At 70.9% G+C, this 53993-nt stretch carries 66 protein-coding genes (2 of these 66 only partly in view); 19 read left to right on the top strand and 47 right to left on the bottom strand.

Annotation, left to right across the window (positions count from 1 at the left end; translation table 11 throughout):
• The 19 genes from EAE32_RS06510 to EAE32_RS06435 form a co-directional block, all read right to left on the bottom strand.
• Positions 1–121 carry the start of a phage terminase small subunit P27 family gene (locus EAE32_RS06510; protein ID WP_019309114.1) on the bottom strand. It extends 332 nt beyond the left edge of the window, so only the first 121 of its 453 coding nucleotides appear in the window; its start codon is at positions 119–121; its stop codon lies off the left edge, out of view.
• A 198-nt stretch (positions 122–319) separates the two neighbouring features.
• Positions 320–715 (bottom strand): HNH endonuclease, encoded by a 396-nt coding sequence (locus EAE32_RS06505; protein WP_165860453.1) that lies wholly within the window; start codon positions 713–715, stop codon positions 320–322.
• A 143-nt stretch (positions 716–858) separates the two neighbouring features.
• Positions 859–1635 carry a hypothetical protein gene (locus EAE32_RS06500; protein ID WP_121864521.1) on the bottom strand — a complete coding sequence of 259 codons (777 nt, stop codon included), beginning with the start codon at positions 1633–1635 and terminating at the stop codon, positions 859–861.
• Complete coding sequence (locus EAE32_RS06495) at positions 1632–2000, bottom strand: VRR-NUC domain-containing protein (protein ID WP_243635607.1); 369 nt, start codon at positions 1998–2000, stop codon at positions 1632–1634. Before EAE32_RS06495 ends, EAE32_RS06500 begins: the two co-directional genes overlap by 4 nt.
• Positions 1997–3082, bottom strand: a complete 1086-nt coding sequence (locus tag EAE32_RS11700) for an HNH endonuclease (protein WP_124035165.1) — start codon at positions 3080–3082, stop codon at positions 1997–1999. Before EAE32_RS11700 ends, EAE32_RS06495 begins: the two co-directional genes overlap by 4 nt.
• Before the next feature lie 277 nt (positions 3083–3359).
• Positions 3360–3554 (bottom strand): hypothetical protein, encoded by a 195-nt coding sequence (locus EAE32_RS06490; protein WP_121864519.1) that lies wholly within the window; start codon positions 3552–3554, stop codon positions 3360–3362.
• Positions 3551–3826 (bottom strand): hypothetical protein, encoded by a 276-nt coding sequence (locus EAE32_RS06485; RefSeq protein WP_121864518.1) that lies wholly within the window; start codon positions 3824–3826, stop codon positions 3551–3553. Before EAE32_RS06485 ends, EAE32_RS06490 begins: the two co-directional genes overlap by 4 nt.
• Complete coding sequence (locus tag EAE32_RS06480; RefSeq protein ID WP_121864517.1) at positions 3823–4236, bottom strand: hypothetical protein; 414 nt, start codon at positions 4234–4236, stop codon at positions 3823–3825. The genes EAE32_RS06485 and EAE32_RS06480 overlap by 4 nt, the downstream gene beginning before the upstream one ends.
• Positions 4233–4397 (bottom strand): hypothetical protein, encoded by a 165-nt coding sequence (locus EAE32_RS11785; RefSeq protein ID WP_165860452.1) that lies wholly within the window; start codon positions 4395–4397, stop codon positions 4233–4235. Before EAE32_RS11785 ends, EAE32_RS06480 begins: the two co-directional genes overlap by 4 nt.
• Before the next feature lie 201 nt (positions 4398–4598).
• The gene (locus EAE32_RS06475) at positions 4599–5003 is read right to left on the bottom strand and encodes a hypothetical protein (RefSeq protein ID WP_121864516.1); all 405 of its coding nucleotides are present in this window, start codon (positions 5001–5003) and stop codon (positions 4599–4601) included.
• Complete coding sequence (locus tag EAE32_RS06470; protein WP_121864515.1) at positions 5000–5185, bottom strand: hypothetical protein; 186 nt, start codon at positions 5183–5185, stop codon at positions 5000–5002. Before EAE32_RS06470 ends, EAE32_RS06475 begins: the two co-directional genes overlap by 4 nt.
• On the bottom strand, positions 5182–5505 hold the full coding sequence (locus EAE32_RS06465) for a hypothetical protein (protein ID WP_121864514.1): 324 nt from the start codon (positions 5503–5505) through the stop codon (positions 5182–5184). The genes EAE32_RS06470 and EAE32_RS06465 overlap by 4 nt, the downstream gene beginning before the upstream one ends.
• Positions 5505–6089: a single-stranded DNA-binding protein gene (locus tag EAE32_RS06460; RefSeq protein ID WP_121864513.1), complete on the bottom strand. Its 585-nt coding sequence runs from the start codon at positions 6087–6089 to the stop codon at positions 5505–5507. Before EAE32_RS06460 ends, EAE32_RS06465 begins: the two co-directional genes overlap by 1 nt.
• Positions 6089–6436, bottom strand: coding sequence for a hypothetical protein (locus tag EAE32_RS06455; protein WP_121864512.1), 348 nt, complete (start codon positions 6434–6436; stop codon positions 6089–6091). Before EAE32_RS06455 ends, EAE32_RS06460 begins: the two co-directional genes overlap by 1 nt.
• The gene (locus EAE32_RS06450) at positions 6436–7128 is read right to left on the bottom strand and encodes a coiled-coil domain-containing protein (protein WP_121864511.1); all 693 of its coding nucleotides are present in this window, start codon (positions 7126–7128) and stop codon (positions 6436–6438) included. Before EAE32_RS06450 ends, EAE32_RS06455 begins: the two co-directional genes overlap by 1 nt.
• On the bottom strand, positions 7125–7280 hold the full coding sequence (locus EAE32_RS11780) for a hypothetical protein (protein ID WP_165860451.1): 156 nt from the start codon (positions 7278–7280) through the stop codon (positions 7125–7127). The genes EAE32_RS06450 and EAE32_RS11780 overlap by 4 nt, the downstream gene beginning before the upstream one ends.
• Positions 7274–7750 (bottom strand): hypothetical protein, encoded by a 477-nt coding sequence (locus EAE32_RS06445; protein WP_121864510.1) that lies wholly within the window; start codon positions 7748–7750, stop codon positions 7274–7276. Before EAE32_RS06445 ends, EAE32_RS11780 begins: the two co-directional genes overlap by 7 nt.
• Positions 7743–7898, bottom strand: a complete 156-nt coding sequence (locus EAE32_RS11775; RefSeq protein ID WP_165860450.1) for a hypothetical protein — start codon at positions 7896–7898, stop codon at positions 7743–7745. The genes EAE32_RS06445 and EAE32_RS11775 overlap by 8 nt, the downstream gene beginning before the upstream one ends.
• 337 nt (positions 7899–8235) lie before the next feature.
• On the bottom strand, positions 8236–8544 hold the full coding sequence (locus EAE32_RS06435) for a hypothetical protein (RefSeq protein ID WP_121864508.1): 309 nt from the start codon (positions 8542–8544) through the stop codon (positions 8236–8238).
• Between the two features lie 41 nt (positions 8545–8585).
• Here EAE32_RS06435 and EAE32_RS06430 point away from each other — a divergent pair, with 41 nt between their 5' ends.
• Entirely contained in the window at positions 8586–9254 is a 669-nt protein-coding gene (locus tag EAE32_RS06430; RefSeq protein WP_121864507.1) for a hypothetical protein, read from the top strand.
• A gap of 165 nt (positions 9255–9419) precedes the next feature.
• Here the strand turns inward: EAE32_RS06430 and EAE32_RS06425 are convergent, their stop codons facing one another.
• Both EAE32_RS06425 and EAE32_RS06420 read right to left on the bottom strand, forming a co-directional pair.
• A complete protein-coding gene (locus EAE32_RS06425) occupies positions 9420–10172 on the bottom strand; it encodes a phage antirepressor (RefSeq protein ID WP_165860449.1) in 753 nt (250 codons plus the stop codon).
• On the bottom strand, positions 10169–10423 hold the full coding sequence (locus EAE32_RS06420; RefSeq protein ID WP_121864505.1) for a helix-turn-helix domain-containing protein: 255 nt from the start codon (positions 10421–10423) through the stop codon (positions 10169–10171). The genes EAE32_RS06425 and EAE32_RS06420 overlap by 4 nt, the downstream gene beginning before the upstream one ends.
• Before the next feature lie 283 nt (positions 10424–10706).
• Here EAE32_RS06420 and EAE32_RS06415 point away from each other — a divergent pair, with 283 nt between their 5' ends.
• From EAE32_RS06415 to EAE32_RS06385, 7 genes are all read left to right on the top strand, one after another.
• The gene (locus EAE32_RS06415; RefSeq protein WP_121864504.1) at positions 10707–11315 is read left to right on the top strand and encodes a hypothetical protein; all 609 of its coding nucleotides are present in this window, start codon (positions 10707–10709) and stop codon (positions 11313–11315) included.
• 27 nt (positions 11316–11342) lie between these two features.
• Positions 11343–12053, top strand: coding sequence for a hypothetical protein (locus EAE32_RS06410; RefSeq protein ID WP_121864503.1), 711 nt, complete (start codon positions 11343–11345; stop codon positions 12051–12053).
• A gap of 67 nt (positions 12054–12120) precedes the next feature.
• On the top strand, positions 12121–12477 hold the full coding sequence (locus tag EAE32_RS06405; protein ID WP_121864502.1) for a type II toxin-antitoxin system RelE/ParE family toxin: 357 nt from the start codon (positions 12121–12123) through the stop codon (positions 12475–12477).
• A 72-nt stretch (positions 12478–12549) separates the two neighbouring features.
• Positions 12550–12999, top strand: coding sequence for a helix-turn-helix domain-containing protein (locus tag EAE32_RS06400; RefSeq protein WP_121864501.1), 450 nt, complete (start codon positions 12550–12552; stop codon positions 12997–12999).
• Positions 12999–13421 carry a protein-export chaperone SecB gene (locus EAE32_RS06395; RefSeq protein WP_121864500.1) on the top strand — a complete coding sequence of 141 codons (423 nt, stop codon included), beginning with the start codon at positions 12999–13001 and terminating at the stop codon, positions 13419–13421. The genes EAE32_RS06400 and EAE32_RS06395 overlap by 1 nt, the downstream gene beginning before the upstream one ends.
• A gap of 85 nt (positions 13422–13506) precedes the next feature.
• The gene (locus EAE32_RS06390; RefSeq protein ID WP_124035164.1) at positions 13507–13893 is read left to right on the top strand and encodes an ImmA/IrrE family metallo-endopeptidase; all 387 of its coding nucleotides are present in this window, start codon (positions 13507–13509) and stop codon (positions 13891–13893) included.
• A gap of 337 nt (positions 13894–14230) precedes the next feature.
• Positions 14231–14818: a DUF2231 domain-containing protein gene (locus EAE32_RS06385; RefSeq protein ID WP_240624973.1), complete on the top strand. Its 588-nt coding sequence runs from the start codon at positions 14231–14233 to the stop codon at positions 14816–14818.
• Between the two features lie 90 nt (positions 14819–14908).
• Here EAE32_RS06385 and EAE32_RS06380 read toward each other — a convergent pair whose 3' ends face one another.
• Both EAE32_RS06380 and EAE32_RS06375 read right to left on the bottom strand, forming a co-directional pair.
• Complete coding sequence (locus EAE32_RS06380; RefSeq protein WP_121864498.1) at positions 14909–17980, bottom strand: bifunctional [glutamine synthetase] adenylyltransferase/[glutamine synthetase]-adenylyl-L-tyrosine phosphorylase; 3072 nt, start codon at positions 17978–17980, stop codon at positions 14909–14911.
• Between the two features lie 9 nt (positions 17981–17989).
• Positions 17990–19333 carry a glutamine synthetase family protein gene (locus EAE32_RS06375; RefSeq protein ID WP_121844976.1) on the bottom strand — a complete coding sequence of 448 codons (1344 nt, stop codon included), beginning with the start codon at positions 19331–19333 and terminating at the stop codon, positions 17990–17992.
• A 189-nt stretch (positions 19334–19522) separates the two neighbouring features.
• On the opposite strand from EAE32_RS06375, the gene panB reads away from it, so the two are divergent.
• Positions 19523–20374: a 3-methyl-2-oxobutanoate hydroxymethyltransferase gene (gene panB, locus EAE32_RS06370; RefSeq protein WP_121864497.1), complete on the top strand. Its 852-nt coding sequence runs from the start codon at positions 19523–19525 to the stop codon at positions 20372–20374.
• A gap of 78 nt (positions 20375–20452) precedes the next feature.
• Here panB and EAE32_RS06365 read toward each other — a convergent pair whose 3' ends face one another.
• A complete protein-coding gene (locus tag EAE32_RS06365) occupies positions 20453–20629 on the bottom strand; it encodes an SPOR domain-containing protein (RefSeq protein ID WP_121844978.1) in 177 nt (58 codons plus the stop codon).
• Positions 20630–20805: 176 nt separating this feature from the next.
• Here EAE32_RS06365 and map point away from each other — a divergent pair, with 176 nt between their 5' ends.
• Positions 20806–21702, top strand: coding sequence for a type I methionyl aminopeptidase (map, locus tag EAE32_RS06360; protein WP_121864496.1), 897 nt, complete (start codon positions 20806–20808; stop codon positions 21700–21702).
• A 115-nt stretch (positions 21703–21817) separates the two neighbouring features.
• Complete coding sequence (ppgK, locus tag EAE32_RS06355) at positions 21818–22651, top strand: polyphosphate--glucose phosphotransferase (protein WP_121864495.1); 834 nt, start codon at positions 21818–21820, stop codon at positions 22649–22651.
• A 387-nt stretch (positions 22652–23038) separates the two neighbouring features.
• Here ppgK and EAE32_RS06350 read toward each other — a convergent pair whose 3' ends face one another.
• From EAE32_RS06350 to EAE32_RS06340, 3 genes are read right to left on the bottom strand one after another with little or no spacing between them, the layout of a single operon-like run.
• The gene (locus EAE32_RS06350; RefSeq protein ID WP_121864494.1) at positions 23039–23944 is read right to left on the bottom strand and encodes a Sir2 family NAD-dependent protein deacetylase; all 906 of its coding nucleotides are present in this window, start codon (positions 23942–23944) and stop codon (positions 23039–23041) included.
• Between the two features lies 1 nt (position 23945).
• Positions 23946–24407 carry a redoxin domain-containing protein gene (locus EAE32_RS06345; RefSeq protein ID WP_121864493.1) on the bottom strand — a complete coding sequence of 154 codons (462 nt, stop codon included), beginning with the start codon at positions 24405–24407 and terminating at the stop codon, positions 23946–23948.
• 40 nt (positions 24408–24447) lie between these two features.
• Positions 24448–24864 carry a DUF3052 domain-containing protein gene (locus tag EAE32_RS06340; RefSeq protein WP_121844983.1) on the bottom strand — a complete coding sequence of 139 codons (417 nt, stop codon included), beginning with the start codon at positions 24862–24864 and terminating at the stop codon, positions 24448–24450.
• A 350-nt stretch (positions 24865–25214) separates the two neighbouring features.
• Here EAE32_RS06340 and aceE point away from each other — a divergent pair, with 350 nt between their 5' ends.
• The 6 genes from aceE to EAE32_RS06310 all read left to right on the top strand — a co-directional run bounded on the left by aceE (position 25215) and on the right by EAE32_RS06310 (position 33238).
• On the top strand, positions 25215–27953 hold the full coding sequence (gene aceE, locus EAE32_RS06335; RefSeq protein ID WP_121864492.1) for a pyruvate dehydrogenase (acetyl-transferring), homodimeric type: 2739 nt from the start codon (positions 25215–25217) through the stop codon (positions 27951–27953).
• A gap of 147 nt (positions 27954–28100) precedes the next feature.
• The gene (locus EAE32_RS06330; protein ID WP_121864822.1) at positions 28101–29336 is read left to right on the top strand and encodes a PucR family transcriptional regulator; all 1236 of its coding nucleotides are present in this window, start codon (positions 28101–28103) and stop codon (positions 29334–29336) included.
• Between the two features lie 91 nt (positions 29337–29427).
• On the top strand, positions 29428–30339 hold the full coding sequence (locus EAE32_RS06325) for an ACP S-malonyltransferase (RefSeq protein WP_121864491.1): 912 nt from the start codon (positions 29428–29430) through the stop codon (positions 30337–30339).
• A 57-nt stretch (positions 30340–30396) separates the two neighbouring features.
• Positions 30397–31464, top strand: a complete 1068-nt coding sequence (locus tag EAE32_RS06320; protein ID WP_121844986.1) for a beta-ketoacyl-ACP synthase III — start codon at positions 30397–30399, stop codon at positions 31462–31464.
• Between the two features lie 148 nt (positions 31465–31612).
• Positions 31613–31858: an acyl carrier protein gene (locus tag EAE32_RS06315; protein WP_121844987.1), complete on the top strand. Its 246-nt coding sequence runs from the start codon at positions 31613–31615 to the stop codon at positions 31856–31858.
• A 117-nt stretch (positions 31859–31975) separates the two neighbouring features.
• A complete protein-coding gene (locus EAE32_RS06310) occupies positions 31976–33238 on the top strand; it encodes a beta-ketoacyl-[acyl-carrier-protein] synthase family protein (protein ID WP_121864490.1) in 1263 nt (420 codons plus the stop codon).
• A 305-nt stretch (positions 33239–33543) separates the two neighbouring features.
• Here the strand turns inward: EAE32_RS06310 and EAE32_RS06305 are convergent, their stop codons facing one another.
• The 20 genes from EAE32_RS06305 to ftsY all read right to left on the bottom strand — a co-directional run bounded on the left by EAE32_RS06305 (position 33544) and on the right by ftsY (position 52437).
• The gene (locus EAE32_RS06305; RefSeq protein ID WP_121844989.1) at positions 33544–34047 is read right to left on the bottom strand and encodes a DUF3145 domain-containing protein; all 504 of its coding nucleotides are present in this window, start codon (positions 34045–34047) and stop codon (positions 33544–33546) included.
• A 203-nt stretch (positions 34048–34250) separates the two neighbouring features.
• Entirely contained in the window at positions 34251–35264 is a 1014-nt protein-coding gene (locus tag EAE32_RS06300; RefSeq protein WP_121864821.1) for a tyrosine-type recombinase/integrase, read from the bottom strand.
• Positions 35224–36600 (bottom strand): DNA-processing protein DprA, encoded by a 1377-nt coding sequence (gene dprA / locus EAE32_RS06295; RefSeq protein ID WP_121864489.1) that lies wholly within the window; start codon positions 36598–36600, stop codon positions 35224–35226. Before dprA ends, EAE32_RS06300 begins: the two co-directional genes overlap by 41 nt.
• Positions 36597–38210, bottom strand: coding sequence for a YifB family Mg chelatase-like AAA ATPase (locus EAE32_RS06290; protein WP_165860447.1), 1614 nt, complete (start codon positions 38208–38210; stop codon positions 36597–36599). The genes dprA and EAE32_RS06290 overlap by 4 nt, the downstream gene beginning before the upstream one ends.
• A gap of 203 nt (positions 38211–38413) precedes the next feature.
• Positions 38414–39661, bottom strand: coding sequence for a hypothetical protein (locus tag EAE32_RS06285; protein WP_124035163.1), 1248 nt, complete (start codon positions 39659–39661; stop codon positions 38414–38416).
• A gap of 303 nt (positions 39662–39964) precedes the next feature.
• Positions 39965–40411, bottom strand: a complete 447-nt coding sequence (locus EAE32_RS06280) for a YraN family protein (RefSeq protein ID WP_121864487.1) — start codon at positions 40409–40411, stop codon at positions 39965–39967.
• 147 nt (positions 40412–40558) lie between these two features.
• Positions 40559–41365 (bottom strand): ribonuclease HII, encoded by an 807-nt coding sequence (locus tag EAE32_RS06275; RefSeq protein ID WP_121864486.1) that lies wholly within the window; start codon positions 41363–41365, stop codon positions 40559–40561.
• Positions 41362–42177 (bottom strand): signal peptidase I, encoded by an 816-nt coding sequence (gene lepB / locus EAE32_RS06270; RefSeq protein WP_121864485.1) that lies wholly within the window; start codon positions 42175–42177, stop codon positions 41362–41364. The genes EAE32_RS06275 and lepB (EAE32_RS06270) overlap by 4 nt, the downstream gene beginning before the upstream one ends.
• 102 nt (positions 42178–42279) lie before the next feature.
• Positions 42280–42915: a signal peptidase I gene (gene lepB / locus EAE32_RS06265; RefSeq protein ID WP_243635605.1), complete on the bottom strand. Its 636-nt coding sequence runs from the start codon at positions 42913–42915 to the stop codon at positions 42280–42282.
• A 64-nt stretch (positions 42916–42979) separates the two neighbouring features.
• Positions 42980–43342: a 50S ribosomal protein L19 gene (gene rplS / locus EAE32_RS06260; RefSeq protein ID WP_012398134.1), complete on the bottom strand. Its 363-nt coding sequence runs from the start codon at positions 43340–43342 to the stop codon at positions 42980–42982.
• Between the two features lie 175 nt (positions 43343–43517).
• Positions 43518–44537: a tRNA (guanosine(37)-N1)-methyltransferase TrmD gene (gene trmD / locus EAE32_RS06255; RefSeq protein ID WP_121864819.1), complete on the bottom strand. Its 1020-nt coding sequence runs from the start codon at positions 44535–44537 to the stop codon at positions 43518–43520.
• 2 nt (positions 44538–44539) lie between these two features.
• Positions 44540–45112: a ribosome maturation factor RimM gene (gene rimM / locus EAE32_RS06250; RefSeq protein ID WP_121844997.1), complete on the bottom strand. Its 573-nt coding sequence runs from the start codon at positions 45110–45112 to the stop codon at positions 44540–44542.
• 123 nt (positions 45113–45235) lie between these two features.
• A complete protein-coding gene (locus EAE32_RS06245) occupies positions 45236–45478 on the bottom strand; it encodes an RNA-binding protein (RefSeq protein ID WP_029603087.1) in 243 nt (80 codons plus the stop codon).
• A gap of 2 nt (positions 45479–45480) precedes the next feature.
• Positions 45481–45909, bottom strand: a complete 429-nt coding sequence (rpsP, locus tag EAE32_RS06240; protein ID WP_121864483.1) for a 30S ribosomal protein S16 — start codon at positions 45907–45909, stop codon at positions 45481–45483.
• 267 nt (positions 45910–46176) lie between these two features.
• Positions 46177–47094: a hypothetical protein gene (locus EAE32_RS06235; protein WP_121864482.1), complete on the bottom strand. Its 918-nt coding sequence runs from the start codon at positions 47092–47094 to the stop codon at positions 46177–46179.
• Positions 47091–47585, bottom strand: coding sequence for an NUDIX domain-containing protein (locus EAE32_RS06230; RefSeq protein WP_121864481.1), 495 nt, complete (start codon positions 47583–47585; stop codon positions 47091–47093). The genes EAE32_RS06235 and EAE32_RS06230 overlap by 4 nt, the downstream gene beginning before the upstream one ends.
• A gap of 6 nt (positions 47586–47591) precedes the next feature.
• Complete coding sequence (gene ffh, locus EAE32_RS06225) at positions 47592–49163, bottom strand: signal recognition particle protein (RefSeq protein WP_121864480.1); 1572 nt, start codon at positions 49161–49163, stop codon at positions 47592–47594.
• 249 nt (positions 49164–49412) lie between these two features.
• Entirely contained in the window at positions 49413–49751 is a 339-nt protein-coding gene (locus tag EAE32_RS06220) for a P-II family nitrogen regulator (RefSeq protein WP_121864479.1), read from the bottom strand.
• Complete coding sequence (locus EAE32_RS06215) at positions 49748–51064, bottom strand: ammonium transporter (RefSeq protein WP_243635604.1); 1317 nt, start codon at positions 51062–51064, stop codon at positions 49748–49750. Before EAE32_RS06215 ends, EAE32_RS06220 begins: the two co-directional genes overlap by 4 nt.
• A 269-nt stretch (positions 51065–51333) precedes the next feature.
• Positions 51334–52437 carry a signal recognition particle-docking protein FtsY gene (ftsY, locus tag EAE32_RS06210; protein ID WP_121864477.1) on the bottom strand — a complete coding sequence of 368 codons (1104 nt, stop codon included), beginning with the start codon at positions 52435–52437 and terminating at the stop codon, positions 51334–51336.
• A gap of 46 nt (positions 52438–52483) precedes the next feature.
• Between ftsY and EAE32_RS06205 the strand changes: the two genes are divergently transcribed.
• Together EAE32_RS06205 and EAE32_RS06200 are read left to right on the top strand one after the other, a co-directional pair.
• Complete coding sequence (locus tag EAE32_RS06205; RefSeq protein WP_121864476.1) at positions 52484–53869, top strand: MFS transporter; 1386 nt, start codon at positions 52484–52486, stop codon at positions 53867–53869.
• Positions 53866–53993, top strand: the 5' end (the start) of a protein-coding gene (locus EAE32_RS06200; RefSeq protein WP_121845993.1) for a hypothetical protein. The gene runs 478 nt beyond the window's last position; 128 of the gene's 606 nt are visible here — the first part of the coding sequence; it begins with the start codon at positions 53866–53868; the stop codon falls past the right edge of the window. Before EAE32_RS06205 ends, EAE32_RS06200 begins: the two co-directional genes overlap by 4 nt.

Raw genomic sequence — 53993 nt, 5'->3', positions numbered from 1 at the left:
GCTTGACCGGGGACCCGCGAGTGAACGGAACCTCCGGCTCGATGGGGCGGTGGCCGGGGTTGTCCTCCACGACCTTGAGCGCCCGAGGCTTCGGCTTCCGCCCAAGATTCGCTGCGCCCATCCGCGTCTCCTCATGTCGTCGATCGAGCCCGCGAAACGGGGTCGAAAGGGCCTGATTTTCGGTTATCGCCCCAAGTCAGCAAAGGGGGGTTCACATTTCGCGGGGACGTGCGTTTTTTGACCGGCGCCGGAACGGCGCGCTGCAATTCCCGAGATTCTGACTCCCCCTCCCCCTGGGGAGGGGCCCTCCGGGGGGGGGTCAGGCCGGGCTCCGGCGGGCGCGGTCGGCGCGACGCCGCAGGAGCGCGAGCTCGCGCTGGGTCTTCTCTGCGTGGCAAGGGTCGGCGTGGATCGGGGCGAGGTTGGCGCGGTCCGTGCGGGCCCCACCGAGGGCGACGGCTTGCTTGTGGTCGACCTCGTTCGCGCCGGGCTTCCCGCAGACGTAGCAGATGCCCTCGTGCTCGACGAGGACGCTCTTGCGGAGGCGTTGCCATGCCGCCTCGCTGATGCCGATGCGGTCTCGCGAGGTGCGGTCGTCCTGCGGTCGGCGCCGCTCGGTCCAGCCCGAGGACTGGTGCTCATCGCACCGGCCCTTGCGTGTGGCGAAGGCCGAGCATCCCCGGGCCGTGCATCGTGTCGGTGCTGCGTGAGGCATGGTGTCCTGCTCCGGGTACGACGAAGGCCCCGACGAGATCGTCGGGGCCTTCGGGGTCAGCATGTCTCTTCCGAGACTGCTTCCATTTGAGTACACAGTAGCGTGACAGCGCCGTGTTCGTCCACACCACGGGCTTGAATCGTTCAGGCCGGTTCTTTCGCCCGGCCTTGTCGTTCATCCGTCTGCAGACCGTGGAGCCGCTCCCAGGTCTGCACTGCATCCGTGGCACGGAACATCATCGGGTCCACGCGCACGGGCCTCAGCTGTCGACGCTGCACCCACTTCCGCACGGTGTCGGTGGTGATGCGCCTGCCCAGCACGGTGCGGAACAGCGTCACGAGATCCGCGGTGCACACGGTGAGCCCCAGCAACATCTCGTTGCGAGCCTCCTCCCGTTCCTCCACGTCCCAGAGCACACCGCAGGCCGGGCACCGCACTTCCCCCTCGGTCTGAGCCGTGGCCAACACTCCCCCGCAGTCACACGTACCGACCACACGTCGCTCGGGTGCACGGTCCACAGAGCGCCACCCTTCCCGCACAGCGTCGAGCAGCGCGGCATGCGCGTCCTCGATCTCCTGGCGCCGCACCGCGTGCTTGAGCCTGCGGGCTGTCCATGGCGACAGGGCTACGACGTCCACGGGGACCCGCTCGTTAGCCCCCGCCCCGAGGTGCGCGACCGTGCGCAGCGCCACCGTGATCGAGTCCGCGACTTCTGAGGCCGAGAGGTTGAGCACCAGAGGACGCTCACCGGAAGCCCCAGCCACGAAGTTCCCTTGCCTGGACTGCTTGGTGATGGTCACGTCCAGCTCCCGGAGCAAACGCGGCACCTCGAGCACCGCGGTGTGCAAGGCGGTGACGCACTGGGTGCAGAGATTCCCGATCGTGGCTGGCGCTCCGTCCACCACGCACAGCGCGCTCATGGCCGCTCCCCCATCGACCCGGTCCCGTAGCCGGTGCCCGCCGACAGCTCACGGTGCACCCGCTGGGACACGACGTCGCTCGGACGCCACACCCCCGCGTCCACGCCGGCATCGTGCAGGTTCTCCAGCCACTGCTCCTGCTTCGGACGGAACCGGCCCCGCTCGGTCTTGAGCTCACGCACGAGACAGATCCGCTTGCGCGGGTGCACAAGCACCAGGTCCGGGAACCCGCCCGGAGACCGCCGGCTGTCGTGGGTGTGGTAGAAGTCCCATCCCAGTGCCGTGGCCATCTGGATGATGTGGTTCTGCAGCTGGGCTTCCTTCCAGGACAGGATCATCTGCTCCTGGTGGTCTGTGGCTCTCATCGCTTTCCCCTTCTCCCCCGGCGTCGTGATCTTGATCCGCGCTTCTTGGGTGGGTGGTCATGGTGGTCTGGCGTGTTCTGTCTCTGAGATGGTCGTGCTGGGTTCCCGATCCCTCCCGTACCGGCCCGACCCGTCCCGCCCCGTCCCGGGCTGTCAGGATCCGGAGGAAGGCTCCCTGCGGATTCCTGCCGAGACCTGCCTGTCTCTGCAGAGCGCCCGGATGGTCGTCCCTCGGCAGTGGCCTGTCGCGCCTCGTCCACGGGTGTGGGGGCTGCGGTGTCAGGCTCGCGAGCGGGTGAGTCGCTGCTGCCCGTGGGCGCGCTGTCCTCTCCCGCGGCGGGAGTGCCGGGTGTGGGTGTGGCATGGCCCGCCGGCACGTGACCGGGCTGGACCTTGGTCTTTGGGGCGGGTGGTGGCTCGATGCCGTTGCTCCTGGCCCAGTCCGAGTTCTTCACGAACTCCACCGTGTCCAGGGAGTAGTACGGCCGCTCGGGGACCGGAAGCAGCGGGTACTCCCTCTCCGCGTGCGGGTTGTTCTTCCTGCCCGAGTTGCACCGAGTGCAGGCCACCACGAGATCCTCCGGGGTCTCGGCACCGCGGCCGGGGTTCCTGTGGTCGTAGGTGCCGGCCAGACGCCCAGTGCGCGCACGAAAGCGGACGACCTGCCCGCAGTACCGGCAGGCGTCCCCGTCGCGCAGACGCACGGGGATCGTGAGGGCAGGGTTGGAGTTGTCGCGCTTGCGACGGCGCTCCCACTCAACCTCCTCCTGGGTGCGCATGTGGATGAACTCCGGGTCCTCTACGATCCGCCAGCGCTGGCGCTCCTGGCCGCGCACCATCTCGGTGACGGGCTCGAGGTACCCGGCGAACACGGCCTGCTCGAGTAGCAGGTCTGCGCGCTCCATCGAACCGGCGACGTCGGCCGCGGTGGCCCGCGAGACGACGTAGTCGGTGAGGTGCTGCGCTCCGACCGTTGCGCACAGCGTGACGAATCCGAACACTTCGAGCTTCGTTCGGTCGTCCGCGGCTGGGTGCTCGCGCACCTCTGCAACGATCGGGTTGGTGGCGGCTGAGTCGCCCACGCGTAGCCACGGCATCAGTCGCGCCCCTGCCTGGTCGCGGTCCCGGCCCGGCGTGCGGCGGTGCCCACGGTGGTGGGTCGCGCGGCTCGGGCGGTGTCCTGCGTGTGGCCGTCGCGCTTCCAGCCCGACGTGCGGCGGCGCCCCCGCTGGGCGGGGGTCGCGCGGTCGTGGCGGCGTGCTGCGGTGCGGCCGGCAGTGTGCTGCGTGCGTGGTGGCACTGGGGTCTCCCATCTGGTGGATCATGCGGGCGGGGCGCGCCGTCCTGCGGCGCGGCCCGTCAGCGTGGTGGCTCCTGGTCGAGGCGTGGCTTGACCTCGAGGAGCTGGCCGCGGAATCCCACGCGGGCCTGGACCGGGGTTCGGGGGTCCACGTCCAGGAAGCGGAGGTGGTTGGTCCACACCACGAGGTCCGCGACCGTGAGCCCGCCCCTCTTGTCGATGGCCTGGATCGTGGTGATCGGTGTGGGGCTCATGTCCTGTCCTTCCGGTTGTCCTGCTGTCGTGTGCGGTGCACGAGCACCGCGGTGTCCTGCTGCACCCAGACCGGGAGCACCCGGCCGTCCCTCACCTGCAGGTCGAGGCGGACGAAGTCTCCGTCCGTGGCCACGGCCTGCAGGAAGCCGCGGCTCGTGCGATCCGTGGTGGCCACGCTGACCAGGTGTCCCGTGTGGTCTGCGGTGACCTCGCGTGCGGTGTGGAGCGTGCGGTGGTGCTCGCGGCGCTCCCCCGGGGTGTACCCGCTCACCCCGCCGCCTCCACCCGGCGGTTGAGCTCCGCCGTGAGCTGCGGATGCGCGGCGATCATGGCCGGGTCCTGGCGGAGCCGGTTCACCGTCATCCAGAACCGCATGTCCAGCCCAGCACCCCCAGGCCGGTGGCCGTGCCGGCGCATGAAGTCGTAGATGTCCTGGTCCCTCACGCCCCGGTACTTGTACCGGGCCACAGCGAGCTTCAAGGCCTCCTCCTCGAAGGTCTCGGAGGCGTTGATCTCCTGCTCAGGGGTCTCGGGGTCGTAGTGGACGACGTGATGGGTGCGGGTGTCGTAGTCGTAGAACTCGCTGGTCCAGGCGCGGCCGAGCTCATCCCCGGCGCGGCGGGCTTCTTCGGCGGCGCGGTTGCAGAAGCGGCAGTCGGAGCCGTGCGGGCGGTCGATCATGGCTCCCTCCTTTCGAGGACGTCGGTGAGGGTCACTCGCTCGGCTGGCTCCACGGACGGGAGCACGGCGAGCGCGATGGAGAGGAGCAGCGCGGCCATGGTTGTGGCGGTGAGGACTGGGCCGAGGGCTGCGGCGAGGAGGATCCAGATGAGGAGGTTCACGGGTGGCCTGCCGGGGTGTTGCGTGGGGTTCCCGTGGTGTCAGGGGCATGGGGGGTCTGCGTGTCCATGTCGGTCTCGCTTTCGCTCGGGGCCCACCCGTGGGCAGGCGGCTGGTGGTGTGCCCAGCGCGCGGCGATCTGGGCCAGGAGGACGGGGAGGATCACGGCGCCTCGTTCGTGGCGCGGTGAGCGCGGTGGGTGGTCAGAACAGGCACAGTTCCTCCGCTTCTGCGGGCTGGTGGGCGGGTGTGGTCTCGGCGGGCCGGTTCAGTGGTCCCAGCTGCAGGACATGGCGCGGAGCGCGCGGCATCGCGGTCACCTCGTGGGTGGCCAGGTCGGCTAGGGGGTACCCGAGCCGGGCTCGGTTCCTGGCGACGTCGAGCAGGTTCCATGCCCACTCCTGGGTGGCGTGGTCCGTGGGCCGGGACCGGCACCAGTCCTCCTCGTAGGTGACGTGCGGGTACCAGGAGACGTGGGGGCCGTCCGGGTCGAACGCACCGATGTGCTGCCACTTCCCGATCGGGTTCATGACCAGCAACCAGAGTTGGTTCGAGCTGGAGGTGTGGAGCACGGCGCGCTCTCCCGGGCGGGGCGTGTAGGGGCTCATTGGCCCTCCTCGGTCTCTCGAATCGCTGCGAGCGCGGCGGTGGTCTCGGCGGTGGTGGCTCCGTAGCGGGTGCGGCAGAGCTCGACCATGCCCTCGGTGTGGGGCTGTGCGGTGACCCGGCAGAGCGCCGCAAGGTAGTCGTCCCATTGGCTGGCGGGCATCGGCCTGGGCTTGGTGGTCATGTCGTCTCCTGGGTGGGGGTGAGCGGGGTGGTGGCGGTCTGTGCCCAGGTGCCACCGCCGTAGAAGCCGTCGTTGAGGCGCATGAACCCTGCGGGCGGGTCGACCTGCTCCTGGACGAGCTGCAGGTCCTGGCCGACCATCCCGGGGGCCTGTGCGACCAGCCAGCGGCCGATCTCCTGGTGCAGGGCGGGCATGACGTCGTCCGGGTCCTGGCGGGCCGGGTCGATGACGAGGTCGACGGTGCCCGCGAGGTTCCGCACGCGGCCGGCGCGGGGGAACTCGATACGGAAGGTGGCCCTGTAGGGCTGTCGGGCGCCCATCAGAACGGGGGCTCCTGGTCGTCGCCGTCGGCGGGCATGCCGTCGAAGGCGTTCTGCGCGCCCGGGGTTGCGGCGTCCCACGCGGACCCGCCCTGCGCGGCCGGGGCCTGCTGCTGGCCCTGGGAGCCGTGGAAGCCCTGCCCGCCGCCGAAGCCGCCGGCGGGCACGTACCCGCCGCCCTGGTTCGAGCCGAAGTTCTGGGAGGAGTTCCCTGTGCCCTTCGCGTTGCGGGCCACCCTGGCGGTGGCGTACTTCATGGAGGGCCCGATCTCGTCCACCTCCAGCTCCTGGCTGGTGCGGCGCTCCCCCTCACGCGTCTCGTAGGAGCGGGCTTTGAGCCTGCCCTGCACGATCACGCGGGTGCCCTTGGACAGGGACTCGGCCACGTTCTCCGCGGCCTCCCGCCACAGGGAACAGCGCATGAACAGGGTCTCCTGGTCCTTCCACTCGTTCGCCTGCCGGTCGAACGCCCGCGGTGTGGAGGCCACGGTGAAGTTCGCGACCGCCGCCCCAGACGGGGTGAAGCGCAGCTCCGGGTCCGCGGTCAGGTTCCCGACCACGGTGATGATGGTTTCGCCAGACATCAGGCGACCTCCTCTTTCTGGTCCTGGTGATCGGCGGGCGCGATGCCGAGTTCCGAACAGCTGTAGAGCTCATGACCGTTGAGCCACCGCTCGTTCAGCTCTGCCTCGGCCGCGAGCTTCTCGACGGAGGCCGGGTCCCGGCCGTTCTTCGCAGCGCAGGCCGGGCACAGATCGGCCTGGGGCTCCTCACCCTCTTCGGGGATCCACCAACCGCGAGCGCGGTAGTAGTGGATGGCGTCGACTTCGTCGTAGAAGTCCTCCATCGAGCCGAAGTCCTCGACTCCCTTGCACTGATCGCAGGTCACGGTGCCGATGAGGTACTCGGGGGCGCGGTAGTCGAAGCTCATCAGGCCACCTCCTTCTTGATCTCGTTGTGGTGCCGACGGATCGCCCACACGGCGGGCAGAGCCTCCGTGATGGTCGAGTGCGCCGCGTCCAGAACCCCCTGCACCGTGAGGGCCTCCGCCAGGGCCCGGTCACGATCCGCGAGTGCTTCGGTGCGCATCTGCTGGCAGTCGGTGAGCGCGCCCTGCAGCTCGGCGACGCGCTGGGTGAGGCGGGTGTTCTCGCGGGCGGTGGTGGACTCGGTGAGGACGTTCTTCGCGCGGGCCTGGTGGTCTTCGGTGACCTCGGCGCGCAGCTGGGCGAGGGTGTCCTCCACGCGGGAGAGCTCCGCTTCGGCGTGGGTGCGCCGGGCGTGCTCGGCCGCGTGGTCCTGGGTGGCGCGTGCGGCTTCGTCGCGTTCGGTGCGCACGGCGACGAGGAGCGCGCGGACGCGGGCCCGGTGGACCGCCACGTCCTGGGAGGGGGCGGACGACGCCGCGGCGGCCGCTTCGGTGCGGGCCTGGTCCAGCTGCCGGGTGGCGGCACGGGCCTCCGTGCGGGCCCTGTCCCTGGCGTCGGAGAGCTGGCTGACCGTGGAGCTGAGCTGGGCGATGCGCTTGCGCGCGGTCTCCAGCTCCGCAGCCAAGGCCTGGTTCTGCTGGGTGAGTGCCGTCTGGGGCTCGGGGCGGGCGCCGCGGTACACGTAGCCGCTCATGAGCGATCACCCCGGCCCTGCAGCCGGGCGAGGAGGTCCCGCTGCTGGCGGGCGCGCTGGGCCGAGGACCAGTGCACGCCGAGGAGACCGGCGGCGATGACCGCGATGCACCCGGGGAGCGCGGCGAGCAGGATGGCGGGGGCGGTCAGCATGGGACCTCACCCACCCCGCAGAACACGTCCTCCTGGTCCTCGTTGAGCAGTCCCGTGATCAGGTCGGAGACGTTGGTGCACCACTGGGCCGGGATACGGCCGTGCTCGGCGACGTGGTGGGCCACGAGCATGGCCTCCGCCCACGTGTCGAAAGACCCGACGAACGAACCCGTGAGGCCCTCCGTCGCGGCTTCGGGCTGCAGAGTCCACACGTGCCAGCTGTCCTGGGACAGTCGCCCGCCCGTGGGCAAGAGGTTGCGGGGGTCCCCGAGCGGGAGACGGCTGAACAGCTCTGCCCCGCCCTTGTGCACATGCATCCGAGGACGGTCCAGGGCACGACGCCGCGCGCGGGAGGCCCGTGCCTGCTGCTCCTCCTCGCGGGCCTGCATGACCGCGGTAGCGCCCGTCATCGCCGTGGTCAACGCGTCAGTGAACGCAGCCAGGCGGCGGGACAGGGTCGTCTCAGCCACGACGCTCACCCACAGCTGGGCGCACCCAGGTGTACAGGCCCAGGCCGACCAGGCCGAGGACCAGGACGGTCATGTTCCCGCCGCCGGCCAGCCACGCCTCGAGCGGGTCCGGGATGATCGCGCACAGCGCGTTGAGGATGGTGCTCATTGGTCTCCCCTTGCATGTCCGACAACGACCGGGCGGTCGGCGTCGTGGTCTGCGGCCGCGTGGGCCTGATCGAAAGTGGCGGGGGCGAACTCGAGGTCGCCGGCACATATGCCCCCCAAGAGCACTTGTGCTGGGGCTGACCCCGAGTTCCCCCACGCGATCTCGAACGGCGCGCTGTTGCGCACCGGTTGAGACAGGCAGCGCTGGACGAACGTCCCCACTGCCACCCGCCGGGAGGGGGCATCCGTGTGCCGGACCATGCCCACCACCTCCCGGAAGGGGTCTGCTCGCAGGTCCGTGAACGTGACCCGCTCGTACGTGACCCGCCGCGCCGCGCTCACGACGCCGCCGCCTCGTTGTGGGCCGCCCGCGAGCGCGAGGTGGTGCGGAACGGCGAGACCACTGGCGCGGTGAGCTCCGCGGGCGCCGGGGTGGTTGTCTCGGCCTGGGCTGGGCGGACTGCGGTGTGGCGCAGCAGGGCCCGGACGTCGTCGCGGAAGAAGATGACCTTGCCGCGGGACCCGCGGTGGTGGGCGATCTCGCCCCGCCCGGCCAGGCGCTTGAGCTGCGACTCGGAGTACAGGCCCCGGGTCATCTCGGCGACCTCGGCAGGCAGCCAGCCGGTGAAGTCCGTGGTGGTGCTCATGCCGCCACCCCCAGAGCCGAAGCGCCAGTTACAATCCGGTCATGCATAACCCCGCGGCTGATCTCCTGGACCTTTTCGACAAGTGGGAGGAGGCCGTTAACTACGCTGAAAACCAAGTGGATCTGCACAGCGACGACGGGTGGCAAGAACTGAGCCTCGCCGTCTCGTTGCTGGCGGAAATCACGGATGTTGTCGAGAGACTCTCGGCGCGGGGCATCCGGGTAGGGAGCTATCGCGACGCTCTGCCGGAATGGCGCAAGAGTGTGTTCCACTACCCCAGGTCCTGGCCCCAACAGCGAATGACTCTGTCCCGTCGGGACATGCTTGAGGGACTGGCCATGTGGTTCGAATCCGCTAATATGCCGGCCCTGCAGGACGTACTGCCTGATGACGTCCTTCAGCGTCTCGACAAGATTGGCAAGACGGTCAGCGAGGATCCCGACCTCGACCCGTCGTTGAAGAACTACATCGGTAAGTTGATCAGTCATCTTCGCTCCGTTCTTGATGGTGATCGAGCGGGGTTTGGCTTTGACGCCCAGGAGTCGTTCCGACATCTGAAGTTCTGCATGGACGCGGCTGCTGAGCAGACTCAGAGCGAGGAGAAGAAAAAGTGGTATCAGTCGACTGCTGCTGAGTGGGCTGCCCAGTTCGTGACCTCGACCGCGGCCGGCGTGGGGAGTCAGTGGCTTGCTCTGGCGATTGGAATGTGACGAGCCCCTCGAGCACCTTCCACACCGCCCGGTCCGCCGCCGCCCACGGGATGCTGACTTGGGAACGCATCGTGGTGGTGCCGCCGGCCTCCTTGTCAGCCAGGGCGGAGAGTTCGGCCACCACGCGGGTGAGGGCCACGAGGACGTCTGCACGGGATTCGGGGTTCATGCCGCCACCTCCACGTTCGTGACCGGGGTGAGGGAGAGCTTGCGGCGGAGGAAGTCCACACCGGAGGGCTGCACGCGGGTCGTGTACGAGGTGCCGACCGTGCCGTCCGTGCGGGTGAAGTCGTAGGCCTTCACAGCGAAGTGGTGCATGTACCGCTGGTACGGGGTGTTGCGCATGGCGCCCTTGGCGATCATGACCCCGGCCGAGCGCATCAGCGCGAACAGCTTGTTCTGGGACAGACCGTGCATCTTCGCGACGTTCCCGATGGAGTACGTCCCGTCACCGGAGAGGAACGCGTCGTAGGCCTCGCCCTTGGGCTCGAGCTCCTGCGCGTACGCCTCCATGGCCTCCCGGGCCTCCACCTCACGGGCGTAGGCGCGCAGCGCCTCCGGCAGCGACTGCGGGACCTGCAACTGCGGCTGGGCGGTGTACGCCCCCGTCTTGCGGATCTGCGGGAGCACCTCGTGGGTCACCCACCGGCGGAACGGGCGAGCCCGTTCGGTGCGGGCCCGGACGAAGATCGTGTACAGGCCGCCCTCGCTGACGACCAGTGCCCCACGGGGCCCGGCGTTCGTACGCACGATGTGCGTACGAAGGTCCTCGTCTTCGATGCCGCGGGTGAGGTCGGAGGCGTTGCGGTACTCCAGGATCCGTGCCAGGTCCGTGGCGACGAACCAGGGCATGCCCTCGTGCTCGACGACGCGCACCTGGTGGTCGCCGTAGATGAAATGCGTGAGTTCCTGACTCATGCCGCCGTCCTCTCGTGAATGTCGTTTGTACTGCTGCTGGTGGACTTGTGGACGTCGAAAAGGACTTGGACGGGTACGTTCAGTGCCTCCGCGATGCGGGCCCCAAGCTCGGGGGTGCATGAGCTGCGGCGCTCAGCCAGCAGGTGGGAGATGAACCCCTTGCTGCATCCGGCGTAGCGCGCGAGTCGACCGTGGGAGAACCCGTCCTGATCCATCAATGCCCGCAAGGTGTCTGCGCTCTTGAGTCGCATCCAAGTTCCTTTCGGCCAACGGTGCTTCAGTCTCGTCACTTTGTGCATCTGAGTGTCTCCTAGTAGGCGTATATCTGTCAACCACTGATGGACACAGTAGTGCCTACTGGTAGACGGTGCAAGAGGGCGGGACACCCCCAATCCGCGCCGTTATAGCGCGGCGCGCCCCTCCGATGACGTTTTTCTAGTAGCCGCCTAGATAGGGTGGGAACGTCAATCAGTGGTAGACGGTATGTGTTGCGGCCCGCTAGACCGCTCCCCCGGCAGTGGAGATATTGGATCCGTGCAGACGATCAGCGAACTCGTGAAGGCCCAGAAGGCGGCCAGCGACCTCTCCTACGAAGCCCTCGCTCAGCGAGCGCAGGGTGCAGGTCTTGGCCTCACGAAGCAGCAGCTGTCGGATCTCGCGAACAACCGACCCAAGGGGTGGCCGAAGAGCGCGGACATGGTGAAAGCCCTGTCGGTCGCCCTGGACGTCCCCGAGCGGACCGTGGTGCTGGCCTATGCCGCATCCTTCGGCATCGACGTTCGCGAGACCCGCAGCCCGTTCGAGGTTCGCCTGCCGGCCACCGTCTCGACGCTGGATCCGATGATGCAGGACGCAATCCTGCACGTGATCCGCGCAGCCACTGAAGGAGCAAGCGCCCATGAACACGACGCCGAGGACCACGAGCAGGAACCGCGGGCGGAAGCGGGCGGCGCGCAGCCGACGCAACCGTCCCCCATGACCCGCGCCGGGGAGAGCCCGGCGGCCGAGGACACCGCTCCGCCCGTCCCGGACGAGTACGCGCTGGCCGCCTACGACGCCCCCAGCGAGGGACGTGCCATGCGCAGCGCCCAAGACCAGGAGGCGGAAGCCTCGCAAGACGGCGGGGAATGGGACCCCGCCTGACCCCCACCCCACTCAGGAGCCCCCACCATGAGCACCCCCCACAACGAACCGCCCGCACCCAAGAAGCGATGGGCGCCGAAGAAGATCGCCAAGATCGGCTGTCTCGGTCTCATCGGGCTGTTCATGCTCCTCGTCGTGCTCGGCCTCATCGGCGCAGCCATGACCGGCACCCTCGGCCAGACCCCGCCCAAGGAGACCCCGTCCGGCAGCGCGTCCGCCAGCCCTTCTGAGACGACCGCGACGCCGTCGCCGTCGCCGTCGATGACTACGGCAGAGCCCGCGGCACCGCCGAGCCCGGAGACCACGGCTCCCGCAGCGAAGCCGAGCACAGAGGTCCCGAAACCGACGACCGCTCCCCCTGGGGAGCCCACGAAAGCGCCGGCCAAGACCGAGGCGCCCAAGGACCCCCTGGCCGACGTGACCGCCTCAGTGGACGGCGCCAAGGCCCACATGGAAGGCTCCGTGCTGTTCGTGCAGATCCCGTTGCAGGAAGGCTTTACCGGACCGTCGAAGTCCGTGGCACAGAAGGACACCGTCGACGTACTCAAGGCCGTCCAGGAGTCCAAGGTGGACTACAGCCGAGTCTTCATCCAGGGCGACCCCGAGAAGGGCGGGCTGGGCATGCTCAACGCCGGCTACGACAAGACCACCGTCGACGACATTGACTTCTCAACCGTCGTGGTCCGCGAGATCTGGAACGCTCGCGACGCCGGCTCCGTGAGCCCGGAGCTCCAGTGACCAGCCGCGAGCGCCGGCGGGCGCAGTCAGAGCGCCGACAAGCGAACTGCCGGGCGCATCGGAAGAGATGTGGGGAACGCTCATGGCGCTAAAGCTGGTTGACGCTTCTGGCGGTGCTTCGCAGTCGAACCTGACGCGTGAACTCGCCAAGTTTCCGGAACCTGTTCGTGCGCGCTTCCGATCCATGATGCGGAGCTACGCAGCGGAGCCGCAGGATCAGCGCCCCGACTTCGCCAAGCTCTCCGCGCTCAAGGGGCTACGTGAGGCGCGCTACAAGTACAGGGGCAACCAGTACCGCCTGTTCTTCGCCGTGACCACCACCGAGGTCCAGATGCTGTGCGCGTTCCACAAGACCAACAAGGCGGACACTCAGCGCTTCGCCAAGAGAGCCAAGACTCGCCGCCAGAACTTCCAGCGAGTATGAGTCGACGATCCGTCGACCGCACCACTAGGATCACCTATATCGGATAATCCGATACGCAACTGAGGAGTACCCATGAGCGCAGCTCACTACGACACCGCCGCCGACCCGTTCGGGCTGGACGACGAGTCCCCCGAGTCGCTGGCGATCCAGGCCGACGCGGACACCGAATACGGTCTTCTCGTCGCCCTCATCAAGGCACGGACTCGGCTCAAGATGACCCAACGTGATATCGCGGAACACTTGGGTGTGTCCCAGTCGGTCATCTCGGACATGGAGCGTGGTGCCACTGCGCTGAAGGTGACAACCGCCCTTGAGTACGCTCGGGTGGTGGACCAGGAACTGACCATCCGCCTCGACAACCGAGACGTGCGTCATGCGCTTCCAACATGGCGGACCGCCCCCGCCGCAGGGCAGCCCGATGATGGCAAGGTCATCAAGCTGGCAAGCCACCAGCGCTGGCACATGAACCCCTCGCGATCACTGCAGGTGCCGAGCTTTGAGCGATCCCAGGCGGCCCTGTGATGAGCACTGTGGAGGTCGTGCTGCACGACGTGCACACCATCAAGGCATGCGCAGAACTCGATACGTCTAACGGAATCTCCCTCGAGCCGGTGGAGGCCGGGGAGTTCACCCCTGAGATCTCGTTCCGTTTCCTGGCGGAGAAGGACGCTGAGCACCCAGCCACCCGCATGGGCGTCATCACGGTAGCGGGCGATACCGCCTCTGGACGCTTTGAGGTCGAGGTGGCCGGTGTTTTCACCATGCCTGATCCGGGCGCGCTGCCCGAACCCGAGAATCGCATGGTTGTCGGTCATGCCCTGAACCTGCTCTTCCCCTTCGTCCGCGCGGAGATTCGGGACATCACAGCACGGGTTCTCAAGGCCAGTTTGGTGGCCCCACCCATGGACTTCACCCAAGGGGACGTGACGGAGGTTCGGGACTAGGCCGTCACATCCCGGGCCAGATCGACTCCTGCCGCGAAGCTGGAGATGCTTATCCGTGTCCGGTCTCACAACTACATTCGAACGCATGTTCGACCCCTGGGCCCTGATCGAGAAGCACGGCATCCTCGTGCAGCGCGCGCCATTGCGCGTGGCCAGCGGATGCACCGACGGGCGGCGCGTGTGGCTGGATGAACACCTCACCGACGTAGAGGCCCGTTGCGCGCTGACGCACGAGCTCGTCCACATCAGCCGCGGCCACACCCGGCACCAAACCGCGGCGGTAGAAGACGACGTCCGAGCGGAGACCGCGCGGCTACTCGTACCGTGGGAGGCGATCACCGCGCATGTGGGCTCTCAGCTGGACGAATGGCACCTGGCCCAAGAACTCGGCGTGACCGAGCGCGTGCTCATCGACCGCCTGCACTTCGCGAGCGCGGTGGAGCTCGCGGAGCTACGGGGCGCGGCGGGGTAGGTTCGGGGGCGTGTTGACCGCGTCAACGGGCGCGGTGCCCCGGCCCGCCCCGGGTTGGGCGCGTTCCGCGTCGTTCCGGCGTGTATCGTCGTGGGACACGCCCGGGTGGCGTTTTCGACTCCCTCCTGGGGCACCGCAACATACCTGGCCGGAGTGTCAGCAGCACGGCCTGGTGGAGAGGGGGCCATTTTCCCGTCCGCACTCGCTCCGCGCGCTGGGCCGCCCGGTGACGCCTCCACTGCGTTCACGGCCCCCGCCGCATCTGGAGGGGTGGTGGTCCGGGGCGTGGCGCGGTGCCAGGATGATCTCGTACCGTCCGCGACGAGAGGCACCCTCCATGACTGCATCACAGCACACCCACGCCTCCCCCGAGAGCTTCCTCACCCCGCCCATGCGCGCCCTGGAGAACGCCGGGGCCCTGGACTCCCTGGTGAGCGCTGCGGACACCCTGTCCTCCGTGGTCACGGGCAGCGCGTCCATCCGGGACCTGCTGCGCGGCAAGCGTCTCGGCCACGCTGTGCACCCGCTGCTCGTCCAGGTGCCGATGGGCACGTGGCTGAGCGCCCTCGTCCTGGACGCCGTGGGGGGTCGGGACGGCAGGGGCGCCGCGCGCCTGCTCACCGGCGTGGGCGTTCTCTCCGCGGGGCCCTCGGCTCTCACCGGGTGGGCCGAGTACTCGGGGCTGCAGCTGCGCGACAAGCGGGTGACCGTGGTCCACGCCGGGGCCAACGGCGCGGCCACGGCGCTGCACGCCGCGTCCTGGCTCGCCCGTCGCTCGGGTCGTCACGGCCTGGGGCGCGCCCTCTCGCTGGGCGGCATGACCGCCGCGGGACTGGGGGGTTACCTGGGCGGGCACCTCTCGGTGTCCCGTCAGGTGGGATCACGCGACGCCGCCTTCGAGGACGGCACCAACGGCCGCCCCTGACCGGGTCTGCCGCCCGGGAGCGCACGGACGCGGGCGACGTCGTCCGCGACCGCCGCGCGCAGCCGCGCCTCCGTGCCGGGGAGCATGCGCTCAGCGACCGTAGAACAGCCGCTCGAACACCGAACGGGACTGCCGGGTGATCCGCAGGTAGTCCTCCTCCAGCTGCGTGGCGGAACCGGGGTCGTAGCCGATCCACCGCGCCACGGCCTCCAGGTCGGCGCGCCGCGAGGGCACCGAGTCCGAGGCACGGCCCGAGCGCAGCACGTTGCCGTTGCGGATGTCCGTGGCGAGCTTCCAGGCGTGCTCCAGCACGGCGGCGTCCTCGGGACCCACGAGATCCGCGGCCACGGCCGCGTGCAGGGCCGCCAGCGTGGACGTGGTGCGCAGCTCGGGGACCTCGTGCGCGTGGCGCAGCTGCAGCAGCTGCACGAGCCACTCCACGTCCGAGAGCCCGCCGCGGCCCAGCTTGACCTGGCGCAGCGGGTCCGCGCCGCGCGGCATGCGCTCGCTCTCCACCCGGGCCTTCATGCGGCGGATGTCCACGAGCTGGCGGTCGGTGAACTCGGCGGGGTACCGGTGCCGGTCCGCCACGCGGAAGAACGCGTGGGCGACGTGCTCGGAACCGGCCATGTAGCGCGCCCGGGTGAGGGCCTGCGCCTCCCAGGTCTCCCCCCAGCGCTCGTAGTACTCGGCGTACGAGGCCACGGAGCGCACCTTGGCCCCGGAGCGGCCCTCGGGCCGGAGGTCGTTGTCGATCTCCAGCACCCGCTCGGCCACGACGGGCGGGGTGCAGGGCTGCTTGAGCAGCTTGACCATGCGTGCCAGGACGTCCTCGGCCGCGGCCTGCGCCTCTCGCGGCTCCGCCCCTTCCACGGGTTCGTAGGCGTACATCACGTCCGCGTCCGAGCCGAAGCCGATCTCCCGTCCGCCCTGGCGCCCCATGGCGATCACCAGGACCTCCGCGGGCACGGGCCCCTCGTGCTCCGCCTCGTACCCCTTGCGTGCGAGGTGCAGCGCGGCCATGACCGTGGCCTGGTCCACGTCCGAGAGCCCCGCCACGGTTCGTTCCACGTCGGCGACGCCGCTCGTGTCCGCGAGCGCGATCCGCAGCTGCTCGCGCCGCCGGATCTGACGCACGGCCCGGATGGCCTCCGCGGGGTCCCGGTGACGGGTGAGCTGCGAGCGCATCTCCACCCCGAGGTCCTCGAGGCTGCGGGTGGCCAGCTGGGAGTCGTCACCGAGCCACGCGGTGGCCTCCGGGGAGACCTCCAGCAGGTCCGAGACGTAGCGGGAGCTGGACAGGATGTGGCACAGCCGCTCGGCGGCCGCGTTGGAGTCCCGCAGCAGGCGCAGGAACCACGGAGTGGTCCCCAGGGACTCGCACACCCGGCGCAGGTTGAGCAGCCCGGCGTCCGGGTCCACGCCCTCGGCCAGCCAGCCCAGCAGCACGGGCAGCAGCGTGCGCAGGATCTCGGCGCGCCGGCTGACCCCGCGGGACAGCGCCTCGATGTGGCGCATGGCCGCCTTCGTGTCCTGGTAGCCGAGTGCTGCGAGGCGGTCCCGGGCGGAGTCCGTGGTGAGCGTGGTGTCCGCGGGGGCGTTGGCCAGCGCCGCGAGCATGGGACGGTAGAAGATCCGCTCGTGCATGGAGCGCACGGTGCGCTTGACCCCGGTCCACTCCTGCACGAGCTTCTCGGCCGTGGGGTGCGTCCCCTCGGAGGCACCGTCCACCGAGCGGGCGACCACGGCCAGCTCCCGCTCGTCCCGCGGCATCAGGTGGGTGCGGCGCAGCCGGAAGAGCTGGATGCGGTGCTCCAGCAGCCGCAGCCACCGGTAGTTGCGCCCGAACTCCTCGGCGTCCTTTCGTCCGATGTACCCGCCCGAGGACAGGGCGGTGAGGGAGTCCGTGGTGGCGCGCGTGCGCACGGTCTCGTCACCGCGCCCGTGCACGAGCTGCAGCAGCTGCACGGTGAACTCCACGTCCCGCAGCCCTCCCGGGCCCAGCTTGATCTGCCGGTCCCGGTCCTCCTGAGGGATGTTCTCCGTGACACGACGCCGCATGGCCTGGACGGACTCCACGAAGCCCTCGCGCTCGGCGGAGGACCAGATGAACGGTGCGACGGCGTCCTCGTAGCGCTCCCCCAGCTCGCGGTCCCCGGCCACGCAGCGGGCCTTGAGCAGCGCCTGGAACTCCCAGGACTTCGCCCACCGCTTGTAGTAGCGCACGTGGGAGTCCAGGGTGCGCACCAGCGGTCCGTCCTTGCCCTCGGGCCGCAGGTTCGCGTCCACCTCCCACAGGGCGGGCTCGGGACCCGTGGCCATCATGGCCTGGGCCGTCAGGTGCGCGAGCTCGGTGGCGATCTCCGTGGCCAGGTTCTCGTCCGGCACCTCCCCGGACTCCGCGGCGCGGGTCTCCACCACGTAGACCACGTCCACGTCCGAGATGTAGTTCAGCTCGCGTGCGCCGCACTTGCCCATGCCGATCACCGCGAGCCGCACCTGGTCCACGAGAGCGGGTGCCCAGCGCTCGTGGGCCTGCGCCCGGGCCACGGCGAGCCCCGCCTCCAGGGCCGCCCCCGCGAGGTCCGCGAGCTGTCTGCCCACCGCCGGCAGGTACTCCACGGGGTCCACCGCACCCACGTCCCGCGCCGCCACGCGCGCCAGACCGCGGCGGTAGGCGATCCGCAACGCCCTGTGCGCGTCCTGGCCGGTCACTGCGGCCACCGGGGTCTCCGCCTCCGGGTCCGCGCCCACGGACTCCAGCAGGGCCCTCCGCAGGAACTCCGGCTGGTCCGCACCGGGGTGGTCCTCGGGTCGCAGCTCCAGCAGGTCCAGGTTCTCGGGGGCGCGGATCAGGAACTCCCCCAGGGCCTCGGAGGCCCCGAGCAGGCGGAACATGGTCTCGGAGTCCGCGGGATCGCCGTTGACCCGGCGCGCCACGTCCGGGTGCTGCTCACTGAGCCGCACGATCAGCTGCAGGGCCACGTCCGGCGACGCCGCGTGGCGCAGGCCGTCGAGCAGCGCGGGCAGGGCGACGTCGTCGAGTTCCGGGAAGCCGAGCCAGCGGCGGGCGTTCGTGACGTCCGCGAAGCCGATGCCGATCAGCTCCTTGGCGGAGATCTTCTCCGCGCGCTCCTTGGCGGTGCCCTCCGTGGCGCTCACCCGCCCCACCTACAGGATGCCCAGGTTGGTGCGCAGCTCGTACGGGGAGACCTCCTGGCGGTACTGGTCCCAGTCGCGGCGCTTGTTGCGCAGGAAGTACTCGAAGACCTGCTCGCCTAGCAGCTCGGCCATGAACTCGGACTCCTCCGTGAGCCCGATCGCGTCGTGCAGGCTCGAGGGCAGCGGCTGGTGGCCCACCGCCCGGCGCTCGGCGCTGCTCATGGAGAAGACGTCGTCCATCTCCACCGGGGGCAGCTCGTACTCGTTCTCGATGCCCTTGAGCCCCGCCCCGATCAGCGCGGCGTAGGAGAGGTACGGGTTGGTGGCGGAGTCGATGCCGCGGTACTCGATCCGCGAGGACTGCACCTTGTCCGGCTTGTAGAGGGGCACCCGCACCAGCGCGGAGCGGTTGTTGTGGCCCCAGGACATGTAGGAGGGGGCCTCGTCCCCGGCCCACAGCCGCTTGTACGAATTCACGAACTGGTTGGTCACGGACGTGAACTCCGGGGCGTGGCGCAGCAGCCCCGCGATGAAGTGCCGTCCGGTGTCGGAGAGCCGGAACTCCGCCCCGGCCTCGTAGAAGGCGTTGGTGTCCCCCTCGAACAGGGAGAAGTGGGTGTGCATGCCGGACCCGGGGTGGCGCGAGAAGGGCTTGGGCATGAACGTGGCGTAGATCCCCTGGGACAGGGCCACCTCGCGGATCACCGTGCGGAACGTCATGATGTTGTCCGCGGTCTGCAGCGCGTCCGCGTAGCGCAGGTCGATCTCGTTCTGCCCGGGCCCGGCCTCGTGGTGGGAGAACTCCACGGAGATCCCCACGGCCTCGAGCATGCTCACGGCGCGGCGGCGGAAGTCCTGGACCACACCGCCCGGCACGTGGTCGAAGTAGCCCTCGTAGTCCACGGGCACCGGTTCTCCGGTGCGGGGGTCCAGCTCGGGCGAGCGCAGCAGGTAGAACTCGATCTCCGGGGCCGTGTAGCACGTGAACCCCATGTCCGAGGCCTTGGCGAGCACCCGCTTGAGGACGCCCCGCGGATCCGCCGCGGAGGGCTCGCCGTCCGGGGTCTTCAGGTCGCAGAACATCCGGGAGGTGGGCTCCTCCTCGCCCCGCCACGGCAGGAGCTGGAACGTGGAGGGGTCCGGCTGCAGCAGCATGTCGGACTCGAACACGCGGGACAGGCCCTCGATCGAGGAGCCGTCGAAGCCGAGACCCTCCTCGAACGCGGCCTCCACCTCCGCCGGCGCCAGGGCGATGGACTTCAGCGTGCCCACCACGTCCGTGAACCAGAGCCGGACGAACCGGACGTCCCGGTCCTCGATGGTTCGGAGCACGAACTCCTGCTGACGGTCCACGGGTCCACCTCGGATTCTTCGAAGGGTGCTGCACTGTGTCTCGGGGGCTCCCCGCCGGCGCATGCACCGCGCGGAGCCACGGCCCACTCTATCGGCCCGCGGAGACACGCAGAGGGGCCCGGCAGGGCGGGCGGATGAGCCACCCTGCCGGCCGGGCGGCGTCGTCGGACGGGCCGGTACGCTGGAGGAATGAGCGACTCCCAGCCCCACGGCACCCCCGCAGCGCCCTCCCTGGCCGACGTCCAACGCGTGCGCACGGTGCACCTGCAGCGCGCCAAGGACGCGGGCGAGAAGTTCTCGATGCTCACGAGCTACGACGTGCTCACCGCCGGGATCTTCGACCGCGCGGGTGTGGACATCCTGCTCGTGGGCGACTCCCTGGGCAACACGGTGCTGGGCCACGACTCCACGCTGCCCGTCACACTGGAGCATATGACCACCCTCGCCGCGGCCGTTGCCCGCGGCGCGCAGCGCGCCATGGTGCTCGTGGACCTGCCCTTCGGCAGCTACGAGGAGTCCCCGGCCCAGGCGGTGCGCAGCGCCGTGAGGATCATGAAGGAGTCCGGAGCGCACGCCGTGAAGATCGAGGCGCGCGCGGACCTCGCCCAGCACGTGGCGGCCGTGGTGCGCGCGGGCATCCCGGTGATGGGCCACGTGGGCTTCACGCCGCAGTCCGAGCACGCCCTGGGCGGGTTCCGCATCCAGGGGCGGGGGGCCGCGGCCCAGCAGCTGCTCGACGACGCCCGGGCCATGCAGGACGCCGGCTGCTTCGCGGTGCTGCTCGAGATGGTCTCGGCGGACGCGGCCGCCGCGGTGGAGGACGCGCTCGACGTCCCCACCGTGGGCATCGGCGCGGGAGACGTGACCACCGGCCAGGTACTCGTGTGGCAGGACATGCTGGGGCTGCGCACCGGGCCCATGCCGCGCTTCGTCAAGCAGTACGCGCAGCTCGCGGAGCTCGCCTCGGAGGCCGTGTCCGCGTACGTGGCGGACGTCCGCTCGGGAGCCTTCCCCGCGGAGGAGCACTCCTACCGCGGCTAGCCCGGCTCCGCCCGGCCCGTCCACCCCCGCCTGCGCAGGCGGCGCCGGAGCACGACGCCGCCCCCTCACGCCGGCGCGTCAGTCGCCCTTGAACGCGGTGTCCTCGTCGTCCCAGCGCTTGGTGTTCTCCGCCGCGTGCTCCAGGGCTCGTGCCGCTTCCTCGCGAGTGGCGTAGGGGCCCATGAGCTTGCGGTAGTCGTCCTGGGCGCCCTCCTCGACCTGCTTGGTGTAGAGGTTGTACCAGTACTCGGCCATGTGATGCCTCTCTTCCCGGCGCGCGGCGCCGTCTGCCCGCGGGGACGCGGGGTGCGAACACCCGGACGGAACAGGCCCGGGACCCAAGGCTTAGGCTAGTTGGTGAATCAGCTGTCCGGAGTGCTGCCACGCCCCGGGACACACCGCTCGACCGCCGCAGGAGGCATCGACCCATCGTGACCAGCCACAACCTCGCACCCGCCCCCGGATCCACCGCCCCGACCGGCGCACTGCGCCCAGGCACGCTCTCGCCCCTGCGCCCCGTGCCGCGGGAGATCGAGCGCCCGGAGTACGTGGGGCGCCTGGAGCCGGACGAGGGCAGTGCCTCGAACGTCTACACCCCCGAGGAGATCGAGCTCGTGCGCGAGGCCGGGCAGATCGCGGCCCGGGCGCTGCAGGCCGCGGGCGCGGAGGCCAGGCCAGGGGTGACCACGGACGAGCTGGACCGGATCGCCCACGAGTACATGTGCGACCACGGGGCCTACCCCTCCTGCCTGGAGTACCGCGGGTTCCCCAAGTCCATCTGCACCTCGCTCAACGAGGTGATCTGCCACGGGATCCCGGACTCCACGGTGCTGGAGGACGGGGACATCATCAACCTGGACGTGACCGCCTACAAGAACGGGATGCACGGCGACACCAACGCCATGTTCCTGGTGGGGGACGTGGACGAGGACTCCCGGCTGCTCGTGGAGCGCACCCTGGAGGCCACCAACCGGGCCATCAAGGCGGTGCGTCCCGGCCGGGAGATCAACGTGATCGGGCGCGTCATCGAGAAGTACGCCAAGCGCTTCGGCTATGGCGTGGTGCGGGACTTCACGGGCCACGGCGTGGGCCGGGAGTTCCACACCGGGCTGATCGTGCCGCACTACGACGCCGCCCCGTCCTACAGCACCGAGATGGTTCCGGGCATGATCTTCACGATTGAACCCATGCTCACCCTCGGGACGATCGCGTGGGACCAGTGGGACGACGACTGGACCATCACCACGCACGACCGCCTGCGCACCGCGCAGTACGAGCACACCATGGTGGTCACCGAGGACGGCGCGGAGATCCTCACTCTCCCGTGATCCTCGTCCTCCCGTGATCCGCGGCACCGTGACCGTAAACTCGGGGACAGGGGGGCCGGTCAGGACCATCCACCGCCCCGGCACAGCGAAAGACCGTGAACCGAAGGGACCGTTCATGAGCTCAGGGACTCCGCAGGGTGTCGTCTCGCAGTACGGCATTGGAATCGACATCGGTGGCACCGGCACCAAGGGCGGGATCGTGGACCTCTCCACCGGTCAGCTCGTGGGCGAGCGCTTCCGCATCCCCACGCCGCAGCCCGCCACACCCGCGGCCGTGGCGGGCGTGGTCAGGCAGATCGTGGACGAGCTGCAGTCCCGTCCGGAGGCTCCGGAACCGGACAGCCACGTGGGCATCGTGTTCCCGGCCATCATCAAGAACGGCGTGGCCCTGTCCGCGGCGAACGTGGACAAGTCCTGGATCAACACGGACGTGGACGCCCTGATGACGGAAACGCTCGGACGCGAGGTCGAGGCCCTCAACGACGCCGACGGCGCCGGGCTCGCGGAAGCCCACTACGGGGCGGGCAGGGGCAAGGAGGGTCTGGTCATGGTCATCACCCTCGGCACCGGCATCGGCTCCGCCATGATCCTCAACGGCCAGCTCGTGCCCAACGCCGAGCTGGGTCATCTGGAGATCGACGGCCACGACGCCGAGACCCGGGCTTCGGCCGCGGCCCGAGAGCGCGAGCAGCTGCCGTGGAAGAAGTGGGCCACCAAACGGTTGCAGCGCTACTTCTCCCACGTGGAGTTCCTGTTCTCCCCGTCCCTGTTCGTGATCGGCGGGGGCGTGTCCAAGAACTCGGAGAAGTTCCTGCCCTACCTCGAGCTGCGCACGCCGGTGGAGATCGCGGCCCTGCGCAACAACGCCGGCATCGTGGGTGCCGCGCTGTGGGCGCAGCAGTGCCGCGACGCGCAGGCCGCGAAGCCGGTCATCGACCCGATCGACTGACCTGCGCCGCGCACGCCGGACGACGCCGCCCGGCGCGGCCCCGGGCTCGGTGACGTTCCATGCCTGTCACGGCCGTCCGACGACCTCCGACGACCGTTCGGCACGGTCTTCGGGTCGACGCAGTCGTCGGCCGTGCTCGGTGGCACGACCGGTACCGGGGCTCCTCGTCACGGATCGGGAACGGCCCCCGGCTCCACACGGAGTCGGGGGCCGTTGGTCGTCCTCGGCTGACCAACGGCGGGGAGCCATCGGCCACGAGCGAGACGGACCTGAGCAGGGCAGAAATGAGCGAGACCCCGATGATGTCCGCGGCTTCCCCTCCGCAGACCCTCGGGGTCTCGTGCTGACGAGTCTATGACCTCCCGGCCCCGGGGGCAAGCACCGGTGTCACCGCGCGAGGAGCCCGGTGAGGGACGTCAGGAACTCCCCCACGGGCGCATCCACCTTGAGCGTGGCCAGCGAGTCGCCTCCCGTGACGCCGTGGTTGACGATGACCACGGGGATGTCCTCCCGCGCGGCCTGGCGCACGAAGCGCCGTCCCGAGTTCACGGTGAGTGAGCTGCCCGCCACCAGGAGCGCCCCCGCGCGGGAGACCATCCGCCGGGCCAGTGCCACGTTGAGGCCGGACGCGTTCTCCCCGAAGAACACCACGTCCGGTTTCAGGACCCCCTGGCACACGGGGCAGTCCCACACCCGGAAGCCCCCGGTGTGCTCCACCGTGGCGTCGGCGTCCGGCGCGTACTCGATCTCCGCCCCGGAGCCCATGCCGTCGTAGAAGCCGGGGTTCAGCTCGTCCAGGTACCGCGAGACCTCCCCGCGGGGGAAGCGCGAACCGCACGCGGTACACACCACCCAGGCGTAGGTGCCGTGCAGGTCCACGACTGCCAGGGAGCCGGCCTTCTGGTGGAGCGTGTCGATGTTCTGGGTGATGATCCCGTCCACCACGCCGCGGGCCTCGAGCGCGGCCAGCGCCGTGTGAGCCGCGGAGGGCTGCGCCCGGGCCACGAAGTGCCAGCCGTACTGGTTGCGCGCCCAGTAGTGCCGCCGGTTCTCCACGCTGCCCATGAAGTCCTGGTACGTCATGGGGTTGCGCGGCCTGGAGCCGGGACCGCGGTAGTCCGGGATCCCGGAGGAGGTGCTCACGCCCGCGCCGGTCAGTACGACGATGCGGCGGCCCACCAGCAGCTCGTGCACGGGACGCAGGCCGGAGCTGGCGTCCAGGGCGGCGGGATCCGGGAAGAGTCCCGGTTCCACCGGCGCACCGTAGCCGGCGCGGATCACCCTGATGGGCATGTCAGGGGCGGGGGAGGTTCTCGAGCACGCCGCGCAGCCGGTCCCACTCCCGCGCCTCGGTCATGTCCGCGGAGCTGACGTCCCGCACGATGCCGGAGGCGTCCACCGTGACGGTGTGGCGGCGCGCACAGCCCTCCTGCTCGTCGAACACACCGTATGCGCGCGCCACCTCCCCGTGGGGCCAGTGGTCGGAGAGCATCTCGAAGTCGTAGGACTCCTGCCGGGCGAAGGCGTCCAGGGCGTAGTGGCTGTCGGTGGAGATGCACAGCACCCGGGCCCCGAACTCCTCGAAGGTGTCCGTGTGGTCCTGCAGGTGGCACAGCTCGTCGGTGCAGATCGGTGAGAACGCGAACGGGAAGAACACGAGCACCACCGGCGCCCCCCGGTACTGCGACAGGGTGCGGCTCTCACCCTCCCGGTTCGGGAGACGGAAGTCCGGGGCGGTGGATCCGGTGTCGGTCATGGTGTCCTCTTCCGCGACGAGTGCGCCGCGCGGCTCGGAATCAGAAGTTGCGCTTGGGGGCCAGTCGGGAGACGGACCAGTCGGAGGACACCCGGGCCGCGCTCGTCACGTGGAGCCCGGCCGTGGAGGCGGCGTCCTGCACGTCAGCGGGTGAGACGTGGTCCTCCCGCCCGGCCTTGGGGGTCAGCAGCCAGACCACACCACCGTCGTCGAGGGTGGTCTGGACGTCCACGAGCTCGTCCACGAGGTCGCCGTCGCCGTCGCGCCACCACAGCACCACGGCGTCCACGACCTCCTGCGCTTCCTCGTCGAAGAGCTCCGAGCCGATGGCGGCTTCGATCCGCTCCCGCAGGTCCGCATCGACGTCGTCGTCGTAGCCGAACTCCTGGACGTAGTCGCCGTCCTTCAGGTTCAGCTGCTCCGCAATGCTCTCCTCGGGGGCTTTCGCCTCGCTCACCGTGTCTCTCCTTCTCAAGCCGGGTCGCGTGAGTGCCGGTGGCCACCGGTCGGTGGGTCGGACTCAAACTCACCGTGGCGGGTCCGCCGACGGTGCGTAATAAAGACAACACTGCTTTAGCCGCACGTTCAAGCCAACAGGCGGACCGCCGCGGCATTGCCGTGGCGTGTGACACCGGGGTGCCGCGCGGTGTGACGCGCAGAACCCTGTCGCCGCGATCCCCCGCGCCGTAGCCTGTGACACGATGAGAGGACGACGGGAACCGCGTTCGACTCCGAACGGCCCGTCGCCTGGCACACCGCTCCGCCCCGGGGATCCCGCGACACGGAGCTGACGATAGAGAGGTTCACGTGTCTTCTGACAGCAATCACCACATCCTCAGTGGCCTGACGAACAACCTGCAGGACGCGGACGCGGATGAGACCCGGGAGTGGATCGAGTCCTTCGACGCCCTGATCCAGGCGCAGGGCACCGCTCGGGCGCAGTACATCATGCGCGCCCTCCTGCAGCACGCGGGCACCCACTCCGTGGGCGTGCCCATGGTGACCACGTCCGACTACGTGAACACGATCCCGGTGGACCAGGAGCCGGAGTTCCCCGGTGACGAGGAGATCGAGCGCCGCTACCGCGCCTTCCTGCGCTGGAACGCGGCCGTGATGGTGCACCGCGCCCAGCGCCCCGGCGTGGGCGTGGGCGGGCACATCTCGTCCTACGCCGGCGTGGCCACGCTCTACGAAGTGGGCCTGAACCACTTCTTCCGCGGTCCCGAGCACCCGGGCGGCGGTGACCAGGTGTTCTTCCAGGGCCACTCCTCCCCCGGAAACTACGCGCGCGCCTACCTCGAGGGGCGCCTGACCGAGGAGCAGCTGGACGGCTTCCGGCAGGAGAAGACCAAGGCCCCGAACGGGCTGCCCTCCTACCCGCACCCGCGCTCCCTCCCCGACTTCTGGCAGTTCCCCACGGTCTCCATGGGCATCGGCCCCATGAACGCGGTCTACCAGGCGCAGTTCAACCGCTACCTGCACAACCGCGGCATCAAGGACACCTCCCAGCAGCACGTGTGGGCCTTCCTGGGCGACGGCGAGATGGACGAGCCGGAGTCGCGCGGCGTGCTCCAGCTGGCCGCCAACGACAAGCTGGACAACCTCACCTTCGTGGTCAACTGCAACCTGCAGCGCCTCGACGGGCCCGTGCGCGGCAACGGCAAGATCATCCAGGAGCTCGAGGCGTTCTTCCGCGGCGCCGGCTGGAACGTCATCAAGGTCGTGTGGGGGCGCGAGTGGGACGCCCTGCTCGAGGCGGACCACACCGGCGAGCTGGTCCGGATCATGAACGAGACCCTCGACGGCGACTACCAGACCTTCAAGGCGGAGTCCGGCGGTTTCGTGCGCGACCACTTCTTCGCGCGCTCGGCGGCCACCAAGGAGCTCGTGGCCGACTACACCGACGAGCAGATCTGGAACCTCAAGCGCGGCGCCCACGACTACAACAAGGTCTACGCGGCGTACAAGGCCGCACTGGAGCACACGGGCCAGCCCACTGTGATCCTGGCGCAGGGCATCAAGGGCTACGGCCTGGGCCCGCACTTCGAGGCCCGCAACGCCACCCACCAGATGAAGAAGCTCACGCTGGAGGACCTCAAGGCCTTCCGTGACCACCTGCGCATCCCCATCACGGACGAGCAGCTGGAGGCGGACCTCTACAACGCGCCGTACTACCACCCGGGTGCGGACTCCCCCGAGATCAAGTACATGCTGGAGCGGCGCAAGGAGCTCGGCGGCTTCGTCCCGGACCGGCCGCACGCCCAGAAGGAGATCACCCTCCCCTCCGAGCGCGCCTACGCGTCCGGCAAGAAGGGCTCCGGCAAGCAGCTGGCCGCGACCACCATGGCGTTCGTGCGCATCCTCAAGGACCTGATGCGCGAGAAGGACTTCGGCCACCGCATCGTGCCGATCGTCCCGGACGAGGCGCGCACGTTCGGCATGGACTCGTTCTTCCCCACCTCCAAGATCTACAACCCGAACGGGCAGAACTACCTCTCCGTGGACCGCGAACTCATGCTGGCCTACAAGGAGTCGGCTCAGGGCGTCATCCTGCACCCCGGGATCAACGAGGCCGGTGCCACCGCCGCGTTCACCGCCGCCGGCACCTCCTACGCCACGCACGGCGAGACGATGATCCCGTTCTACATCTTCTACTCGATGTTCGGGTTCCAGCGCACGGGTGACGAGTTCTGGGCTGCCGCGGACCAGATGGCGCGCGGCTTCGTGATCGGCGCGACCGCCGGGCGCACCACGCTCACCGGAGAGGGCCTGCAGCACGCGGACGGGCACTCCCCGCTGCTGGCCGCGACCAACCCCGCCGTGATCCACTACGACCCCGCCTACGGCTACGAGATCGCGCACATCGTCAAGCGCGGCATCGAGCACATGTACGGCACGGGCGACGAGGACCACAACGTCATGTACTACCTCACGGTGTACAACGAGCCGATCCACCAGCCGGCCGAGCCGGAGAACGTGGACGTCGACGGCATCATCAACGGCATCTACCTGCTCAAGCCGGCCGAGACCGAGGGCCCGCGCGCGCAGCTGCTGGCCTCCGGCGTCGGCGTTCCGTGGGCGCTCGAGGCCCAGAAGATCCTGGCCGAGGAGTGGGGCGTCTCAGCGGACGTCTGGTCCGTGACCTCGTGGACCAACCTGCGCCGTGACGCCATGGCCGCCGAGCAGGACGCCTTCATGGACCCCGAGTCCGGCGCCCGCACGCCCTTCATCACCCAGGCGCTGGCCGGCGCCACGGGTCCCGTGGTCGCCACGAGCGACTACGCCGCACAGCTGCCGGACTCCGTGCGGCAGTACGTGCCGAACGACTGGGCGTCCCTCGGTGCGGACGGGTTCGGCTTCGCCGACACCCGCGCCGGTGCGCGCCGGTTCTTCACCATCGACGCGCACTCCATGGTGGTCCGCACCCTGGAGATGCTCGCCAAGCGCGGCGAGGTGGACTGGTCCGCCCCCGCAGAGGCGCTCACCCGCTACGAGCTGGCGAACCCCGGGGCCGGAACCTCGGGAAACGCCGGTGGCGACGCGTAGCACCGGGCACCAGACCGCGGCACCATGAGCGCCCCGCCCCCGGACTCCCGGGGCGGGGCGCTCGTCCGTTCAGCGCCGACTCGGGGACGGTGACGGCCCAGGACCAGCCCCGGGGGCGCAGGAATGGAGATCGACTACCCTCGTCTCATGCCCACCGACGCCTCAGGGTCCGCCCCCCGCAAGCCACGCCCTTCGCGCCGGGGCGCGTGGTCCCTGCGCAGCCGGCAGCAGGGCACCCCCCATCCCCGCACCCTGGAGAACCTGACGGCGAACCTCGGGCAGGTCTCCACCGTGGCGGTGCAACGGCTGAGCACGTCCCTCCCGTGGTTCGAGGGGCTGCGGGCGGACGAGCGCTCGGAACTGGGCCTGCTGGCCCAGCGCGGCATCGCCTCCTTCGTACGCTGGTACGAGAACCCCCAGGAACCCGTGTGGGTGCTCACCGAGATCTTCCGGCAGGCTCCCACCGAGCTGACCCGGTCCATCACTCTGCAGAACGCGCTGCAAGTGCTGCGGATCGTCGTGGACGTGGTCGAGGAGAAGGTCCCCGAACTCGCCCAGCACAACGACGAGGTGGCCCTGCGCGAGGCCGTTCTCCGGTTCTCCCGGGAGGTGGCGTTCGCCGCCGCGGACGTCTACGCCAGGGCGGCGGAGAACCGCGGCTCCTGGGACGCCCGGCTCGAGTCCCTCGTGGTGGACGGGATCCTGCGGGGCGACCACTCCGACTCGCTGCGCTCCCGGGTCTCCGCCCTGGGCTGGACGGACGAGGGGGACGTGACCGTCATGGTGGGCGCCGCACCCGAGACCACCGGCCCCGCGGGGGTCGAACGGATCCGTCGCGTGGTCGCGCGCCACGCCGCGGAGTGCCTCGTGACCATTCAGACCGACCGGCTGGTGCTCATCCTGGGCGGGCTCAGGGACCGGGAGCGTTCCCTGGAGCGGCTCGCTGCCGTCTGCGGTGACGGCCCCGTGGTGCACGGCCCCGCCGTGAGTTCCGTCTTCGAGGCCAGGCACTCGGCGGACCGCGCCAACGCCGGTCTCCGTGCGGCGTGGGCCTGGCCGCAGGCTCCGCGCCCGGTCTGCTCGGAGGACCTGTGGCCCGAGCGGGCTGTCAACGGCGACCCGCTCGCGGTGCAGGCCATGGTCGAGGCCGTGTGGCAGCCGCTGGCCGCGTCCTCCACCGGTCTGGTGGACACCCTGAGCACCTACCTCGGTGTGGGCCACTCCCTGGAGGCGACGGCACGGGAGCTGTTCGTCCACGCCAACACGGTGCGCTACCGGCTGCGCCGCGTCAGCGACATCACCGGGTGGGACCCCCTGCTGCCCCGGGACGCGTTCGTGCTGCACTGCGCGGTGCTCGCGGGCCGCCTGCACGCCACCGAGTGACATCGACTTGTAGAGAAGCCACAAATCAGGTCTCCCGGCTTGGTGATCTCGGCTGGTCCGCACGCCCCGGTCGACTTGGTGGAATGGTCGGGTGATTGCACTCGTCTGCCCCGGCCAGGGGTCACAGAAGCCAGGATTCCTCACCGAGTGGCTCACCGTCCCCGGTGTGCCCGAGCACCTCGCGCGGCTCTCCGATGCCGCCGGGCTCGACCTCGCGCACTACGGCACCGAGGCGGACGAGGAGACCATCAAGGACACGGCGGTGGCCCAGCCGCTCATCGTGGCCGCGGGCCTGCTCGCGGGCCGACTGCTGGCCCCCGTGCTCGAGGGCCGCGAGGACGTGGTCCACGCCGGGCACTCGGTGGGCGAGATCACCGCCGCCGCACTGGCGGGGGTACTCAGCGAGGAGGACGCCATGCGCTTCGTGCGGGTGCGCGCCACCGAGATGGCCCGCGCCGCCGCCGCGACCCCCACGGGCATGGCCGCCGTGCTCGGCGGCAAGGAGGACGACGTCGCCGCCGCCATCGCCGCCGTGGGAGCCACGGCGGCGAACGCCAACGGGGGCGGCCAGGTGGTCGCCGCCGGGACCCTCGAGCAGCTGGACGCCCTCGCCGAGAACCCGCCCGCTCGTGCCAAGGTCATCCGACTCAAGGTGGCCGGGGCGTTCCACACGGAGCACATGGCACCGGCGCTGCGGCCCCTGCGTGACCTCGTTCCCGAGCTGTCCCCGGAGGATCCCGCGCAGCCGCTGCTCAGCAACTTCGACGGCGCGCCCGTCACCAGCGGCCAGGCCGCCCTGGAGTCCCTCGTGGACCAGGTGTGCCGCCCCGTCCGGTGGGACGCCTGCATGCAGACGCTCACTGCGATGGGTGTGGAGCGGGTCGTGGAGCTGCCGCCCGCCGGCACGCTGGTGGGCCTCGCCAAGCGCGGTCTCAAGGGCGTTCCCGCCGTGGCCGTCAACACTCCGCAGGACCTCGAGGGCGTGCGGAGTACGCTGAGCTGAGCAGGTGCCCACCGCACCACTCGCTGTGATCCGCACCAGGTAAGGAGTCGGCCTCTCGTGGCGACCATCAAGCAGAACATTCCCAACGCACACACCCGGATCCTGGGCATCGGCGCGTACCGCCCCTCGGAGATCGTCACGAACGACGACATCTGCCAGTGGATCGAGTCCTCGGACGAGTGGATCGTCAAGCGCACGGGCATCCACACCCGTCACCGTGCACCGCAGGACGTCGCCGTGCTGGACATGGCCGAGCACGCCGCCCGCGAGGCTCTCGCCAACTCGGGGCTCACCGGGGACCAGCTGAGCACCATCATCGTCTCCACCGTGACCTTCCCCTACCTCACCCCCTCGCTCGCCGCGAACCTCGCGGACCGGCTCGGTGCCACGCCCGCGGCGGCCTACGACATCTCCGCAGCGTGCGCCGGCTACTGCTACGGCGTGGCGCAGGCGGACGCGCTGGTGCGTTCCGGGGATTCCACCAACGTCCTGGTGATCGGGGTGGAGAAGCTCTCGGACGTCATCGACAACACCGAGCGCTCCATCTCATTCCTCCTGGGCGACGGCGCCGGCGCCGTGGTCATCGGCCCATCGGACGTCCCGGGCATCGGCCCCTCCGTCTGGGGCTCGGACGGCTCCAAGTGGGACGCCATCCGCATGACCCACCCCCTCACGGACATCCGCGCCGTGGAGGAGGGCCGGGAGCGCACCCACGCCAAGGACCTCGTGGACCCGGAGACCGGGCAGATGCGCCCGGACGCCACCCTGTGGCCCACCCTGCGCCAGGACGGTCAGACCGTCTTCCGCTGGGCATCCTGGGAGGGCGCCCGCGTGGCCCAGGAGGCGCTCGACGCCGCCGGGCTGGCCCCCGAGGACCTCGCGGCCTTCGTCCCGCACCAGGCGAACATGCGCATCATCGACCAGATGGCCAAGGTGCTCAAGCTCCCCGAGTCCGTGATCGTGGCCCGGGACATCGCCGAGGCCGGCAACACCTCGGCGGCCTCGATCCCCCTGGCCACCCACCGGCTGCTCGCGGAGCACCCGGAGCTCTCGGGCAAGCCCTCCCTCCAGATCGGTTTCGGTGCCGGTCTGGTGTACGGCGCCCAGGTGGTCCTGCTGCCCTGATCCTGTCCCCCGGGTGTCGTAGGGTAAGACCGCACACCTCCAGTCCGAGGACCGGCCCGAGCAATCGGGCGGCCCGCGCAGGGATTCCCCGGAACCCCCGCGCTCACCAGTACGGTTGCACAGCGCGACCTCAACGAAAGGAAGCCCCATGGCGAGCAAAGAAGAGATCCTGGCCGGCCTGGCAGAGATCGTGAACGAAGAGACCGGCCTCGAGACCGACGCCGTGCAGCTCGACAAGTCCTTCACCGAGGACCTCGACATCGACTCGATCTCCATGATGACCATCGTGGTCAACGCCGAGGAGAAGTTCGACGTCACCATTCCCGACGAAGAGGTCAAGAACCTCAAGACCGTCGAGGACGCCGTCAACTTCATCGACAACGCCCAGGCCTGACGCCCGGGCGAGTGGTGGCGCACCCCGGCACCGGGGTGCGCCACCGCCGTCACACCGGGTGGCCGCAGTGACGGCCCCTGGATCATCTGCGAATTCGGACACGAGGAAGTGCACAACATGTCCCGCAAAGTAGTGGTCACCGGCCTGGGCGCCATCACGCCCATCGGTGAGAACGTCCAGGAGACCTGGAAGAGCGCCCTCCAGGGCGTCTCCGGTGTTCGCGCCCTCGAGCAGGACTGGGTGCAGACCTACGACCTGCCCGTGCGCATCGGCGCCCTCTCCCCCCAGCCCGCCGAGGACGTCGTGTCCCGCGTGCAGGCCAAGCGCCTCGATCCCTCCGGCCAGCTGTCCGTGGCCGCCGCCCGCGAGGCCTGGACCGACGCCGGCTTCTCGGGACGGGACGCCGACACCAGCGACGAGGTGGATCCCACTCGACTGGGGGTGGCCTTCGGCACCGGGATCGGCGGAGTGTGGACCCTCCTCGACGCGTGGGACACCATGCGCGAGAAAGGCCCGAGGCGTGTCAAGCCCATGACCGTTCCCATGCTCATGCCCAACGGCAACGCGTCCTCCGTGAGCATGGAGTTCAAGGCCCGCGCGTGCGCCATCACCCCCGTGTCCGCGTGCGCGTCCGGCACCGAGGCCTTCTACCAGGGGCTGCACCTCATCCGTTCGGGCAAGGCGGACGTGGTGATCGTGGGCGGGGCCGAGAGCGCCATCCACCCCATCACCATTGCGGCGTTCAACTCCATGCAGGCGCTCTCCCGCCGCAACGACGAGCCGGAGCGGGCTTCCCGTCCCTTCGACGTGGACCGCGACGGCTTCGTCATGGGTGAGGGCGCCGGTGCCGTCATCCTCGAGTCCGAGGAGCACGCCCGCGCCCGCGGTGCCCGCGTGTACGCAGAGCTCGCCGGAGCCGGCCTCAGCGCGGATGCCCACCACATCACGGCGCCGGCCACCGGGGACGAGGGCGGTCCCGCCCGTGCCCTGCGCGAGGCCATGGAGTCCGGGGACATCGCCCCGGAGGACATCAAGCACGTCAACGCACATGCCACCTCCACCCCGGTGGGGGACGTGCCCGAGGCCGGTGCCCTGCGCGCGGCCTTCGGGGACGCCGTGGACCAGATGGCCGTCTCCGCCACCAAGTCCATGACCGGTCACCTGCTGGGCGGTTCCGGAGCGGTGGAGGGTGTGCTGGCCGTTCTGGCCCTCACGGAGCGCACCGCACCCTGCACCATCAACCTGGAGAACCAGGACCCCCGCATCGACCTGGACGTCGTGACCACCGCCCGCGACCTGCCCTCCGGGGACATGGTGGCCATCTCGAACTCCTTCGGGTTCGGGGGTCACAACTCGGTGGCGGCGTTCCGCTCCGTCTGAGGCTCTGCCTGCCGCGGCCGACGGACCGCGGCGGCACCCAGCAGGAGAACCCCCCGGTGCCCGTCCGATCAGCCGGGCACCGGGGGGTTCTTTCACAGACGGTGGAAGAGGAACGAAAGCTCAAGACCCCGGGGCACCGTGGCCACCACGCTGCTGGGCGGACCGGTCATGGCACGGCCGTGAGCTGTCGTGCCCGTCTCTGACGTTCCCGCTCCTTCCCGGAGGCGGCGTCCCGGGATTCGTGCCGACGCGCCGTGCCGAGGAGGCCAGCACTGCCGAAGAGACCGACACCGCCGCGCGGCGGGTCAGCCCACGCGGTGCAGCCAGCGCACGGGAGCTCCCTCCGCCGCGTGGCGGAACGGCTCCAGCTCCTCGTCCCAGGCCTCACCGAGCGCGAGGGACAGCTCCGAGACCACGGCCTCGGGGTCTCCTCCGGAGGCCTCGAACGCGTACTTGATGCGGTCCTCGCTCACGCAGATGTTCCCCGCCACGTCCGTGGTGGCGTGGAAGATCCCCAGATCCGGGGTGAACGACCAGCGGGAGCCGTCGTTGCCCTGGCTCGCGTTCTCCGTGACCTCGAAGCGGACCCGCCCCAGGGTGCGCAACGCGGAGGCGAGCAGGGCACCGGTGCCCGCGCGACCCGACCACTCCAGCTCGGTGCGGACGCATCCGGGCTCGGCGTTCTGCGGGGTCCACTGAAGATCCGTGCGCCGGTGGGACACGGATTCCAGGGCCCACTGGATGTGGGGGCACAGCGCCCGCGGCGCGGAGTGCACGTAGAGCACTCCCCGCGTGGTGGGTGAAGACATAGCCTGTTCCTCCGTCGTGTAGGTACGTCTTCCCCAACGTCCTGCCCGGAAGGCCCAGGGTGTGACACCCGGTGCGCGTATGAAATTGGTGGGTGGTACGGGCCGACACCGCAGATTCGAGGCCGCGGCACTGCCCGTGCTCGGTCTCATTGTCCAGGAGGGCTACCGGGTGGTCAACCCGGAGATCACCTCGGCGGCAGAAGTCAAGCGCGGGGATGAGCCTGGGAGTACGCGCGCTTGATCCGTTCCACGGACACGTGGGTGTAGATCTGCGTGGTGGCCACCGTGGCGTGCCCCAGCAGCTCCTGCACGGTGCGCAGATCCGCTCCCCCGTCCAGGAGGTGGGTCGCGGCACTGTGCCGGAGGCTGTGCGGGCCCCGGGCCCCCGTGTCCGGCACGAGTTCCAGTGCGGACGTCACCACGCGACGGGCAACCCTGACGTCGATGCGCGCCCCGCGGGCTCCCACGAAGACCGCGTCTGCGGCGGCCCGGGTGGCCAGGGTCTCCCGGCGGTGTCCCCAGAGGGCGAGTGCCTCTCCCGCCTTGTCCCCGTAGGGCACACGACGTTGCTTGTCCCCCTTGCCGGTGAGCGTCAGCACGTGGCTCGCCGGCTCCACGTGGCCGCGGTCCAGCGCGACGAGCTCACTGATGCGGGCCCCCGTGGCGTAGAGCAGCTCGAGCAGCGCCCAGTCGCGTGCGGCGAGAGCTGCCGAGTGCTCGTCGTCGTGCTCCGCGAGCGCCCGTTCCTCGAGACCGTCCAGCATGTCCGCCAGCGCTGCGGCCCCCACGATCTCCGGGAGGTGCCGAGCGGGTCGGGGGCCCCTCAGTCCCGCCGAGGGGTCGTGCCGCAGCCCCTGTGTGTCCACTGCCCAGCGGAAGAACGTGTGCACCGCCGCGATCCCCCGCGAGACGGAGCTGCGCGCGAGACCCCGCTGGTGTCTCTGCGCCAGCCACCCGCGCAAGGCGTCACGGTCCAGCAGGTCCGGGCCGTCGATGCCGGCCTCCAGCATCCACCGTGAGAGGTCTGCGACGTCCGCGACGTAGGAGCGGAGGGTGTGCTCGCTGCGGGAGCGCTCCAGCGCGAGGTGCGCTCGGAACCCGGGCAGCAGGTGGCCCAGGGGCCCCGGCGGGGAGTCGTCCTGAGAGGGGGCCGTGCCGACGGGTTCGCCTCGTCCTTCAGGGACGGGTGCCGGAATCACCTCTGATCGTTCGCCCATGATCGGAGCCTACCCGCCGCCATCCGAGCAGGGAGTCGGTGGCCAGGCCGCGCTCCTGCAAAGACACCAGACCCGTGAGCACCTGGGCAGGGCTCAGCCCCGAGACCCGGCACAGGTGGGACGGGTCCGCATCACGGTGCAGCGGCAGCGCGTCGAAGAGTCTGAGGAGATGGGGGTCGAGCCCGTCCGTGGCGCGGTGGGACGTCTGCGCACGACGTTCCTCCTGTCCCCTGGCGGCCGTGTTGCCCAGCGGTCCCACCAGTTCCAGGACCTCGCTCCCGCTGCCCACCAGCACGGCGTTGTCGTCCCGGATGAGTCGGTGGCATCCGGCCGATCCGCCCACGAGCACGTCACCGGGGACCGCCGCGACGTCCCGGGACAGCCCTGCGGCGTGCCGGGCGGTGTTCAGGGCCCCCGAGCGCCAGGCGGCTTCCGTGACGACGGTGGCCCTGGTGAGTGCCGCGATCAACCGGTTGCGCTGCAGGAAGCGGTACCGCGTGGGGGCGCACCCCAGGGGCACTTCGCTGAGCACCAGGCCGCGTTCGCACGTGCGGGCGAGCAGCTCGGCGTTCGCCGCCGGGTAGAAGCGGTCCACCCCGCACGCCAGCACTGCGGTGGTGGCCCCGCGCTCCGGACCCGCTTCGAGAGCGGCACCGTGGGCCACGGCGTCGATCCCGTAGGCTCCACCGGACACCACGCACCAGCCGGCCACGGCCAGTTCGCGGGAGATCTCCCTGGTCACGGCCGCACCGTACGCACTGGCATTGCGGGAGCCCACCACCGCGACCGAGCGCCGCAGAGCGGGAAGCAGGCACCGGTCACCTCGGCCCCACAGCACGATGGGCTGCTGGAGCCCGAGGTCCGCGAGCTGCGGAGGCCAGTCCGGGTCCTCGGGGACCACGGTCCACGCCCCGATGCTCCGCGCGTGGCGCGCCTCCACGTCGTCCTCGGGAACGGGCAGCCGGGCCCGCCAGGCGGCGAACCGGGCGCCCAGGTCCGGAACGCGGGCTCCAGGGGCGGCCTCGTGGGCCGCCTGCCGCAGGATCGAGTGCAGAGCGGGAGTCGGCGCCTCCAGCTCGACGACGGCGCGCCACAGCGTCTCGGGGCCCATGGCCGCGAGCAGCAGCAGACCGGCGGTGTCGCTGGGCTCGACGAGGCGGGCCAGCCGGACCCGGCACGCGCGCACGGTCTCGAGCTCGGAGTCCCTGGTGGTCCCGCTCGCGACCCAGGACGTCGCGTGGGCCGCCGAGGACCCGGTGCGTGGGTGAAAGGACTGGTCCGCGACGGGGCGCTCCTCCGCCGGGAGCTGCTCCTCTTCGGGTTGCCGCCCGGTCATGCCGTCACCGTGGTCTTGAAGTACAGCGCCAGCTGCACGTGCTCGGGGGTCGGCACCGTGGTGCCGTCGAGGTCCGCGAGGGTCCACGCCACGCGCAGCACCTTGACGAAACCGCGAGCCGTGAGGGTCCTGTTCTCCATGGCGGCCTTCAACGGCCGCACGGCACGCGCGCCCGGTGACAGCCCGCGGTGCAGCAGCGAGCCCGGAACGCCGGCGTTGACCCGGCAGCCGAAGGCACGCAGCCGCTCCGCCTGGGCACCGCGTGCGCCCGAGACCCGCCGAGCCACTGCGGCGCTGTCCTCGGGGGGCGAGCCGTGCACGGAGCTGAGCTCGTGATAGGTCACGGCCGGCACGCGCAGCTGCAGGTCCACCCGGTCCAGCAGGGGCCCGGACAGCTTGCTGAAGTAGCGACGCCGCTGCACGGCGCTGCACGTGCAGGCCTGCCCCGTTCCCTCGGCGCGACCGCAGGCGCACGGATTCGCGGCCAGGACGAGCTGGAAGTCCGCAGGGTAGTGCGCCACGGACTGCGCCCGTGCAATCATCACGGTCCCCGACTCCAGCGGTTGGCGCAGGGCGTCCAGGACGCGCCGTTCGAACTCCGGCGCCTCGTCGAGGAACAGGACTCCCCTGTGCGCCAGGGAGATGGCCCCGGGGCGGGGTATGCCGCTGCCCCCGCCGCACAGGGCCGGCATGGTGATGCTGTGGTGCGGTGCCTGGAAAGGTGGCCGGCGCAGCAGTGCCGAGCAGGCGGCGTCGCCGCGCAGCGAGTGCACGGAGGTGACCTCCAGCGAGTCCTGGTCACACAAGTCGGGGAGGATGCCCGGCAGCCGCTCGGCAAGCATCGTCTTTCCCGCCCCGGGCGGACCGACCATGAGCAGGTGGTGCCCGCCCGCCGCGGCGATCTCCAGGGCCTGCCGCCCCTCCACCTGGCCCACCACATCCTTCAGGTCCGGGGTGGGCGCCCCCTCGGCGACCGGCTCTCCCCGTGGGTCCGGTGCTGGTTCCGGGGCCCCTGCGCCAGCCTCCGCGAACGCAAGCAGTGCGGGATCCGCCCCGTGCTCGACCAGCAGCTGGGCCAGGTGACCGGCGGAGCTCACGGACGCGCCCGCCACCAGCTCCGCCTCGGCCCGGTTCGCGGCGGAGACGACGACGCGGGGGTGGCCCGCGCGGACGGCGGCGAGCACGGCGGGGAGCACCCCGCGCACGGGGCGCAGCGAACCGTCCAGTCCCAACTCCGCGTAGAACACGGTGTCACCGGGAGGACGCACCACCCCCTGCGCCGCGAGCACGGCCATGACCACGGCGACGTCGAAGTGTGAGCCCCGCTTGGGAAGGGTCGCGGGTGAGAGGTTCACGGTGATCTTGCGGGGCGAGAGCGGCGCGCCCGCGTGCCGGGCCGCGGATCGGATCCGTTCCTTGGACTCGTTGACCGCCTGGTCCGGCAGGCCGATGATCGTGAACCCGGGCAGGGACTGGCCGATGTCCGCTTCCACGTCCACCACGTGCCCCTCGAGCCCCACGAGGGCAATGCTGCGGCTCCGGGCGAACCCGCCCACGGCACGGGTCGTCGCAGGGTTGGAAGGTCTCTGCACCACGGTCTCGGAAGTCATGGCACCACCGTGCCCCCAGCGGGGGCTCACGGGGCGGGCCCCCGCTGGATGTGCAGGGCGCTTGCCGCGGGTGGCAGGTGGGACGCGGGCGCGGCTGGGAACCTCGTGGTCGGGCGTGAGCTGGGACGAGTCACCGTGAGCACCCGTGACGCACCCTCGCCCGCCCTCGCGCGGTGTCGCCGGTGTGGCCTGCTCAACCGCTGCTAGGTCTTCCCGTGCGCGGGACCGGGAACGGCATCCGGGACCTCGGCTGCCGCCAGGAGCCCGGGTGTGGAGGGGGACACCGGCACAGGAATCACGAGGCAGGACACCGCAGGTGCCGTCCCCGCCGAACCGAGCACGGACGAGCCGTGCTGCACGCGGCCGTCCTTCTCACGGCTCTCGGGCGCAGCTGCCGCAACACCGGGCGCCGGCGGGTCGATCGTCGGAACCACGGGATCCGGCAGGGCCTCCCCGGGCACCGTCGGCTCGGGCACCGGGGGCTCGGGCACCGGGGGCACCGTGGGAACGGGATCCGGGTCGGGGACGATCGGGTTTGGGACGATCGGGTCCGGAACCACAGGCGGCGGGTTCACCGGATCCGGAACCACCGGCCCCACGGGGCCCGGCGGCACCGCAGGATCCGGCGGCACGGCGGGCGAGGCCGGACCGGTGGGCTGCGGGTCCTCCGGGAGCGGGTTCTCGGGCGGGATGTCGCCCGCCGGGGCACGGCTCGACTCGTCGCCCCCGCCACCGGGGGGCCCGCCCTCTCCCGGTCCGTCCGAGTGGCCCGGTTCCCCCGACGTGCCGGTGCTCCCCTCGGGACGCCCCTGCACCGGGGCGGATTCACGGTCGCCGATGAGGGGAACGAGTTCGAGGCTCGCGAAGCTGTCCGGGATGCCGGAGACGTCCCCCACGAGGATGTTCCGCCCTCGCTCCCCCACGGGGATGTCGCCGGACGCCCCACGGGCGGTCGCACAGATGCGGTTCCGGAGTGTCTGCGCGGCCTCGGCATCCAGGGTGGTGCCGCTGGGGGTCACGTGGCCGCCGCCGGAAGCACGGGGCTGCCACCTCTTCACCGCGCGCGACACGTGCTCCAGCTGGTAGGTCGCGCCGTCCCGGGCCGTGAGGACCAGCCGACTTGCGGAGACGGGTGAGCGCCCGGAGCGGTTGTCGATGTCCACCGTGGCATAGGTGGCTCGCGGTACCCCGGCCTCGCGCCGTAGTTGCTCGAGACGCTCGTCGGGAACCCTCCGCGCCGGCACGGTGATCCGCACCGACGCGCCGTTGGGCAGCTCCGCCTTGAAGACCCCGGGATGCAGTCCGGTCCCGGTGGGTGACGCCGACTGCGGGGAGGCGCCGTGCACACCTGAGGTCTCGTCCGGTGCCCCGCAGGACGAGAGACACAGCACCGCCGTGGTCGTCAGCGCGGCGGCGGAGAGCACATGCGGCAGCCAGACCCCGGATTTCATGCGTTCCCCCGTTCGCCGACCGGCGGTGGTCGTCCGGACAGTACCGTGGCACGGGCCGGGGGAAATTCATAATGGCGGAGGCCGGCCGACGCAATGTGACCCGCACGATGTGACCCGGTCGCCACCCGGTCCCCGAACGGGATCCCGTGCCGGGTGCACGACCCCTGCGAGGCGCCGCACTGGCGTGTGGGGCGCAGAGACGGCACACCCGTGACGGTGGCCCGCGGACCGTGAACCCGGCTCACGGACAACGCCCCCTCGGACGGCGCCCGTGCCTGCGAGCGGGCACCAGCGGGCGCGTCCTCACAGCCAGCCGATCGAGCCCACGTGCTCCACCCGTGGCGAGGCCCCGCGCGGCCAGTGCACGGCGACGACGTCGACGGTGGGCACCCGGGCGTCGTGGTGCGCCCTGGCCCAGGCCCGCGCCAGCACGTGGAGGCGCCGCAGCTTGTCGGCGCCCACGGCCTCGTAGGGGTGCCCGGAGTCGACCCCGGAGCGGGTCTTGACCTCGAACACGGTCACCCGCCCGTGACGCTCGGCCACGATGTCCAGCTCCCCGCGCGGCGCCCCCTGCCCCCGCGGGGGCCGCCAGTTGCGGTCCCGCACGGTCCAGCCGGAGCGTTCCAGCAGACCGGCGATGAGCTCTTCCCCCGCGCGCCCCACACCCTGGCGGTCCACGGCAGGTGGTTCCTGCGGCGGGCCGTTCCCTGTGCGGGTGGATGCGGTGACGGTGGTCGAGGGTGCAGTCATGGCACCACTGTGAGCGAGCCCCGTCCGGGGCGCACCCGATCTGAGGCGGTGTGGAGGACAGGTGCCGTGCGGGAAGGGCAACGGCCCCCCTCACCGCAGGCACCGCGCGGGGACTACGGGTCTCGGGCCCGCCGGTCCCGGCCGGGGTCAGCTGGGGCGCACGCCGAGGTTCCAGCTCCGCCGGTGCTGCGCGGTGACGCCGTGCTCCAGCAGCGCCGCCCGGTGGGAAGCACTGCCGTAGCCCTTGTTGGACGCCCAGTCGTACTGCGGGTGGGCAGCGGCCAGGCGCGTCATGAGCGCGTCCCGTTCCACCTTGGCGAGGATGGAGGCGGCTGCCACGCTGACGCACGCGACATCCGCCTTCACGAGCGTGCGGACCACGGGTGGCAGCTCGACCGGGGCCTCCTCCTGGCCCAGCACGGGAGCCGCATCCAGCCAGTTGTGCGATCCGTCCAGGATGAGGGCGTCCACGCGCGCGCCCGCCCGCCGCACGGCGTCCAGCGCCCGCAGACCGGCCAGCCGCAGGGCCGCCGTGATCCCCAGCTCGTCGATCTCCGCGGGCTGGGCGTGTCCCACCGCGGTGGCCACGGCCCACTCGCCGATCCCGGGGGCGAGTGCCTCCCGCCGCGCCGCGCTCAGGGCCTTGGAGTCCCGCACACCCTCCCAGGGCCGCGCCGGCGTGCGATCCGCACGCCCCGGGGCGGGCGACGCCGCTCGGAGACCGGGTGGCACCGCGGGACGCGGGGAACCGGACGTGTGCGCGGTCCCCGTCCGGGCGGCGTCGTCCGGGGACGGCCCCAGCAGCACCGGGACGTCCAGCACCACGAGTCCGACGCTCGCCGGGCCCGCGAGGGCGCCACGGCCCACCTCGTCCATCCCCGCGACGAAGCGCGCCCCGTCACGCGCGAGCTCCGTCTCCGTGTCCAGCGTGGGAGCCGGACGCGCGGGGCTCACGGGCGCGCCGGTGCGGGGACGTCCGCGAAGACGTCCTCGGGGTTGTGCAGGAAGCGGAACCGGTCCAGCGGCCAGGCCGTCACGAACGCGGTGCCCACCACGTCCTGCTCGCTCACGAACTGGGTGCCGGTCTCGATGTGGTAGCGGGAGTCCGCGGACGCGTTGCGGTGGTCGCCCAGCACGAAGAACTTGCCCTCGGGCACGGTGACGTCGAAGGGGAAGTCCGAGGGGGCGGCGCCCGGGTAGAGGTACGGCTCGTCCAAGGCCTTGCCATTGACGGAGACCTTGCCGGAGGCGTCGCAGCACGTCACGTGGTCCCCGCCCACGCCGATCACGCGCTTGACCAGCGCCTGCTGGCTGCTGTCCGGCAGCAGCCCGACGAACTCCAGACCCTGCCGCACGGGGTTCGTGCGGGCGGCCGGCGCCTCGGGGAGCCAGCCCTGGGTGTCGTCGAAGACCACGATGTCCCCGCGGTCGATGTGCCCCGTCCTCGCGCCGAGCACGTTGACGAAGATCCGGTCGTCGAGCTCGAGGGTCTGCTCCATGGAGCCGGAGGGAATGTAGTAGCCACGGATCAGGAACGTCTTGGCCACGAAGGCGATGAGCAGCGCGAGCACCACCACGATGGCGATCTCGCGGACCGCTCCCCAGCCTCCGGTGGCCTTCTGGGACTTCCGGGAGCCGCCGCGGCGCGCACGGCGGGTGGGGGCGGCGGAATCCGCTCCGGACTGCGGGTCCACGGACCCGCCGGGGGTGCCGGGGTCGTTCGTGGGGTGGATGCCCTCGGCACCCGCTGCGTGCTGCTCAGCCACTGCACAATCCTTTTCTACGGTCTGGCGAGTCCGGGGCGGCCCGTCGTGGTGCACCGGCCGACGCCGCGGCGCCGGGTCCCGGGAGTCGCCCGGCAGAGGGGGTCAGCCCTTCAGGGAGCGAGCCCGGTCCAGGGGCCACACCACGCGCTCGGCGGTGCCCACGATGCGGTCCTGACGGATCAGGCCACCGCCCGGGGCACCGAGCAGGGAGCGGGAGTCCACGGACACGCTGCGGTGGTCGCCCATGAGCCACACGCGCCCCTGCGGCACGTGTACCGAGAACGGGATGTCCGACGGTGCATCACCAGGGTAGACGTAGTCCTCGTGCTGGGGCTGACCGTTGACGGTGAGCAGGCCCTCGGCCGTGCAGCACGCCACGGTGTCGCCCGGCACGGCCATGACGCGCTTGACGTAGCTGGTGCCGGACCCCGTGAGTCCGAGCCACTGCCCCACTGACTGTGCGGCCTGCTCGTACCAGGGGTCGGAGGAGTGCAGGGGGTCCAGGGAGCCGCGGCCGTCGAAGACCACGAGGTCCCCGCGCTGGGCCTCCTCGCCGGACACGGTCTCGTCCACCAGCACCCGGTCCCCGCCCTCGAGCGTGGGCTCCATGGAGCCGGAACCCACCCAGTAGACGTCCAGCAGGAAACCCCGCACGAGCGCGGTCACGAGCAGCGCCGTGAGCAGGGCGGCGAGCACCACCCGGAACCACCACGTCCGGGGGGAAACGGGCCGTCTCACGGCGGAGGACCCGGCAGCTGCCGGGCCCTCCGCGTGTTCCGTGTGCTGTGGCACCCGGTGAGTCTTACTTGCTCGATGCGCTCGACTCGCGCTTCTCGCGGATGCGAGCAGCCTTGCCGTGACGGTCGCGCATGTAGTACAGCTTCGCGCGGCGGACGTCGCCGCGGCTCACGAGCTCGATCTTGTCGATGATCGGGGAGTGCACCGGGAAGGTGCGCTCCACGCCCACGCCGAAGCTGACCTTGCGGACCGTGAAGGTCTCGCGGACGCCGGAGCCCTGACGGCCCATGACGAAGCCCTTGAACACCTGGACACGGGAGCGGTTGCCCTCCACGATGTTCACGTGCACGTTCAGGGTGTCGCCGGGACGGAAGTCGGGGACGTCGTCGCGCAGGGACTTGGCATCAAGCTGGTCAAGAATGTTCATGATGTGACTCCTCGTGATCGCCGCAGGTCTCTCACGTGTGGTTCGCGTGCCACCCCGTGGGGTGACGACGCTCCAGGGTTCGGTACGGAGCATGAAGTGGCCGTCCCGAGCGGTGCGCCGTTGGTCGCTCTCCCCCCTGCGGCAGGGGCGTGCCCGACGCTCACACAGCCGCCCATTATGCCATATCGGGGGCCTCGCCCGCCCCGGTGTGCCCCCGCTCACGGCGCTGTGGTTCACGGTGCCACGACCCGTCGCGCACGGCGAAGCCTTCCTCGGCCAGCAGGGCGAGGTCTGCGCGGTCCAGGTGGGCGGGGTCGAGTGCCAGGACCATGTCCGGCCGGCGCCGTGCGGTGCGCACGAGCTGCTGGTCCCTGCGCCACCGTGCGATCCGGCCGTGGTGGCCCGAGAGCAGCGTCTCCGGCACCTCGCGGTCCCGCCAGGCGGCGGGCTTGGTGTACACCGGGTACTCCAGCAGCCCGCCGGTGTGCGACTCCTCGGTGAGGGACTCCGGGTTGCCGATCACGCCGGGGATCAGCCGGGTCACGGCCTCGACCATGGCCAGGACGGCCACCTCTCCCCCGTTGAGCACGTAGTCACCCAGGCTCAGGGGGCGCACGCGCACCTCACCCCGCGCCCAGTCGAGGAAGCGCTCGTCGATGCCCTCGTAGCGCCCGCACGCGAAGACCAGGTGCTCCTCCGCGGCCAGCTCGTAGGCGACGTCCTGCGTGAACACCTCCCCCGCCGGGGACGGCACCACCAGCACGGGCCGCGACGACGCCGCACGGCCGGGTGCCGCTGCCTGGCCCGGGAGGGCGCGAGCAGCGGCGTCGTCCGTGGGGACCTGGGGGCTGCCCAGCCCGCTCATGGCAGACTCCGCCACCTCGTGGGCGGCGAGCGCCGTGCTGCCGCCGGCGGGCGGGGCGCCAGGAGCGGCCGGCGGCTCGGCGAGCGCCGCATCCTGCGCGGCGGCCCGCACCACGGATTCCAGCGCCTGGGCCCAGGGCTCGGGCTTCATGACCATGCCCGCGCCCCCGCCGTAGGGGGTGTCGTCCACGGTGCGGTGCCGGTCCGTGGCGAAGGCGCGCGGGTCCGTGACCTGCAACTGCAGCAGCCCGTCGGTCACGGCCTTGCCGATCAGGGAGAGCTTCAGGGGTTCGAGGTACTCGGGGAAGATGCTCAGGACGTCGATGCGCACGGTCACGCGTCCTCGCCGAGCTCGAGCAGTCCCGGGGGCGGGGTCACGAGCACGAGCCCGCGGTCCAGGTCCACCTCGGGCACGATCTCCTCGACGAACGGGACCAAGACGGCCGGCCCGCCCCGTTCCGGTGTGATCTCCAGGAGGTCCTGGGCGCGTCCCTGGATCAGCGCCTTGACGGTGCCGATGCGTGCCTCGTCCCGGGTGGTGTCCACGGCCACGAGTCCCAGGAGGTCGTCCTGGTGCCACTCGTCGTCGTCGAGCGGGAGGTCCGCGACCTCCGCGAAGAGCTCCAGCCCGCGAGCGGCCTCTGCGGTGTTGCGGTCCGCGATCTCCGCGAAGCGGGCCACCAGCACGCTCTTGTTCCACCGCGAGCCGGTGACCGTCAGCGCCTCGACGCGCAGCGGCTCCGCCGCCCTCTCGCCGTCGGCACCGCGCCGGGCGCCCCGCCCGGGCTGGACGCCGAGCACCGAGCCGGGCGCGAAGCGCGCCTGCGGATCGTCCGTGAACAGCTCCACGGTCACTTCACCCCGCACGCCGTGCGGTTTTCCGATTCGGGCAACCCGAACGCTCATGCCTTCTCCTCGCGGGACCTTGTGGTGTGTGGCTGCTCGCGGCGCGTCACCGGGAGCAGCGCGGATATGAGCACGGCCCCCGTTCCTCGGGAGGAACGGGGGCCGTGGTACGCGGGTGTCCGCTCAGCGACGACGGTCGGTGTCGACCACGTCCACGCGGACGCTCTCGCCGGAAGCCAGTGCACTGACGACGGTGCGCAGGGCCTTGGCCGTGCGCCCCGATCGTCCGATCACGCGACCCAGGTCATCCGGGTGCACGCGCACTTCGAGCGTCTCCCCGCGACGGTTGTCGCGGGAACGCACCGAGACGTCCTCGGGGTTGTCCACGATGCCGCGGACGAGGTGCTCGAGGGCTTCGGCGAGCATGCTCACTCGGCCTTCTCGGCGTCGCCCTCTGCGACGGCGGTCTCCTCGGCGGGGGCCTCCTCGACCTTCTCGGTCTTGGGAGTGATCGCCTCGGGGATGATCACGGAGCCGTTGTCCGGGGCCACGAACTGCTTCTTGGCCTCGGGCTGCTTGAGGGTGCCCTCGGCACCCGGCTCGCCCTTGAACTTCTGCCAGTCACCGGTGATCTTCATGAGAGCCAGCACGGCCTCGGAGGGCTGCGCGCCCACACCGAGCCAGTACTGCACGCGATCGGACACCAGGTTGATGTACGAGGGGTTCTCGGTCGGCTGGTACACGCCGACCTCTTCGATCACGCGACCGTCGCGCTTCTTGCGGGAGTCGACGACCACCACGCGGTAACGCGGGTCGCGGATCTTGCCCATACGCTTGAGACGAATCTTGACTGCCACTTGTGTGGTTACTCCTGTTTCGAATGGAATCGGTCACCGCACACACCGGCCCGTGGGGCGGGCAGCACGTGGGTTCCCTGTGGACACGACATCACGCGCGGTGAGAGGGTCCGCACGGTTCGAGTACCCGTCCATTGTGCCACAGCTGTCAAACCAGGGGCCGACGACGCGACCCTCTCCGGAGGCCCCGGCGGCCTCCTGCGGGCCGCACGGCACTCCGACGGCCGGCGGTCCACCCACCCGAGCCGGTTCGGACGCGGTGCCCGCTCAGCGCCGCTTCCGGGAACGAACCGTGGCCCACAGGGCGGTCTGCAGGGCGGCGTCCGAGAGCATGAGCGCGGACGCGGATCCGAGCACCCGGGCTCCCCTGCCGCCCCGGGCGGCCAGTCCGGCCAGACCGGCACCGAGAACGGCCTCCGCTCCGCCCACCGCGAGCAGCAGCGACGGCCGGCGCACGTACGCACGTTGGATGCGCGAGAGCAGGTCCGTGCCGCTGGGCTCCACGCTCGCCGCCTCGAACAGGGACAGCCCCGCCGGGCGCGGCGCGTAGTCCGCCACCCCCTCGATCTCACTCAGCTCGCGCTGGCCCTCCACGATCTTCGCGGCTACGGGCGGCAGGCCCAGCAGCTGGAGCACGGACTCGAGCAGCAGCGCGGAGCTCGGGGTCCGGGCGTAGTTCTCGAGCCGGGCCCCCTGCGCCGGGTCGAGGTCGCACAAGGAGGCGATCGACGCCACGGCGGTGCCGTTCGCCGCGGGGGCCGACGCCGCGGCGTCGTCACCCGGGGTTCGTTCCGTGGCGGAGGGACCCGCCTCGGAGGCGTCCCGGGTGCCCGCGAGCAGCTCCGCCACGGAGTCCTCGTGCACGGCGGGCCAGTGCAGGGTGGTGGACTCCGCGAGCTCCGTGAACTGGATGCCCCAGTCGCGGCCGGCGTCGAGCGAGGCCACGGGCGGGTAGACGCGCAGGGTGCGGGTGCTGCCGTCGGAGTCGAGCCGCACCGCGATGCTGTGCGGATCCCCCGCGGCGGCGAGAGCGGCCGGGTCCGTGCCGTCCGGGAGGACCACCGCGGACCAGCCGTCGCGCGCCACCGCCGTGAAGCCCGTGCCGAGGGCCGTGGCCACGAACGGCAGCTGCGGGGTGTCCGCGCGGACCAGCAGGACCGAGCGCGGAGCGGGCCGCTCGCTCATGCCCGGGACCCTCCGTCCATCACGCGCTCCACCACGGTGCCGGTCTCCAGTGCCTCGATGGCCGCGCGGATGTGCTCCGCCATGCCGGGGCTCATGACCGTCTCCAGCTCCTCGGGGGCGACGAAGCGGTAGGACAGCAGCTCCTCCTCCTGCACGGTGATGGGGGTGTCGGAAGCCACGGTGCCGCCGTCGTAGAGGAAGGACACGGAGTCTCCCCACATGCCCATGCTCACCCCGTGGCTCACGGCGATCAGGCGGCCCTCGGGCAGGTGCAGGCCCACCTCCTCGACCACTTCGCGGAAGCAGCCCGTGCGCGGGTCCTCCCCCGCCTCCACCGTGCCGCCGGGCAGGGTCCAGCCGTCCTTGTAGTTGGGCTCCACCGCGAGCACCCGCCCGTTCTCGTCACGGATGATCGCCGCGGAGGCCAGCCGCCGGGTGGGCAGCGTGGCGATGAACTCGCGCAGCTCGTCGTCGGGGAGGTACGAACCCATGGATGCCTACTTTCCGAGGAACTTCTCGAAGCCCTTGGGCAGGTTGAGCGACTCGGCGTCCAGGTCCTGTCCCTGGGCGCCGAACGCGCTGCCCTTCGCGGCCGGTTTCTGCCCGGACGCGAGCGCCGCCTGCTCCTGGGCGCGCTTGGCGGGGTTGCCGGAGCGGGAGCCCTTCTTCTTGGCCTTGCCCTTCTTGGCCGCGCCACCCCCGCCGCCTCCCATGCCGGGAATGCCACCGGGCATGCCGGGGACGCCCTTGCCCTGGGCCAGGCGCTTCATCATCTTCTGCGCCTGGGCGAAGCGCTCCATGAGCTGGTTCACCTCGGAGACCGAGACGCCCGAGCCGCGGGCGATGCGTGCGCGGCGGGACCCGTTGATGATCTTGGGGGCCACGCGCTCGTGCGGGGTCATGGAGCGCACGATGGCCTCCACACGGTCGATCTCGCGCTCGTCGAAGTTCTCGAGCTGCTCGCGCATCCCGGCGGCGCCGGGCATCATGGCGAGCATCTTCTTCATGGAGCCCATCTTGCGCAGCTGCTGCATCTGCGCGAGGAAGTCCTCGAAGGTGAAGTCCTCCTGGTCGGTGAACTTCTTGGCCATGCGCTCGGCCTCGGTCTTGTCCCACTGCCGCTCGGCCTGCTCGATGAGCGTGAGGACGTCACCCATGTCCAGGATGCGGGAGGCCATGCGGTCCGGGTGGAACTGCTCGAAGTCCCGCACGCCCTCGCCCGTGGAGGCGAACATGATGGGCTTGCCGGTCACCGCGCGCACGGACAGCGCCGCGCCACCACGGGCGTCGCCGTCGAGCTTGGAGAGCACCACGCCGGTGAAATCCACGCCCTCGTCGAAGGCCTTGGCCGTGTTCACGGCGTCCTGGCCGATCATGGCGTCGATGACGAACAGGACCTCGTCCGGGTCCACGGCGTCGCGGATGTCCCGGGCCTGGTTCATCAGAGCCTGGTCGATGCCCAGTCGTCCGGCGGTGTCCACGATGACCACGTCGTAGAGCTTGGAGCGGGCGAAGGCCACACCGTCCCGGGCAACCTTCACGGGGTCACCCGTGGGGTCGTCGAACTCTGAGGTGGCGCCGGGCTCGGGCGCGAACACGGCAACCCCCGCGCGCTCGCCCACGACCTTCAGCTGGGTCACCGCGTTGGGGCGCTGCAGGTCCGAGGCCACCAGGACGGGCTTGTGCCCCTGGTCCGTGAGCCACTTGCCGAGCTTGCCGGCGAGGGTGGTCTTGCCCGCGCCCTGCAGGCCCGCGAGCATGATGACCGTGGGCCCGGTCTTGGCCAGGTTGATCCGGCGGGTCTCGCCGCCGAGGACGTTCTGCAGCTCCTCGTTGACGATCTTCACGACCTGCTGGCCCGGGTTCAGCGCCTCGGAGACCTCCGAGCCGAGGGCGCGCTCCTTGATGACGGCGGTGAACTCCCGCACCACGGGCACGGCGACGTCCGCCTCGAGCAGGGCGCGGCGGATCTCGCGCACGGTGGCGTCGACGTCCGCCTCCGAGAGCCTGCCCTTGCCGCGCAGGTTCTTGAAGGTCGCTGTGAGCCGGTCGGACAGTGAGTTGAACACGGGGAGGTCGCTGCTTTCCTCGGACGACGGATGAATTCAGTGTCCCAGGTTAGCAAGCGTTGCCCGCCCGTCAGCACCCCGCCCCACGCGACGGACCCGGCTCCGCGCGGGGCGGGGCCGGGTCCGTGTCAGGGTGCGGCCGGGTCCGTCTCGGGGGTGCAGCGGTCGGGCGCGCAGACCCCGGTGCGGGGCACGCCCGGGCCGGCCTCGGCGAGGGCGTCTCGTGGTCCGGGGCCGTGCGCGCGGGAGTCAGAGGGCGACGTCGTCCCGCTCCCCCGTGCTGACCCGCACGGCATGCTCCACGGGGGTGACCCACACCTTGCCGTCCCCGGGCTCCCCGGTGCGGGCGGCGGTGACGATCACGGTGACGAGCTCCTGGGCCTCGCCGTCCTCCACGACGGTCTCGATGCGCACCTTCTCCAGCAGGTCCACCGTGTACTCCGCGCCCCGGTACACCTCCCGGTGACCGCGCTGACGGCCGTAGCCGTGCACGGAGAGGACGGTCATCCCCTGCACGCCGTGGTTCTCCAGGGCGTCCTTGACGTCGCTGAACTTCTCGGGACGCACCACTGCGGTGACGAGTTTCACTGGTTGCTTCCTTCCGTGACGGGAACGGGGGCCTCGGCGGTGCCGGGCAGGGGGCGCTGCGGGGCGTGACCGGCGAAGTAGCCCGTGGCCTCATCCTTGAGCGAGTACGCGGACTCGGCGTGCTGCGTGAGGTCCACCCCGATCACCTCGTCACGCCGGGTGATTCGCAGGCCCATGGTGGCCTTGAGGACCAGCCCGATCACCAGGGTGAGGACCCCCGTGTAGAGGACCACGAACAGGGTGGCCGCGAGCTGGGTGCCCATGAGGGACCAGCCGCCGCCGTAGAACAGACCCGCGCGCCCCTCGGAGGGGATGGCCAGGAAACCGAGTGCCACGGTCCCCACGATGCCCGAGACCAGGTGCACACCGCACACGTCCAACGAGTCGTCCAGCCGGATGCGGTACTTGAAGCCCACGTTGAGCGCCGAGCAGACCCCGGCCACCGCGGACAGGGCGATCGCGCCCACGGGGGTGACGTTCGCGCACGCCGGGGTGATGGCCACCAGCCCGGCGACGACGCCGGAGGCCGCACCGAGCGACGTCGCGTGCCCGTCCCGGAGGCGCTCGGTGAGCAGCCACGCGAGCATGGCCGCGGCCGGGGCCACGAGGGTGTTCGTCCAGATCAGGGCGGCCTGCTCCACCGTGGTGGCCGCACCGGCGTTGAAGCCGAACCAGCCGAACCACAGGATGGCCGAGCCGAGCATCACCAGGGGCAGGTTGTGGGGGCGCTGGCCCGAGTCCCGGCCGAAACCGCGGCGGGCCCCGATGAGCAGGATGAGCACGAGCGCCGCGACGCCGGCGTTGATGTGGACGGCCAGCCCGCCCGCGAAGTCGATGGGCTCCCCGAAGATCCGCCCCAGGGCGCCGTCCTCGGAGAACAGCCCGTCACCCCACACCATGTAGGCCAGGGGGAAGTAGACCAGCGTGACCCACACCAGGGTGAACACCACCCACGTGCCGAACCGGGTGCGGTCCGCGATCGCCCCGGAGATCAGTGCCACGGTGATGATGGCGAACGTGACCGAGAAGTCGGATGTCAGCAGGTCCTCGGTGCCCAGCAGACCGTGCAGCCCCAGGTGGGCGAAGGGGTTCGCGCTGAACCCGCCCAGCACGGGGTCGCCGCTGAGCATCGAGGCGCCCCACAGCACCCACACCACGCCCACCACGCCGAGGGCGGCAAAGCTCATCATCATCATGTTCAGCACGCCCTTGGCGCGGGTCATGCCCCCGTAGAACAGCGCGAGGCCGGGTGTCATGAAGAACACCAGCCCTGCCGCCACCACGGTCCACACGTGTCCGGCGGTCAGTTCCACCCGGATCACCTCGTCCCTGGTCTCTGGCGAGCACATCCTTTGCGCTCCGTGGTCCCAGTCAACGCACCCCTTGTTACCGGCAAGTTCCCGTGCGGGTAACGACTGTGTTTCAGCTCACGCCTCCATGTTGCGGGCGTGTTAACACCCGCCGGACCCGGGCCGCGTCCCGCCCGGAGGAGCCGGACCGCGTCCCACCCGCCGGAACGCGAACGGCGCCCGCCCCCGGGAACGGGAGCGGGCGCCGTCGGCGGCTCAGGGGGGGGCGGGGCTCAGTCGATGATCGCGTCCACGAACTGCTCAGCGTTGAAGGGTGCGAGGTCGTCCGGGCCCTCCCCCAGGCCGATGAGCTTGACCGGCACGCCGAGCCCGCGCTGGATGGCCACCACGATGCCGCCCTTGGCGGTGCCGTCCAGCTTGGTGAGCACGATGCCCGTGATGTCCACGGCCTCCGCGAAGACCTTGGCCTGGGTCATGCCGTTCTGCCCCGTGGTGGCGTCGATGACGAGCAGCACCTCGTCCACGGCGGCGGCCTTCTCGATCACGCGCTTGACCTTGCCGAGCTGGTCCATGAGACCGGCCTTGTTCTGCAGCCGCCCGGCAGTGTCCACGAGGACCACGTCCGCCTCCTGCTGGATACCGGCCGTGACGGCGTCGTACGCCACCGAGGCGGGGTCCGCGCCCTCCTGCTCGGAGCGCACCGTGGGCACGCCCACCCGGGCGCCCCAGGTCTCGAGCTGGTCCGCGGCGGCCGCGCGGAACGTGTCCGCGGCCCCCAGCATGACGTCCTTGTCCTCGGCCACGAGCACGCGCGCGAGCTTGCCCACCGTGGTGGTCTTGCCCACGCCGTTCACACCCACCACGAGCACCACCGCGGGCTTGCCGGGCGCTGACTCCGTGCGCAGGGAGCGGTCCAGGCTGGGGTCCACGAGCGCGAGCATCTCCTCGCGCAGCAGTGACTTCAGCTCCGCTGGGTCCTTGGTGCCGTCCACCCGCACGCGCTTCTTGAGGTTCTCCACGAGCTCCAGGGAGGCGTCCGTGCCGAGGTCCGCCATCAGCAGCGTGTCCTCGATCTCGTCCCACGTGTCCTGGTCGATGCGCTCGCGGGACAGCAGCACGAGCAGGCCCTTGCCGAACACGTTGTTGGACTTCGCGAGGCGCCCGCGCAGCCGCGCGAGCCGTCCGCGCGCGGACTCGGGCCGCTCCAGGGTGCTGACGGGACGGTCCTCGAGGGCGGTGTCCCCGTCCACCTCGGGAATGTCGTCGATGTCGCGGGTGCCCGCGTACCCACCCTTCGGCGCCCTGGGCTTGCGCAGCAGCACCACGCCGAGCACCACGAGCACTAGGACCGCCGCGGCGGCAATCAGTATCCACATCTGCGCAATAGTCTCCACCCGTCTAATCTCCCATAAACTGCCAGGCGTGTCCCGCCCCGAAACCCCCGACTCGCACGAGGCCTCCGCGGCCCCGGTCCCCGGTGCCGCCGATGCCACGCCGGGCACGGCGCAGACACCGCCCGACGACGCTCCCGCCGCTTCCGCCCGGCCCTCGGCCACCCGCTCCGACGACGCCGCTGCCGCACCGCCCGCGGCCACCGTCCCGGAACCCATCAAGGTCCTGATCGCCGCCGCGTTCGTGATCGCCCTGGGCTACGGCCTCGTGGCACCCGTGCTCCCCCAGTTCGCGGCGAGCTTCGGCGTGGGTGTGGCCGCGTCCTCCGCGGTGATCAGCGCGTTCGCCCTGTGCCGCCTGCTCTTCGCCCCCGCGAGCGGGGCCGTGGTCAACAGGTTCGGCGAGCGCCCCACGTACCTGGTGGGCCTGGTGGTGGTCGCGCTGTCCTCCGCGGCGACGGCCTTTGCGCAGAACTACTGGCAGCTGCTGGTCTTCCGGGGCCTCGGTGGCATCGGCTCCACGATGTTCACGGTCTCCGCCATGGGGCTGATCGTGCGGCTCGCACCGCGCACCATGCGCGGGCGGGTGTCCGGGTACTACGCCACGTCCTTCCTGCTGGGCGGCATCCTCGGACCCGTGCTCGGCGGGTTCCTGGCCGGACTGGGCATGCACGCCCCGTTCCTCATCTACGCGGGCGCCCTGTTCGTCGCCGTGCTCGTGGTCTGGGCGCGGCTCAAGGACGAGACGCTCGGGGCCAGGCGCGCCGGAGCCGCCCAGCCGCCCATGCGGGTCCGCGACGCGCTCGACGCCGGGGCGTACCGCGCCGCGCTGGCCTCCAGCTTCTCCACGGGGTGGACCGCCATGGGTGTGCGGGTGGCGCTCGTTCCGCTGCTGGCCGCCCAGGTGGTGGGTGAGGGGCCCGCCGTCGCCGGTCTCGCCCTCGCGCTGTTCGCGGTGGGCAACGCCGCCGCGCTCACGGTCACCGGGCGCCTGACGGACCGGATGGGCCGCAAGCCCCTGGTGCTCACGGGGCTGCTGGTGTGCGGGCTCGCGACCATCGGGGTGGGCTTCAGCACCTCCGTGGTGGCATTCGCGGTGCTGTCCCTGCTCTCGGGCGTCGGTTCCGGAACGCTCAACCCCGGTCAGCAGGCGGCAGTGGCGGACGTGATCGGCCCGGACCGCGCGGGCGGCAAGGTGCTCTCGCGCTACCAGATGTGCGCCGACGCCGGGCAGATCCTCGGTCCGGTCCTGGCCGGCGCCCTGGCCGACGCCGCCGGGTTCGGCTGGGCGTTCGGCATCTCCGGGGCGCTCATGCTGCTGGCGGCCCTGGCCTGGCTGCCGGTGCGGGAGACGCTGCCGGAGGCCGCCCAGTCAGAGACGCGCCAGCCCCGTGCGGGCGGGACGGTCGGCAGATGACGGGGTCGGGGAAACGGTCCCCGCGCCGCCGTGCGCTGATCCGCTACCTCGTCCTGTTCGTGGTCACCCTGGTGCTAAATGGTGTCCTGAAGGAGCTGCGCAACCGAGGCATCCTCACCACCCC

Origin of the sequence: Kocuria tytonicola (assembly GCF_003687175.1) — a bacterium.
Lineage (GTDB): Bacteria > Actinomycetota > Actinomycetes > Actinomycetales > Micrococcaceae > Kocuria > Kocuria tytonicola.
This window is presented reverse-complemented; position numbering and strand designations above follow the sequence as displayed.

Bases quoted from the DNA above. Each gene is read 5' to 3' on its own strand.
- EAE32_RS06455 (WP_121864512.1), bottom strand. From the start codon at position 6,436: ATGAGCTTCGACTACCGCGCCCCCGAGTACCTCATCGGCACCGTGACC.
- rplS (WP_012398134.1), bottom strand. From the start codon at position 43,342: ATGAACATTCTTGACCAGCTTGATGCCAAGTCCCTGCGCGACGACGTC.
- panB (WP_121864497.1), top strand. From the start codon at position 19,523: ATGAGCGACTCCCAGCCCCACGGCACCCCCGCAGCGCCCTCCCTGGCC.
- EAE32_RS06285 (WP_124035163.1), bottom strand. From the start codon at position 39,661: ATGAAATCCGGGGTCTGGCTGCCGCATGTGCTCTCCGCCGCCGCGCTG.
- EAE32_RS06345 (WP_121864493.1), bottom strand. From the start codon at position 24,407: ATGACCGACACCGGATCCACCGCCCCGGACTTCCGTCTCCCGAACCGG.
- EAE32_RS06465 (WP_121864514.1), bottom strand. From the start codon at position 5,505: ATGGGCGCCCGACAGCCCTACAGGGCCACCTTCCGTATCGAGTTCCCC.
- EAE32_RS06290 (WP_165860447.1), bottom strand. From the start codon at position 38,210: ATGACTTCCGAGACCGTGGTGCAGAGACCTTCCAACCCTGCGACGACC.
- EAE32_RS06420 (WP_121864505.1), bottom strand. From the start codon at position 10,423: ATGCGACTCAAGAGCGCAGACACCTTGCGGGCATTGATGGATCAGGAC.
- rimM (WP_121844997.1), bottom strand. From the start codon at position 45,112: ATGAGCGTTCGGGTTGCCCGAATCGGAAAACCGCACGGCGTGCGGGGT.
- EAE32_RS06245 (WP_029603087.1), bottom strand. From the start codon at position 45,478: ATGCTCGCCGAAGCCCTCGAGCACCTCGTCCGCGGCATCGTGGACAAC.
- EAE32_RS06480 (WP_121864517.1), bottom strand. From the start codon at position 4,236: ATGATCGACCGCCCGCACGGCTCCGACTGCCGCTTCTGCAACCGCGCC.
- EAE32_RS06230 (WP_121864481.1), bottom strand. From the start codon at position 47,585: ATGGGTTCGTACCTCCCCGACGACGAGCTGCGCGAGTTCATCGCCACG.
- ppgK (WP_121864495.1), top strand. From the start codon at position 21,818: ATGAGCTCAGGGACTCCGCAGGGTGTCGTCTCGCAGTACGGCATTGGA.
- EAE32_RS06495 (WP_243635607.1), bottom strand. From the start codon at position 2,000: ATGAGAGCCACAGACCACCAGGAGCAGATGATCCTGTCCTGGAAGGAA.
- EAE32_RS06395 (WP_121864500.1), top strand. From the start codon at position 12,999: ATGAGCACTGTGGAGGTCGTGCTGCACGACGTGCACACCATCAAGGCA.
- EAE32_RS06435 (WP_121864508.1), bottom strand. From the start codon at position 8,544: ATGAGCACCACCACGGACTTCACCGGCTGGCTGCCTGCCGAGGTCGCC.
- EAE32_RS06350 (WP_121864494.1), bottom strand. From the start codon at position 23,944: ATGCCCATCAGGGTGATCCGCGCCGGCTACGGTGCGCCGGTGGAACCG.
- EAE32_RS06390 (WP_124035164.1), top strand. From the start codon at position 13,507: ATGTTCGACCCCTGGGCCCTGATCGAGAAGCACGGCATCCTCGTGCAG.
- EAE32_RS06460 (WP_121864513.1), bottom strand. From the start codon at position 6,089: ATGTCTGGCGAAACCATCATCACCGTGGTCGGGAACCTGACCGCGGAC.
- EAE32_RS11780 (WP_165860451.1), bottom strand. From the start codon at position 7,280: ATGCTGACCGCCCCCGCCATCCTGCTCGCCGCGCTCCCCGGGTGCATC.
- EAE32_RS06490 (WP_121864519.1), bottom strand. From the start codon at position 3,554: ATGAGCCCCACACCGATCACCACGATCCAGGCCATCGACAAGAGGGGC.
- EAE32_RS06310 (WP_121864490.1), top strand. From the start codon at position 31,976: ATGTCCCGCAAAGTAGTGGTCACCGGCCTGGGCGCCATCACGCCCATC.
- EAE32_RS06425 (WP_165860449.1), bottom strand. From the start codon at position 10,172: ATGAGTCAGGAACTCACGCATTTCATCTACGGCGACCACCAGGTGCGC.
- EAE32_RS06405 (WP_121864502.1), top strand. From the start codon at position 12,121: ATGTGGGGAACGCTCATGGCGCTAAAGCTGGTTGACGCTTCTGGCGGT.
- EAE32_RS06400 (WP_121864501.1), top strand. From the start codon at position 12,550: ATGAGCGCAGCTCACTACGACACCGCCGCCGACCCGTTCGGGCTGGAC.
- EAE32_RS06500 (WP_121864521.1), bottom strand. From the start codon at position 1,635: ATGAGCGCGCTGTGCGTGGTGGACGGAGCGCCAGCCACGATCGGGAAT.
- EAE32_RS06280 (WP_121864487.1), bottom strand. From the start codon at position 40,411: ATGACTGCACCCTCGACCACCGTCACCGCATCCACCCGCACAGGGAAC.
- EAE32_RS11775 (WP_165860450.1), bottom strand. From the start codon at position 7,898: ATGAGCACCATCCTCAACGCGCTGTGCGCGATCATCCCGGACCCGCTC.
- EAE32_RS06315 (WP_121844987.1), top strand. From the start codon at position 31,613: ATGGCGAGCAAAGAAGAGATCCTGGCCGGCCTGGCAGAGATCGTGAAC.
- EAE32_RS06475 (WP_121864516.1), bottom strand. From the start codon at position 5,003: ATGAGCCCCTACACGCCCCGCCCGGGAGAGCGCGCCGTGCTCCACACC.
- EAE32_RS06385 (WP_240624973.1), top strand. From the start codon at position 14,231: ATGACTGCATCACAGCACACCCACGCCTCCCCCGAGAGCTTCCTCACC.
- EAE32_RS06410 (WP_121864503.1), top strand. From the start codon at position 11,343: ATGAGCACCCCCCACAACGAACCGCCCGCACCCAAGAAGCGATGGGCG.
- EAE32_RS06470 (WP_121864515.1), bottom strand. From the start codon at position 5,185: ATGACCACCAAGCCCAGGCCGATGCCCGCCAGCCAATGGGACGACTAC.
- EAE32_RS06430 (WP_121864507.1), top strand. From the start codon at position 8,586: ATGCATAACCCCGCGGCTGATCTCCTGGACCTTTTCGACAAGTGGGAG.
- EAE32_RS06450 (WP_121864511.1), bottom strand. From the start codon at position 7,128: ATGAGCGGCTACGTGTACCGCGGCGCCCGCCCCGAGCCCCAGACGGCA.
- EAE32_RS06300 (WP_121864821.1), bottom strand. From the start codon at position 35,264: ATGGGCGAACGATCAGAGGTGATTCCGGCACCCGTCCCTGAAGGACGA.
- EAE32_RS06330 (WP_121864822.1), top strand. From the start codon at position 28,101: ATGCCCACCGACGCCTCAGGGTCCGCCCCCCGCAAGCCACGCCCTTCG.
- EAE32_RS06235 (WP_121864482.1), bottom strand. From the start codon at position 47,094: ATGAGCGAGCGGCCCGCTCCGCGCTCGGTCCTGCTGGTCCGCGCGGAC.
- dprA (WP_121864489.1), bottom strand. From the start codon at position 36,600: ATGACCGGGCGGCAACCCGAAGAGGAGCAGCTCCCGGCGGAGGAGCGC.
- EAE32_RS06365 (WP_121844978.1), bottom strand. From the start codon at position 20,629: ATGGCCGAGTACTGGTACAACCTCTACACCAAGCAGGTCGAGGAGGGC.
- EAE32_RS06305 (WP_121844989.1), bottom strand. From the start codon at position 34,047: ATGTCTTCACCCACCACGCGGGGAGTGCTCTACGTGCACTCCGCGCCG.
- EAE32_RS06505 (WP_165860453.1), bottom strand. From the start codon at position 715: ATGCCTCACGCAGCACCGACACGATGCACGGCCCGGGGATGCTCGGCC.
- ftsY (WP_121864477.1), bottom strand. From the start codon at position 52,437: ATGTGGATACTGATTGCCGCCGCGGCGGTCCTAGTGCTCGTGGTGCTC.